Annotated in this window: 53 protein-coding genes and 1 pseudogene (1 of these 54 only partly in view); 19 read left to right on the top strand and 35 right to left on the bottom strand. The window is 73.5% G+C overall.

Annotation, left to right across the window (positions count from 1 at the left end; genetic code table 11):
• Together ACIP82_RS02045 and ACIP82_RS02040 are read left to right on the top strand one after the other, a co-directional pair.
• On the top strand, positions 1–762 hold the 3' portion of the coding sequence (locus ACIP82_RS02045) for an iron ABC transporter permease (RefSeq protein WP_363604539.1). 318 nt of this gene lie to the left of the window's left edge; only the last 762 of its 1,080 coding nucleotides appear in the window; the start codon falls outside the window, past its left edge; its stop codon occupies positions 760–762.
• Complete coding sequence (locus ACIP82_RS02040; protein WP_400649845.1) at positions 759–1,574, top strand: ABC transporter ATP-binding protein; 816 nt, start codon at positions 759–761, stop codon at positions 1,572–1,574. The genes ACIP82_RS02045 and ACIP82_RS02040 overlap by 4 nt, the downstream gene beginning before the upstream one ends.
• On the opposite strand, the gene ACIP82_RS02035 is transcribed toward ACIP82_RS02040, so the two are convergent.
• The 4 genes from ACIP82_RS02035 to ACIP82_RS02020 all read right to left on the bottom strand — a co-directional run bounded on the left by ACIP82_RS02035 (position 1,556) and on the right by ACIP82_RS02020 (position 6,468).
• Entirely contained in the window at positions 1,556–2,536 is a 981-nt protein-coding gene (locus tag ACIP82_RS02035) for an isocyanide synthase family protein (RefSeq protein ID WP_363604542.1), read from the bottom strand. The two genes, ACIP82_RS02040 and ACIP82_RS02035, sit on opposite strands and share 19 nt — an antisense overlap.
• 105 nt (positions 2,537–2,641) lie before the next feature.
• Positions 2,642–3,988, bottom strand: a complete 1,347-nt coding sequence (locus tag ACIP82_RS02030) for a cytochrome P450 (protein WP_363604544.1) — start codon at positions 3,986–3,988, stop codon at positions 2,642–2,644.
• Positions 3,989–4,117: 129 nt separating this feature from the next.
• Positions 4,118–5,509, bottom strand: a complete 1,392-nt coding sequence (locus ACIP82_RS02025; protein WP_400649842.1) for an MFS transporter — start codon at positions 5,507–5,509, stop codon at positions 4,118–4,120.
• A 311-nt stretch (positions 5,510–5,820) separates the two neighbouring features.
• Positions 5,821–6,468, bottom strand: coding sequence for a sigma-70 family RNA polymerase sigma factor (locus tag ACIP82_RS02020; protein ID WP_400649839.1), 648 nt, complete (start codon positions 6,466–6,468; stop codon positions 5,821–5,823).
• On the opposite strand from ACIP82_RS02020, the gene ACIP82_RS02015 reads away from it, so the two are divergent.
• On the top strand, positions 6,467–6,805 hold the full coding sequence (locus ACIP82_RS02015; protein ID WP_400649837.1) for a zf-HC2 domain-containing protein: 339 nt from the start codon (positions 6,467–6,469) through the stop codon (positions 6,803–6,805). The two genes, ACIP82_RS02020 and ACIP82_RS02015, sit on opposite strands and share 2 nt — an antisense overlap.
• A 250-nt stretch (positions 6,806–7,055) precedes the next feature.
• On the opposite strand, the gene ACIP82_RS02010 is transcribed toward ACIP82_RS02015, so the two are convergent.
• A complete protein-coding gene (locus ACIP82_RS02010) occupies positions 7,056–7,964 on the bottom strand; it encodes a hypothetical protein (RefSeq protein ID WP_400649834.1) in 909 nt (302 codons plus the stop codon).
• A gap of 275 nt (positions 7,965–8,239) precedes the next feature.
• Between ACIP82_RS02010 and ACIP82_RS02005 the strand changes: the two genes are divergently transcribed.
• Complete coding sequence (locus ACIP82_RS02005) at positions 8,240–8,398, top strand: hypothetical protein (protein ID WP_400649831.1); 159 nt, start codon at positions 8,240–8,242, stop codon at positions 8,396–8,398.
• A 109-nt stretch (positions 8,399–8,507) separates the two neighbouring features.
• Entirely contained in the window at positions 8,508–9,776 is a 1,269-nt protein-coding gene (locus ACIP82_RS02000; RefSeq protein ID WP_400649828.1) for a cytochrome P450, read from the top strand.
• 33 nt (positions 9,777–9,809) lie between these two features.
• On the opposite strand, the gene ACIP82_RS01995 is transcribed toward ACIP82_RS02000, so the two are convergent.
• Positions 9,810–10,268: an Lrp/AsnC family transcriptional regulator gene (locus tag ACIP82_RS01995; RefSeq protein ID WP_363604553.1), complete on the bottom strand. Its 459-nt coding sequence runs from the start codon at positions 10,266–10,268 to the stop codon at positions 9,810–9,812.
• A 120-nt stretch (positions 10,269–10,388) separates the two neighbouring features.
• On the opposite strand from ACIP82_RS01995, the gene ACIP82_RS01990 reads away from it, so the two are divergent.
• Both ACIP82_RS01990 and ACIP82_RS01985 read left to right on the top strand, forming a co-directional pair.
• Positions 10,389–11,018, top strand: coding sequence for a LysE family translocator (locus ACIP82_RS01990; protein WP_363604554.1), 630 nt, complete (start codon positions 10,389–10,391; stop codon positions 11,016–11,018).
• 21 nt (positions 11,019–11,039) lie between these two features.
• Complete coding sequence (locus ACIP82_RS01985; protein WP_400649825.1) at positions 11,040–12,485, top strand: CoA transferase; 1,446 nt, start codon at positions 11,040–11,042, stop codon at positions 12,483–12,485.
• 214 nt (positions 12,486–12,699) lie between these two features.
• Here the strand turns inward: ACIP82_RS01985 and ACIP82_RS01980 are convergent, their stop codons facing one another.
• Positions 12,700–13,299, bottom strand: coding sequence for a DUF308 domain-containing protein (locus tag ACIP82_RS01980; RefSeq protein ID WP_363604557.1), 600 nt, complete (start codon positions 13,297–13,299; stop codon positions 12,700–12,702).
• 244 nt (positions 13,300–13,543) lie between these two features.
• On the opposite strand from ACIP82_RS01980, the gene ACIP82_RS01975 reads away from it, so the two are divergent.
• Entirely contained in the window at positions 13,544–15,388 is a 1,845-nt protein-coding gene (locus ACIP82_RS01975) for an NAD-binding protein (RefSeq protein ID WP_400649821.1), read from the top strand.
• 143 nt (positions 15,389–15,531) lie between these two features.
• On the opposite strand, the gene ACIP82_RS01970 is transcribed toward ACIP82_RS01975, so the two are convergent.
• The 12 genes from ACIP82_RS01970 to ACIP82_RS01915 form a co-directional block, all read right to left on the bottom strand.
• Positions 15,532–16,311 (bottom strand): enoyl-CoA hydratase, encoded by a 780-nt coding sequence (locus tag ACIP82_RS01970; RefSeq protein ID WP_363604561.1) that lies wholly within the window; start codon positions 16,309–16,311, stop codon positions 15,532–15,534.
• A gap of 147 nt (positions 16,312–16,458) precedes the next feature.
• Positions 16,459–19,146 (bottom strand): pyruvate dehydrogenase (acetyl-transferring), homodimeric type, encoded by a 2,688-nt coding sequence (gene aceE / locus ACIP82_RS01965; RefSeq protein WP_400649819.1) that lies wholly within the window; start codon positions 19,144–19,146, stop codon positions 16,459–16,461.
• A gap of 237 nt (positions 19,147–19,383) precedes the next feature.
• Positions 19,384–20,049: a GntR family transcriptional regulator gene (locus ACIP82_RS01960; RefSeq protein WP_400649816.1), complete on the bottom strand. Its 666-nt coding sequence runs from the start codon at positions 20,047–20,049 to the stop codon at positions 19,384–19,386.
• A gap of 104 nt (positions 20,050–20,153) precedes the next feature.
• Positions 20,154–21,218 carry an enoyl-CoA hydratase/isomerase family protein gene (locus ACIP82_RS01955; protein ID WP_400649813.1) on the bottom strand — a complete coding sequence of 355 codons (1,065 nt, stop codon included), beginning with the start codon at positions 21,216–21,218 and terminating at the stop codon, positions 20,154–20,156.
• Positions 21,219–21,412: 194 nt separating this feature from the next.
• Positions 21,413–22,633: a fumarylacetoacetase gene (gene fahA / locus ACIP82_RS01950; protein ID WP_400649810.1), complete on the bottom strand. Its 1,221-nt coding sequence runs from the start codon at positions 22,631–22,633 to the stop codon at positions 21,413–21,415.
• Positions 22,630–23,475, bottom strand: coding sequence for a hypothetical protein (locus ACIP82_RS01945; RefSeq protein ID WP_400649807.1), 846 nt, complete (start codon positions 23,473–23,475; stop codon positions 22,630–22,632). The genes fahA and ACIP82_RS01945 overlap by 4 nt, the downstream gene beginning before the upstream one ends.
• On the bottom strand, positions 23,472–24,674 hold the full coding sequence (locus ACIP82_RS01940; RefSeq protein WP_363604571.1) for a cupin domain-containing protein: 1,203 nt from the start codon (positions 24,672–24,674) through the stop codon (positions 23,472–23,474). Before ACIP82_RS01940 ends, ACIP82_RS01945 begins: the two co-directional genes overlap by 4 nt.
• Positions 24,675–24,727: 53 nt before the next feature.
• Positions 24,728–25,942, bottom strand: a complete 1,215-nt coding sequence (hppD, locus tag ACIP82_RS01935; protein WP_363604572.1) for a 4-hydroxyphenylpyruvate dioxygenase — start codon at positions 25,940–25,942, stop codon at positions 24,728–24,730.
• A gap of 205 nt (positions 25,943–26,147) precedes the next feature.
• On the bottom strand, positions 26,148–27,554 hold the full coding sequence (locus ACIP82_RS01930; RefSeq protein ID WP_400649802.1) for an alpha/beta family hydrolase: 1,407 nt from the start codon (positions 27,552–27,554) through the stop codon (positions 26,148–26,150).
• A gap of 207 nt (positions 27,555–27,761) precedes the next feature.
• The gene (locus tag ACIP82_RS01925; protein ID WP_400649800.1) at positions 27,762–28,175 is read right to left on the bottom strand and encodes an arsenate reductase ArsC; all 414 of its coding nucleotides are present in this window, start codon (positions 28,173–28,175) and stop codon (positions 27,762–27,764) included.
• Positions 28,168–29,283 carry an ACR3 family arsenite efflux transporter gene (gene arsB, locus ACIP82_RS01920; protein ID WP_400649797.1) on the bottom strand — a complete coding sequence of 372 codons (1,116 nt, stop codon included), beginning with the start codon at positions 29,281–29,283 and terminating at the stop codon, positions 28,168–28,170. The genes ACIP82_RS01925 and arsB overlap by 8 nt, the downstream gene beginning before the upstream one ends.
• Positions 29,280–29,690: an ArsR/SmtB family transcription factor gene (locus ACIP82_RS01915; protein ID WP_400649794.1), complete on the bottom strand. Its 411-nt coding sequence runs from the start codon at positions 29,688–29,690 to the stop codon at positions 29,280–29,282. Before ACIP82_RS01915 ends, arsB begins: the two co-directional genes overlap by 4 nt.
• Positions 29,691–30,325: 635 nt before the next feature.
• On the opposite strand from ACIP82_RS01915, the gene ACIP82_RS01910 reads away from it, so the two are divergent.
• On the top strand, positions 30,326–31,597 hold the full coding sequence (locus tag ACIP82_RS01910) for a M28 family metallopeptidase (protein WP_400650319.1): 1,272 nt from the start codon (positions 30,326–30,328) through the stop codon (positions 31,595–31,597).
• A gap of 81 nt (positions 31,598–31,678) precedes the next feature.
• Here ACIP82_RS01910 and ACIP82_RS01905 read toward each other — a convergent pair.
• Together ACIP82_RS01905 and ACIP82_RS01900 are read right to left on the bottom strand one after the other, a co-directional pair.
• Positions 31,679–32,043, bottom strand: a pseudogene (locus tag ACIP82_RS01905) (hypothetical protein); the annotation flags it as partial.
• Entirely contained in the window at positions 32,039–32,611 is a 573-nt protein-coding gene (locus ACIP82_RS01900; protein ID WP_363604580.1) for a PadR family transcriptional regulator, read from the bottom strand. The gene ACIP82_RS01900 and the pseudogene ACIP82_RS01905, both read right to left, overlap by 5 nt.
• 183 nt (positions 32,612–32,794) lie before the next feature.
• Between ACIP82_RS01900 and ACIP82_RS01895 the strand changes: the two genes are divergently transcribed.
• Positions 32,795–33,265: an SPW repeat protein gene (locus tag ACIP82_RS01895; protein ID WP_363604581.1), complete on the top strand. Its 471-nt coding sequence runs from the start codon at positions 32,795–32,797 to the stop codon at positions 33,263–33,265.
• Positions 33,266–33,384: 119 nt separating this feature from the next.
• Here ACIP82_RS01895 and ACIP82_RS01890 read toward each other — a convergent pair whose 3' ends face one another.
• Positions 33,385–34,779: a class II fumarate hydratase gene (locus ACIP82_RS01890; RefSeq protein WP_400649789.1), complete on the bottom strand. Its 1,395-nt coding sequence runs from the start codon at positions 34,777–34,779 to the stop codon at positions 33,385–33,387.
• A gap of 124 nt (positions 34,780–34,903) precedes the next feature.
• Positions 34,904–35,623, bottom strand: coding sequence for a carbon-nitrogen hydrolase family protein (locus ACIP82_RS01885; RefSeq protein WP_400649786.1), 720 nt, complete (start codon positions 35,621–35,623; stop codon positions 34,904–34,906).
• Between the two features lie 269 nt (positions 35,624–35,892).
• On the opposite strand from ACIP82_RS01885, the gene ACIP82_RS01880 reads away from it, so the two are divergent.
• On the top strand, positions 35,893–37,797 hold the full coding sequence (locus tag ACIP82_RS01880) for a cholesterol oxidase substrate-binding domain-containing protein (RefSeq protein ID WP_400649784.1): 1,905 nt from the start codon (positions 35,893–35,895) through the stop codon (positions 37,795–37,797).
• An 82-nt stretch (positions 37,798–37,879) separates the two neighbouring features.
• Here ACIP82_RS01880 and ACIP82_RS01875 read toward each other — a convergent pair whose 3' ends face one another.
• Positions 37,880–38,470, bottom strand: a complete 591-nt coding sequence (locus tag ACIP82_RS01875) for a helix-turn-helix domain-containing protein (protein ID WP_400650317.1) — start codon at positions 38,468–38,470, stop codon at positions 37,880–37,882.
• 67 nt (positions 38,471–38,537) lie between these two features.
• On the opposite strand from ACIP82_RS01875, the gene ACIP82_RS01870 reads away from it, so the two are divergent.
• The 3 genes from ACIP82_RS01870 (at position 38,538) to ACIP82_RS01860 (ending at position 40,266) form a co-directional block, all read left to right on the top strand.
• Positions 38,538–39,380: an AzlC family ABC transporter permease gene (locus tag ACIP82_RS01870; protein ID WP_363604587.1), complete on the top strand. Its 843-nt coding sequence runs from the start codon at positions 38,538–38,540 to the stop codon at positions 39,378–39,380.
• The gene (locus ACIP82_RS01865; protein WP_363604588.1) at positions 39,380–39,688 is read left to right on the top strand and encodes an AzlD domain-containing protein; all 309 of its coding nucleotides are present in this window, start codon (positions 39,380–39,382) and stop codon (positions 39,686–39,688) included. Before ACIP82_RS01870 ends, ACIP82_RS01865 begins: the two co-directional genes overlap by 1 nt.
• Before the next feature lie 71 nt (positions 39,689–39,759).
• Positions 39,760–40,266 carry an NUDIX hydrolase gene (locus tag ACIP82_RS01860; protein WP_400649780.1) on the top strand — a complete coding sequence of 169 codons (507 nt, stop codon included), beginning with the start codon at positions 39,760–39,762 and terminating at the stop codon, positions 40,264–40,266.
• Between the two features lie 38 nt (positions 40,267–40,304).
• On the opposite strand, the gene ACIP82_RS01855 is transcribed toward ACIP82_RS01860, so the two are convergent.
• Positions 40,305–40,625, bottom strand: coding sequence for a hypothetical protein (locus ACIP82_RS01855; protein ID WP_363604591.1), 321 nt, complete (start codon positions 40,623–40,625; stop codon positions 40,305–40,307).
• A gap of 61 nt (positions 40,626–40,686) precedes the next feature.
• Complete coding sequence (locus ACIP82_RS01850) at positions 40,687–41,223, bottom strand: GNAT family N-acetyltransferase (protein ID WP_363604592.1); 537 nt, start codon at positions 41,221–41,223, stop codon at positions 40,687–40,689.
• Positions 41,224–41,308: 85 nt separating this feature from the next.
• On the opposite strand from ACIP82_RS01850, the gene ACIP82_RS01845 reads away from it, so the two are divergent.
• The 4 genes from ACIP82_RS01845 to ACIP82_RS01830 all read left to right on the top strand — a co-directional run bounded on the left by ACIP82_RS01845 (position 41,309) and on the right by ACIP82_RS01830 (position 45,791).
• The gene (locus ACIP82_RS01845) at positions 41,309–42,487 is read left to right on the top strand and encodes an acyl-CoA dehydrogenase family protein (RefSeq protein ID WP_400649776.1); all 1,179 of its coding nucleotides are present in this window, start codon (positions 41,309–41,311) and stop codon (positions 42,485–42,487) included.
• A gap of 226 nt (positions 42,488–42,713) precedes the next feature.
• On the top strand, positions 42,714–43,592 hold the full coding sequence (locus tag ACIP82_RS01840; RefSeq protein ID WP_400649773.1) for an alkaline phosphatase family protein: 879 nt from the start codon (positions 42,714–42,716) through the stop codon (positions 43,590–43,592).
• A gap of 292 nt (positions 43,593–43,884) precedes the next feature.
• Complete coding sequence (locus tag ACIP82_RS01835) at positions 43,885–44,355, top strand: hypothetical protein (RefSeq protein WP_400649771.1); 471 nt, start codon at positions 43,885–43,887, stop codon at positions 44,353–44,355.
• 143 nt (positions 44,356–44,498) lie between these two features.
• The gene (locus ACIP82_RS01830; RefSeq protein ID WP_400649768.1) at positions 44,499–45,791 is read left to right on the top strand and encodes a multidrug effflux MFS transporter; all 1,293 of its coding nucleotides are present in this window, start codon (positions 44,499–44,501) and stop codon (positions 45,789–45,791) included.
• Positions 45,792–46,039: 248 nt separating this feature from the next.
• On the opposite strand, the gene ACIP82_RS01825 is transcribed toward ACIP82_RS01830, so the two are convergent.
• Entirely contained in the window at positions 46,040–48,094 is a 2,055-nt protein-coding gene (locus ACIP82_RS01825) for a glycosyl hydrolase family 18 protein (RefSeq protein ID WP_400649765.1), read from the bottom strand.
• Positions 48,095–48,845: 751 nt separating this feature from the next.
• Here ACIP82_RS01825 and ACIP82_RS01820 point away from each other — a divergent pair.
• Entirely contained in the window at positions 48,846–49,055 is a 210-nt protein-coding gene (locus ACIP82_RS01820; protein ID WP_400649763.1) for a hypothetical protein, read from the top strand.
• 262 nt (positions 49,056–49,317) lie between these two features.
• Here the strand turns inward: ACIP82_RS01820 and ACIP82_RS01815 are convergent, their stop codons facing one another.
• The 8 genes from ACIP82_RS01815 to ACIP82_RS01780 form a co-directional block, all read right to left on the bottom strand.
• Positions 49,318–49,896: a hypothetical protein gene (locus tag ACIP82_RS01815; RefSeq protein ID WP_400649761.1), complete on the bottom strand. Its 579-nt coding sequence runs from the start codon at positions 49,894–49,896 to the stop codon at positions 49,318–49,320.
• 106 nt (positions 49,897–50,002) lie between these two features.
• The gene (locus ACIP82_RS01810; protein WP_363608667.1) at positions 50,003–50,941 is read right to left on the bottom strand and encodes an ABC transporter substrate-binding protein; all 939 of its coding nucleotides are present in this window, start codon (positions 50,939–50,941) and stop codon (positions 50,003–50,005) included.
• Positions 50,942–50,975: 34 nt separating this feature from the next.
• Positions 50,976–51,653 carry an ABC transporter permease gene (locus ACIP82_RS01805; RefSeq protein ID WP_363608665.1) on the bottom strand — a complete coding sequence of 226 codons (678 nt, stop codon included), beginning with the start codon at positions 51,651–51,653 and terminating at the stop codon, positions 50,976–50,978.
• Positions 51,650–52,318 (bottom strand): ABC transporter permease, encoded by a 669-nt coding sequence (locus ACIP82_RS01800; RefSeq protein ID WP_363608663.1) that lies wholly within the window; start codon positions 52,316–52,318, stop codon positions 51,650–51,652. The genes ACIP82_RS01805 and ACIP82_RS01800 overlap by 4 nt, the downstream gene beginning before the upstream one ends.
• Positions 52,308–53,432, bottom strand: a complete 1,125-nt coding sequence (locus ACIP82_RS01795; protein WP_400649756.1) for an ABC transporter ATP-binding protein — start codon at positions 53,430–53,432, stop codon at positions 52,308–52,310. The genes ACIP82_RS01800 and ACIP82_RS01795 overlap by 11 nt, the downstream gene beginning before the upstream one ends.
• 329 nt (positions 53,433–53,761) lie before the next feature.
• Positions 53,762–54,148, bottom strand: a complete 387-nt coding sequence (locus ACIP82_RS01790; RefSeq protein WP_363608659.1) for a rhodanese-like domain-containing protein — start codon at positions 54,146–54,148, stop codon at positions 53,762–53,764.
• On the bottom strand, positions 54,142–54,690 hold the full coding sequence (locus tag ACIP82_RS01785) for a cysteine dioxygenase family protein (RefSeq protein WP_363608657.1): 549 nt from the start codon (positions 54,688–54,690) through the stop codon (positions 54,142–54,144). Before ACIP82_RS01785 ends, ACIP82_RS01790 begins: the two co-directional genes overlap by 7 nt.
• 185 nt (positions 54,691–54,875) lie before the next feature.
• Positions 54,876–54,953 (bottom strand): putative leader peptide, encoded by a 78-nt coding sequence (locus ACIP82_RS01780; RefSeq protein ID WP_107086570.1) that lies wholly within the window; start codon positions 54,951–54,953, stop codon positions 54,876–54,878.
• Between the last annotated feature and the right edge of the window lie 223 nt (positions 54,954–55,176).

Below are 55,176 nucleotides of genomic sequence, written 5' to 3'. Positions count from 1 at the left end.
CCCTATCTGCTCGGCATCTCCTCCGGGGCCTCGCTCGGCGCGGTCGCGGTGATCGTCCTCGGCACCTCGCTCGGCCTGGAGATGAACTTCGGCAGCGCCATCGGCCTGACCGTCTCGCTCGCCGCCTTCGCCGGCGCACTGGCCGCGTTCTCCCTGGTCTGGGTCCTGGCCAGGCGCGGCGGCGGCTTCTCCCCGCTGCGCCTGGTGCTGGCCGGCATCGGTATCGGCCAGTTCCTCACCGGCTTCACCAGCTACCTGGTGCTGCAGACCAGCGACGAACAGCAGACCAGGGGCGTGCTGTTCTGGCTGATGGGCAGTCTCAGCGGCGCGGTCTGGGGCCAACTCGCCGTCCCCGCCATCGCGGTGGCCCTCGGTCTGGCCTTGCTCCAGGCCCGCGCCCGGGGGCTGAACGCCATGCTGATGGGCGACGAGACGGCGGCCGGGCTCGGCGTGGACGTCACCCGGCTGCGCCGCGAGATCTTCGTTGTCACCAGTGTGCTGACCGGCGTCCTGGTCGCGGTCTCGGGCGCGATCGGTTTCGTCGGCCTGATGGTGCCGCACGTCTGCCGGCTGCTGGTCGGCGGCGACCACCGCCGGCTGCTGCCGCTCTCGGCCCTCACCGGGGCGGTGCTGCTGGTGGTGGTCGACACCATCGCCCGCACCGCGCTGGACACCCAGGAGCTCCCGATCGGCGTGGTCACCGCCCTGCTCGGCGCGCCCACCCTGCTCTACCTGCTGGACCGACGTCTGGAGCGAAGTTGAGGATCGCGGTCGAGGATCTGAGCGTCACCCTGTCCGGGCGGACGGTGGTGGCGGGCGTCCACCTGGTCGCCAAGGAGGGGGAGATCGCCGGTCTGGTCGGCCCCAACGGCAGCGGCAAGTCCAGTCTGCTCCGCACGGTCTACCGGCATCTGCGGCCGAGCGCCGGCCGGGTGCTGCTGGCCGGCCGGGAGCTCGCCGAGCTCACCCCCGCGGAGTCCGCCCGGCACATCGCCGCGCTGCCCCAGGAGCGCGGCGGGGACTTCGAGTTGACCGTCCGCGAGGTGGTGGCGATGGGCCGCACCCCGTACAAGCGGGCGTTCGCCGCGGACGACGCCGAGGACCACCGGGTGGTCGCCGAGGCGCTGGTGCGGGTCGGCATGACGGAGTCGGCGTCCTGTCAGTTCGCCCAGCTGTCCGGCGGCGAGCGCCAGCGCGTGCTGCTGGCCCGGGCGCTGGCCCAGCAGCCGGACGTCCTGGTGCTGGACGAGCCGACCAACCATCTGGACGTCCGCCACCAGGTGGAACTCCTCACCCTGCTGCGCGAACAGCGCCGCACCACGCTGATCGCGCTGCACGACCTCAACGCGGCGGCCTCGGTCTGCGACCGGCTGCACGTACTGCACCGCGGCACCCTGGTGGCGTCCGGGGTGCCGCGTGACGTGCTGACCGCCGACCTGCTCGCCGAGGTGTTCGGCGTGCGGGCGGCGGTGGTCGAACATCCGCTCACCGGTGACCCGTTGATCGCGTTCGACCACCGCACGCCCGCCGGCGCCTCAGCGCCGGCCGGCCACCGTCAGGAGGTCTCGAAGTGACTGGGGCGGCCGTTGCGCTCGACCAGGCGGCCGACCTTCGCGGCCTCCTCGCTGCGCAGCAGCTCCCAGCGGCCGTCCGGCTGGTGGAGCACCGAGGAGTGCCACGGCGTCATCCAGACGTCGGCGGCCTCCAGCAGCCGGATGCCGAACTTCAGCACGCCGACCTTCTGCGGGTGGATGGAGAGGCGGAAGGAGCGGGGGTGATGCTCGGCGATCAGGTCGCCCCAGGCGCGGCTGCGCTGGATGACGCCGTAGGCGCGCTGGCGGCAGTCCCGCTGCAGGGCGGACTTGGTGCCCTCGAAGCCGAAGGTGTCCTCGGTGAGGAACCGGGTGATCCCGCGGTAGAGGCGGGCGGTCTCCTCGTCGGTGAGCACCTGCTCGCGCAGCTCCTCCTTGGTGGGCGCGTACTTGGCGTGCACCCGGGCGCGCTTCTCGTCGAACGGCAGGTCGCCGAGGACGGCCCGCAGGTCGAAGGTGGCGAGGTGGTTCAGGCCCTCGCGCTCGATCATCGCGGTCAGTTCGTCGGAATACTGGTCGATGTGGTCGTCGGGAACGTGGATCAGATCGCCGAAGATGTGCCCGTCGGAGCAGATGAGTATCTGAGCGCCGGGCTCGTAGAGCTTGCCGATCTCCTCGCAGAGCCCGTTCAGGAAGGTGAGCGAGAGGCGCTCGCCCTCGTCGGGCAGGTGGCTGAGCACCTTGGCGAGGTTGGGCGACTTGCACGGGAAGCCGGGCAGGGTGAACAGGATCGGGTCGCCGGAGGTGATGAAGTCCGCCAATTGCTCCCGCTGGAGCGGGAAGTCGGCGGGCGTGGCGTCGACCTCGGGGTCGGAGGCCCGGCGGTGCGGCAGCAGCAGGTCGAGGATCTCGTCGCAGAGCCGCTCCACGGACTGCGGGTCCGTGACGGGGCCGGTGGTGCTGGCGGACTGGGTGTCGGTGATAACGGTGCCGGCGGGCGGCATGGTGGTCCTCCACGGAATGGGTTACGGGCTTCGGGGCAGGCGGAGCCACGCCCCGGCACTGGTTGCCGGGACGCTGAGGGGGTGCCGGGGAGTTGGTGGGGCCGGTCAGACCCGCTTGTCGTAGGCGACCGGCAGCTGGTTGACCCCGCGCGCCAGGACGGCGGGCACCCAGGTGAGTGCGTCGATCTCCTGGCCGGGCCCGGCGGACGGGCGCAGCCCGGGCAGCCGGGTGATCAACGTGCCGATGGCTACCTGGAGTTCGGTCCGCGCCAGGGCGGCGCCGGGGCAGAAGTGGATGCCGTGGCCGAAGGCCAGATGGGCGTTGGGGGTGCGGTCGAAGTCCAGGACGTCGGCGTCCGGGAACTGCTCGCCGTCGCGGTTGGCGGCACAGAGCGAGATGATCACCGAGTCCCCGGCCGGGATGGTGGTCCCGTGCAGGTCGCTGTCCTCGGCGAAGAAGCGCCAGGTGGTGAGCTCGAACGCGGAGTCGTAGCGCAGCAGTTCCTCCACCGCCCGGGGGAGCAGGCCCGGGTTTCCGGCGATTCCGTCGCGCAGCCGGGCGAGTTGCTCCGGGTGGCGCAGCAGCGTGATCAGCATGGTGGTGATCTGGTTGGTGACGGGCTCCTGGCCGGCCACGAGCAGCTGGAACACCATCGAGTCGAGCTCTTCGGGGCTCAACTCGCCTTCGTCGCAAGCGGTGACGAGCCTGCCGAGCAGATCGACATCGGGCCCGGCGGGGTCGTAGTGGGCGCGCTTGTGGGTGACGACGTCGGCGATGTACGTCTGCAGGCCGCGTAGCCGGCCCTCGTACGCCGGGCGGCCCGGGTCCTGCGGACCGACCGGCTGGACGACCTTGCCCCAGTCACGGTCGAACCGGACGGCCAGCTCCTGCGGCAGGCCGATGACCTCGGCCAGTACCCGGAACGGGTAGTGCGCCGCGAAGCCGGCCACCAGGTCGGCGTCGCCGGTCTCGGGCAACTCGTCGACCAGGGCGTCGGCGAGCTCCTGGATGCGCGGGCGCAGGGCCTCCACCCGGCGGGGGGCGAAGGCGTCCAGGACGAGCTTGCGCATCGTGGTGTGCTTCGGCGGGTCCTGGTGGAGCAGGTGCACCTGGAGCTGGGAGTGCTGCGGCTCGGGCATGATCGAGGCGAGCTTGCGCCAGGCGTCGTTGCCCAGGGAGTGGTTCTTGCCGAGCCGCGGGTCGCTGAGGGTCTCGTGGGCGGCCCGGTAGCCGGTCACCAGCCAGGCGGCGATCCCGCTCGGGAACTCGACCCGGTGGACCGGGCCCGCCTCTCTCATCCGCTGGTAGAGCGGATAGGGGTCGCTCTTGTACTCCGGCCCGTACAGCGGTACCGGGTCGGGGAGTCTGTCGTATCCGAAGGGGCAGCTCGGGGCGTCGGCCGCATCGCCGGCCGGCCTGCCTGCCGTCGGATCGTGCACGGTGTCGGTCATGTGCGGTGTTCCTCCGGTCGGGTTGTCGGTGGTGCCTGTGGTGCTGGGGTGTTGCGCGGTGGTGCCGGGTGGTGCGGTGGGTCCCCGAGTGGTGCGGCTCGTACCGGTGTGACGGGATGGTGCCGGGCGTTACGGGGTGCTCCGGGTGGTGCCGTTGGTGCGGTGGCGCAGGGCGAGAAGGGCCACCGCGAGCGCGGCCACCAGGGTGGCCAGGACGAGCCCCGCCCGGATGCCCGAGGTGCCGGTGCCGCCGAACATCGTGGCGGCGGTGGCGAGGGCCGGGCCGAGGGCGAAGCCCAGGCTGCGGGCGAGCTGGACGGCGGAGCCGGCGGTGGCCAGCTGCTTCGGCGGTGAGGAGCTCATCACCAGCGCCTGTACCGGGCCGCCGTTGAGGCCCATGCCGGCCCCGGCGAGCGCGAGCCGACAGGCGATGTCGAGCGAGGACCAGTCGGCGTCCAGCGGGACGAGCAGCAGCATGCCGAACGCCGTGACGGCCGCGCCGGTCAGCGCCGTGGGCCGGGCGCCCCAGCGGTCCGCCAGCCGTCCGCCGAAGCGGCCGGCGAGCACCATGCCCAGCGGGAAGGCGAGCATGGTGAGAGCGGTGTCGGTGGCGCTGATCCCGTCGTCCCGGCGGAGGTGCTGGGCGAGCAGGTAGTGGTTGGCGGCGAAGCCGGCGGCCAGCGCCAGCACCGAGCCGTTGACCCCGGCGGTGCCGGCGGCGCGCAGCACCTCGATGACCGGCCGACCGCCGGGCCGGCGCGCCCAGAAGACCACGAGCGGGGCGGCGGGCAGCGCGAGCAGCAGCCACAGCGGCGCGTCGGGCGCGAGGGTGAGCGCGAGCAGGACGGCGGCCACTGCCGAGCCGATCAGCGCGGCGTCACCCAGCGAGCCCCGGTCGGGCAGCCGCAGCCTGCCGCCGCGCGGGGCGTCCCGCCGGGCGATCAGCAACGCGGCCAGGCAGACCGGTAGTTTGACCAGGAAGATGGCCCGCCAGCCGGCGTGGTCGAGCAGCAGCCCGCCGATCACCGGGCCGGTGACGGCGCCGAGCGGGCCGAGGGTGGCGGGCACGCTCATGGCCCGGCCACGCAGTTCGGGCCGGACCGCGGTGGCGGCCAGCACCGGCATCAGCACGAACAGCACCGCGCCGAAGGCACCCTGGGCCAGCCGGGCCGCGATCAGCCAGCTCGCCCACGGGGCGACGGAGGCGAGCACGCTGCAGAGCGCGAAGCAACTGACCGCCAGCAGCAGCGCGGACCGGGTGCCGACCTGGTCGAGCCAGCGCCCGGCGGGCAGCAGCAGGGCGACCAGCGGAAGCTGGTAGCCGAGCACGGCCCACTGCGCGGTGGTGGAGGAGACATGCAGGCTGTCCGCGATGTCGGTGAGCGCCAGGTTGACCACGTTCATGTCGAGCATCGCCACGAACGAGAGCAGGCCGGCCGCGACGACCAGGCTCCACCGGTCCTTCGGCTCTGCCTGGCCGCCACTCAGTCCACCTGTGGCGAGCGGCTGCTGCGCTGCCATGGTCTTCCTTCCTTTCCCCCGCACTGTTCCGGACACCACCTCGGCGGCGGGTTCCGGTAGAGCAGTCGGAGGTGTGCGGGCTTCAGTTCCGAACACTTGAAGGAATTCTTGCGGTTGGCCGGATTCTTGCTTCGGTGGCCGATCTTGACCGTCCGCCGACAGGTTCGTCGCCTGCCCGCCACCCGCTCGTCGGCCGGTCGCGGCCCGTCCGACCACCACTTGTGCCGTCGTCCGGGCATGCGAAGGGCGGCGCGCTCCGACGGGGTGACCGTACGGGGCGCGCCGCCCGGGTGGGCTCTAGATCTGTGCGGTCAGCAGACGGCCGCCAGTTCGGCGGACGGCGCCGGAGCCGAGGCATCGGCGGCCTCGGCCGCCCGGAGACGGGCTATCAGCTCCTCCCGGGCGCGGGCGACCCGGGAGCGGACGGTGCCGACGGGGCAGCCGGCCACCTCGGCGGCCTCGGCGTAGCTCAGGCCGACCACCTGGGTGAGCACGAAGGCCTCGCGGCGCTGCGCCGGCACCCGGTCGAGCAGGTCCCCGAGGGCGACCCCGTCCTCGAAGCCGGCGGTCGGCGGGATGCTCTGCCGCTCGGCGGCCTCCTGCCAGTCGGGCAGGGCGGCGCAGCGCGGACGGGCGGCGGCCGTGCGGTAGCGGTCGATGACCGTCCGCCGGGCGATCGACAGCAGCCAGGTCCGGGCGGAGGAACGTCCGGCGAAGCCGGGCAGGCTGCGCAGGGCGCGCAGGAACGTTTCCTGGGCCAGGTCGTCGGCGGACTGCACATCGGTGAGGTGGGCGACGAACCGCCACACGTCCCGCTGGGTGGCCCGGACGAACGCCTCGACGTCGGCCGCCCGGCCCTCGCGGGCGGCCAGGGCCAGCGCGGTCAGCTGGTCGTCATCCACGGCGGCCTCCCACCCGGCCGGATCGGGCCGCCGGGCGGTGCGGGACGATGGTCGCATGAGATGCGCCCATTTCCGTACCGCTCTGTCCACCCGTCTCGACGGTGAGCCGGCCGGTGTGCCGGACCGGCGGCTGGACAAGCACGTCGCGCGGTGCGCGGCCTGCCGGGAGTGGCTGGAACAGGCCGAACGCCTGCGGGCGTCGGCCCTGACGGGTCTGCCCGACGGGCCCTCGGCCCAGTGGTCGGCGCAGCTCTTCGCCCGTCTGGGGAAGGACGGCTCCGGTACGTCGGGCGGCTCCGGCAGGGAGGCCGGCCCCGGCGCGACGGTCTGCGTGGGTGCGGTGGGCGTCTCGGTCGGTCGTCCCGGGCAGGGGGACGGCGGGCCGGTGCGGTAGGACGGTGGCGTCGGGCGAGGCCGGTGCGCCGTCGTAGTCAGGCATGGAAGGTCCTGAGGTCAAGGTCTGGGCGCGGTGCCGTTGCGGACGGCACCGGCGGCGTCGGTGGGCGGGCGCGGGGAGCCGCGTCCCGGAGGAGACGGCGGGCGCGGGCCCGGGCCCCGGCGCGCGGCCGTCAGGGGACGGCGCGGCGCAGGGCGACCTGCCCGCGGCGGCGGAGACCATCGGCGGAGTCCGGGCGGCGGGCGCGTCAGAGGGCGGACGCGAACGCCGGGGGGCCGCGCCGGACGAGGGCATGGGAGAGCAGCACCAGCCGGGGGAGCCGGGCCCGCTGCTCGGCCGGTCTCGGCGAGGCCGGGGGCTCGTACCCCTGCGGGCGGGCGAACAGCGCCAGCAGCGGGACCAGCAGCACACCGGCCACCACGGCGCCGAGCGCGCCCAGCAGTTCGAACATTCTGGCCAGTGCCGTCTCGCCGCGCCAGAGCAGCAGGGCGCAGGCGAACGCGGCCAGCACATGGGCGGCGATCATCCCGGCCGACATGCCGTGCGCCGACATGTCGTGGCCAGGCATCCCGCCCATTCCCGGCAGATGGGACGAGGACACCCCTGAGGCCATTTCCGAGGAGACCCCTGACGAGGACATCCCCGACGAGGACATCCCCGGCATGCCCGCGGACATCCTCGATGCCTCGACACCCGCCGCGCCGTGCGAACCCAGTCGGTGCAGGCCCGACACGGCGCGCAGCCCCTCGGTCGGCGGGATGTCGGGATCGATCCCGGCCATCCTGGCCAGATCGGTGGGCGAGAGCCCGGCGGGCGCCCGCTCCGGATTGCAGAGCAGCAGCGCCGTCCAGTCCGTCGTGGTGAGCCGGCCCAGACCGGTGCCGCCGGCGGTGAGCGCCCCGGCCTGTTCGAACACCAGGTGCAGCGCGCTCTGCGCGGCGACCATCCAGACGCTGATCAGGCCGAGCCCGCGTCGCCGCCCGGCGAGCAGCCAGGTGAATCCGAGGGTGAGGCCGAACGCGCCCACCAGCACCGGCGGGGAGACCCCCGCGCCGGCCATGGCGACGTGCGCCGTGGCGGCCAGCGCCACGCACAGCGCGGCGAAGACCACGGCGCGCAGCGAGCGGATCCGGTCGGTCATCACGATGGCACTCATCGTCGCACCCGCCCCCACCGCCCCGTACTGCCCCCTCCGGTATTGGCCGGTTCCATGCCGGTGGGAGTATGCCCGGCCCGCCCGGCCGGGCCGGGCCGACGGACCCCCGGAGGTCGCGCGGTAGAGACGGTTCGTACGGTTGACGAGTACTCGATTGTCCGTTCTGGCGCGGGACCGCCGCCCGTGCCCGCCCGTAGCGCTCGGGCACCCCGCGGCGGAGCGCCGTCGGGTCGGCGGCGGCACGGGCCGGTGGGCGCGGAGAGGCGGGCGGAACGGTGTACTGGCTGATTCACGACTATCGCGAGGACGATCTCGCGGCGGTGGTCCGTCCGATCGACACCACGGCCGAGCTGTCGGTGTTCTCCCTCGTGGAGTGCATCGGCACGGACATCACCTCGCGCGTCCGCGGCCGAACCCTGCATGCGACCGTCTGAATATCCTTCAATCGTACGGTCGTTGCGGTTTGACACCATTCGGTCGGTGCTCCCTAAATGTGCTCGTCACAGCACGTCAGGTGGGCACCGACCGGACAGGAGGCCCGGCATGGGCACAGTCACCGAACCCGCGGCCCCGGCCGTCGACCTCGCCGACCCCCGCTTCTGGCGGCTGCCCGCCGCCGACCGTGCCGCGGCCTTCGCCGAACTGCGTGCCCTGCCCGCCCCGGTGTACTTCGGCGAGCGCCCCGCCGCCGGCCGCCCGGGCAGCGCCAGGGGCTTCCACGCCCTGGTCCGGCACGCCGACGTGGTCGAGGCCAGCCGCACCCCCGCCGTCTTCCTCAGCGGACCGGGCGTCACCACCCCCGAACCCGCCCGCTGGGTCCGGCTGCTGTTCGGCGACTCCATGGTCAACCTGGACGACCCCCGGCACGCCCAGCTGCGCCGGATCGTCTCCCGGGCGTTCACCCCGCGCCTGATCGCCCGGGTCGAGGACGACATCCGCCGAGTGGCCGCCCAGCTGGTCGACGGGGTGGTGCGGCGGCGGCCCGAGGACTTCGTCACCTCGGTCGCCGCCGAACTCCCCTTCCAGGTGATCTGCAACATGATGGGCATCCCCGAGGAGCCCCGCCGCGCCATCCTCGACCAGGTCAACCACGCCTCCGAACACACCGGCGTGGCCCGTCCGCTGCGCAGCCGCATCCGCGTCCCCGGGCGCGGGCTGCGGGCCCTCGCCAGGATGCAGGGCATGGTCGCCGAGCTCGGCCGCGAGCGCCGCCGCCGGCCCACCGACGACCTGATCTCCGCCCTCGTCACCGCCGACGTGGACGGCCGCCGGCTGAGCGGGCGGGAACTCGGCGCCTTCTTCTCCCTGCTGCTGGTCGCCGGCGTCGAGACCACCCGCAACGCGCTCGCCCACGGCCTGCACCTGCTGACCGTCCACCCCGGGCAGCGCGCCCTGCTGCTCGGCGACCTCGACCGCCACCTCGGCGGCGCGGTGGACGAGATCGTCCGCCACTCCACCCCGATCATCCAGTTCCGCCGGACCCTGGCCGCCGACCACGAACTCGGCGGCCCCGGCGGCACCCTGCTGCGCGAGGGCGAGAAGGTGGTGCTCTTCTTCGGTTCCGCCAACCGCGACGAGGCCGTCTTCCCCGACCCGGACGCCTTCGACCTCACCCGCACCCCCAACCCCCACCTCGGCTTCGGCGGCGGCGGCCCGCACTACTGCCTGGGTGCGCACCTCGCGCGGCAGGAGATGAAGGTGCTCTTCCGTGAACTGTTCACCCGGCTCCCCGAGGTGCGCTCGGTCGGCGAGCCGGAGCTGGTCCCGTCCAGCTTCGACCACCGGGTCCGGTCACTGGGGTTCACCTTCTAGGGGGGCCGGGGCTTCCAGGGGGGCCGGGGCGTCCTACCCGCCGGTCGGGATGCCCCGGTCGGCCTTCACCCGCTTCATCGTCAGATGCGAGTTGACCTGCGCGATCCCCGGCAGCCCGGAGAGCACATCGGTGATGAACCGCTCGTACGCGGCGATGTCCGCCACCGCGATCCGCAGCAGGTAGTCCGGCTCGCCGAACAGCCGGTGCGCCTCCACCACCTCCGGCAGCTCCGCGACCCGGCGCTCGAACTCCGCCACCGTCTCCCGGTCCTCGTGCCGCATCGTGATCGTCACGAACGGCTGGAAGCCCCGCCCCACCGCCGCCCCGTCCAGCAGCGCCCGGTAGCCGAGGATCGCGCCGTCCTGCTCCAACTGCCGTACCCGGCGCAGGCACGGCGAGGGGGTGAGGTCCACCCGGGCGGCCAGCTCCGCGTTGGTCAGCCGACCCTCCTGCTGGAGCTCGTGGAGGATTCTGCGGTCGATTCGGTCCATGGCGCAACATTCTGCCAAAACCGGGCCCGGAAGGGCATGAAGTGGCCATCGGATGCCAGCCTCATCCGGCTACTGTCAGTGACCGGAAACCGCCCGAACGAGCACGACAGGTCACCGCCCATGGACACCCACGCCCTCCTCCTCTTCCTGGGGGTCGACCTGCTGCTGGTCTGCACCCCCGGCCCGGACTGGCTCTACATAGCCGCCCGCGGTCTCGGCCAGGGCCGCCGCGCCGCCCTCACCGCCGTCGGCGGCGTCTGCGCCGGCTACGCCGTCCACACCCTGCTCTCCAGCGCCGGACTCGCCGCCGCCCTGCGCGCCGTCCCCGCCGCCCTGCCCGTGCTGCGCCTCACCGGCGCCGCCTACCTGCTGGTGCTGGCCGTCACCATGCTGCTCGCCCTCCGCCGGGGCGGTGCCGCGACCGCCCTCGCCGCGCCCCGGCCGCAGCCCACCGCCACCGTGCTGCGCCAGAGCATGCTCACCGCCCTGCTCAATCCCAAGGGCCTGCTGCTCTACCTCTCCCTGGTGCCGCAGTTCGTCGACCCGGCCGCCGCCCTGCCGCTCGGCGGGCAGGTCCTCGTCCTTGGCTCGCTCAACGTGCTGGCCTGCGCCCTGGTCTACGGCCTGGTGGCGCATGCCAGCGGGCGGCTCGGCGGCCGGTTCGGCGGCACTCCGCGGGCGGCCCGCCGGCTGACCGCCGTCTCGGCGGTGCTGCTGATGCTGGTGGCGGGCGTCACGGCGAGCGCCTGAGATCCGGAGCAGAATGCGGGCATGACCGAGCGTTCGTTCCGCCCGCTGCCCGCTGAGCCCGCTGAGCCCGCCGAACCTGCTGAGCCCGGTGGGTCCGGTGGGTCCGGTGGGTCCGGTGGGTCCGGCGGCGACCGGCCCACCGCGGACGCCTGGGCCGCCGTCGGCGGGCCAGCCGGGCTGCTGGACCGGGTCTCGTTCCGCGGCCCCGATGCCGTCCTGGCCTCCGGACTGCCCGTCCGGCAGCTCGCCCGGGCGACCGTCGCCGCCTGCTCGCTCGCCGCCGCCGAACTCGCCGCCCACCGCGACGGCGGCCCCGTTCCCGCCGTCCGGGTGGACCAGGGCGCCGTCGCCACCGCCTTCGTCAGCGAGCGTCACCTCCGGATCGACGGCCGCGCCCTGGTCGGCTTCGCCCCGTTCTCCGGGTTCTGGCAGGCCGCCGACGGCTGGGTCCGCACCCACGCCAACTACCCCCACCACAGGGTCCGGCTGCTCGCCGCCCTCGGCCTGCCCCCGGACACCGCGCCCGAACAGTTCGCCGAGACGCTGCGCGCGCAGTCCGCCGTCCGGATCCAGGAGCGCGCGTACGAGGCGGGGGCGCTCGCCGTCGCCGTCGCACCCCCGGGCGAGTCCACCCACCCCCTGATCGAGTCCCGGACCGTCGACGCCGCCCCCGCCCGCCCGCTGCCCGCCGCCCCGCTGCCCGCCGCCGGCCTCCGGGTCCTCGACCTCACCCGGGTGACCGCCGGCCCCGTCGCCACCCGCACCCTCGCCCTGCTCGGCGCGGACGTGCTGCGGATCGACTCCCCGCACCTGCCCGAGGACGAGGACGCCCACGCCGACACCGGCTTCGGCAAGCGCTCCACCCGCCTCGACCTCGCCGACCCCGCCGACCGCGCCGCCTTCGAGGACCTGCTGGCCACGGCCGACGTCGTGGTCAGCGGCTACCGCCCCGGGGCCCTCGACCGCCACGGTCTGGCCCCCGACGCCCTGCTCGAACGCCGACCAGGGCTGATCGTCGCCCAGCTCTGCGCCTGGGGCTGGACCGGCCCGTGGGCCGACCGCCGAGGCTTCGACAGCCTGGTCCAGGCCGGGACCGGCATCGCCGCCCTGACGGCCGCCGCCGACGGCCGCCCTGGCGTCCTCCCCGCCCAGGCCCTCGACCACGGCACCGGCTACCTGATCGCCGCCGCCGTCCTGCGCGCCCTCACCGACCAGCGCACCGGCCGGCCCGGCGGCCGTCACCTGCGGTTCTCGCTGGCCGGCACCGCGTCCTGGCTGGTCCGCGGCATCCGGCCCGAGGAGGGGACGGCCGGGGGCCCGTACGGTCCCGCCCCCTGGCTCGCCGAGACCGGCTCCCCGTACGGGCGGCTGCGCCACGCCCTCCCGCCGATCGCCTACGAGGGCGGCCCCACCGACTGGGCCCGGCCGCCGGGGCGCTGGGGGACGGACGCGGCCGTCTGGCGCTGACGGGCCGCCGGACCCCGGTGCCGGCATCGGGGCCATGACCGCTCACGCGACCGACTGCACCTGGCCCGGCGAGCGGTGCCCGGTCCTGACCGAGATGTACTGCCTGACCGTGGCCGAGGGGCTCGCCGCGGCGGAACTCCTCCGCCGCTCCAGGGCGCTCCCGGTGAGCCGGGCTCGCCGGGTCCGGCTCACTGGCTCCGGTTCGGTGGCGGGCTCAGACGCCGGCCGGGATCTGCTTCGCCCGGCTGCGGACCTGGAAGGCCGTCACGATCTCGATCAGACCGAGGATCACCAGCCAGCACCCGGCGAGGACGGTCAGGGCGGCGATCGAACCGACCGGCCAGATCATCAGCAGCACGCCGGCCAGCGTGTTGGCGACGCCCGCGAAGGCCTGCCAGCCGCGCGCGGGCATGTCCGGGTCGGAGGCCGCGGCGGCGAGCTGGGTGATACCGCGGAACAGCCAGCCGATGCCGATCCAGATCGCCAGCAGCAGCAGCGACTGCACGGCGCTGCGGAAGCAGAGCAGCCCCAGCAGCACGCAGATCGCGCCGCTGATGAAGGCCAGGACGCGCATCGCGGTGGTGGCGTGCGTGCCGAAGGCGGCGACCAGCTGCACGATGCCGATGATCAGCAGGTAGAGGCCGAACAGCACGCCCACCACCAGCAGGGTCTGCTTCGGCCAGACGAAGACGATGATCCCGAGGGCGAGGGAGGCGAGTCCGGCGAGCAGCAGGACCTGCCAGGCGGCCTTGGCGAGCGTTCCGAGCGGTCCGGCGACCGGGGAACCGTCGGGGGTGATGAGTGGGGAGACCACGGTGGCGTACTCCTGATGGCTGGATGGCTGGATGGCGGGGGATCGGGGGAGCGGGGTGAGCGGTTGCGGGGGGAAGCGACGGGGCAGGGGACGTCTTTCATGATCGCCACGGGTGCGGGGTTCCGCCCGTCGGATACGCCCGTTCGGGGGACGGCGGGGTCTGTCGAACGGCAGCGGAACTGATTGCTCCTCAGTCACCCGAATGACATCTTCCGCTCACCCGGCGTCGATACCGTCCTGCGGTATGACTTCTGAAGGGTGGGGGACCCCTCCGGTCGAGCCGATCAGCCAGCACTACATCGTCTGCGGGGGCAACGCGCTGGCCCACCGGCTGGTCCTGGAACTCGTCGAGCACTACGAGGTTCCGGTGGTGGTACTGCTCCCGGACCGCACCCGCGACCACGCGCCGTGGATCGAGCAACTGCCCGGAGTGGCCGCCGTGGTCGAGTGCGCGGGCATCACCGAGGAGGCGCTGCGGGCCGTCCGGGTCGAGACCGCGCGCGGCCTCGCGCTGGTCGACGGCCACGACGAGGAGAACATCCATGCCGCGCTCGGCGCCCAGGGCTGCAACCCGGACATCCGCATCGTGCTCCGGATGTTCAACCAGCGCCTCGGCGAGAACATCCAGCACCTGCTGAAGAACGGCGCCGCGCTCTCCGGCTCCGCCACCGCCGCGCCCGCCTTCGCCGCCGCCGCGCTCTCACGCCCCAACTCCGTCCAGGTCGGCGACCGCTTCCTGCACATCGCCTACGACGGCGACATCGACTCCGGCCGGATCTGCGTGGTCGCCGACCAGATCGACCGACAGGACCTCAGCCGGATCCGCCTGCTGCCCGACCAGGACGGGGACTCGGCCGCGTTCGTCCGGCTGGCCAGGGAGTTCGGCGACGACGGGCCGATCCGTCCCGGTGGTGCCCGGAGACCGCCACCGGCCGCGGAGACCGGGGTGGAGGAGGGCGGGCCCGGGGAGCCGGAGGCGGCGGTCGGCGGGGTGGCGGCTCTGCAGGCGCTGCCCAGCGAGCCGCCGGTCCTGATCGGCTGGTGGCGCCGGCTGCGCTGGCGGCTGCTCGACACGCTGCGTTTCTTCACCAGTGCCCGGCTGCGGCTGGTCCTGATCACGGCACTGGCCGCCGTGCTGCTCGCCTTCGGCCTGCTCTGGTACCTCAACCGGGACTTCGGCTGGTCGCTCTACGTCTCGCTGCTCGACCTGGCCGGTGCCGCCCAGCCCGACCAGCCCGCCGAAGCGACCGCCGGGACCGGCACGGGCGGCGCCTGGCAGCGGGTCGCCCAAGTGGTGATCACCTTCTGCGGCATCACCTTCGCCCCGGTCGCCACCGCCATCATGGTCGAGGTGCTCGGCTCCGGCCGGCGCGGCCAGCCCCGCAACCCCGGCGCCGGTACCCGGGACCACGTCATCGTGTTCGGCCTGGGCAATGTCGGCACCCGGGTCGCCGCCCAACTGCACGGGCTGGGCGTGCCGGTGGTCTGCGTCGAACGCGACCCGCAGGCGCGCGGCATCGCCGCCGTCCGGGCGCTCGGCATCCCGGTGGTGGTCGGTGACGGCCCACTGGAGGAGCAGCTGCGCCGGGCCCGGCTGAAGCACGGCCGGGCCCTGGTCGCGGTCAGCGGCGACGACGCCACCAACCTGGAGGCGGCTCTGGAGGCGCGTCACGGCAAGCCCGGAATCCGGGTGGTGGTACGGCTGTTCAATGACGACTTCGCCCGGCACGTGTACGCCACGCTGGACAACGCGGCGTCCCGGTCGGTCTCCTACCTCGCCGCACCCGCCTTCGCCGCCGCCCTGATGGGGCGCGAAGTGCTCGGCACGCTCTCGGTGTTCCGGCATGTGCTGCTGATCGCCGAACTGCGGGCGGAGGAGGGCGGCGGCCTGGTCGGGATGAACCGGCACGACCTGGAGGACCCGGGCGGCGTCCGGGTGATCGCCGTCCGCCCGGCCGACAGCCCCGGGGCCTACCGGTGGAACTACGCCGACCGCACCCGGGGGCTGGTGCCCGGCGACCGGATCGTGGTCGCCGCCACCCGGAGCGGGCTCGCCCGCATCAACACGGCGCTGGTGGGGGAGGGCTGACGGGTGGGCGGGTCCGGCGGTAGCCGGTCCGGCGGCCAGCTGACGGGCGACAGGTTTCGGATAACAGATAACAGATGTTGAAATCTGTTATCTGTTATCTGTTATCTGTTATCCGTCATTCGTCGGCCGTCACCTGAAACCCGTCAGCGGTGGGTGAAGGACGGCGGCCGCTTCTCGGCGAAGGCGGCCATGCCCTCCTTCTGGTCGGCGGTGGCGAACGTGGCGTGGAACAGCCGCCGTTCGAACCGGACGCCCTCGGCGAGGGTGGTCTCGAAGGCGCGGTTGACGCTCTCCTTCATCATGATGCTGGCGGGGGTGGACATCGCCGCCACGGTCTCGGCGGTGGCCAGCGCCTCGGCCAGCAACTGGTCGGCCGGGACGATCCGGGAGACCAGACCGGCCCGCTCGGCCTCCTCGGCGCCCATCATCCGGCCGGTCAGGCAGAGTTCCATCGCCTTGGCCTTGCCGATCGCCCGGGTCAGCCGCTGCGAACCGCCGATGCCCGGGATGACGCCGAGCTTGATCTCAGGCTGCCCGAACTTCGCGGTGTCCGCCGCCAGCAGGATGTCGCAGAGCATCGCCAGCTCGCAGCCGCCGCCCAGCGCGAACCCGGCCACCGCGGCGACCACCGGCTTGCGCAGCTCGCCGAGGCGGTCCCACGGACCCAGCCAGTCGTCCAGGTAGACGCCGGGGAAGGTGTTCCCCTGCATCTCCTTGATGTCGGCGCCGGCCGCGAAGGCCTTCTCCGAGCCGGTGATCACCAGACAGCCGATCTCCGGGTCCCGGTCGAAGGCGGTGGCGGCCGTGACGACCTCGTTCATCAGCTGGGTGTTCAGCGCGTTGAGCGCCTTCGGCCGGTTGAGCGTGATCAGCCCGACCCGTCCCTTGCGCTCGACGAGGATCGTCTCGTAGGTCTCGGTCATCGCCATTGACTCCCATGTCGCTGCTCGGCACCACGTGGGTGCGCCCTGACCACCCAACGATCTACGACACGAGTCGCCTCGCGCCAGTCTTGCCATGCGAGACGGTCGTCACGGGTGCCGGGATCCGGCCGCGGCCCGCGCGGCCGGTCAGAACCGGACGTCGTACCGCCCGGCGGCCTGCTGGACGGCCTCCGGTTTGACCTCGCCCCGGCGGGCCAGCGCGGCGAGCGCGGCCACGGTGACCGACTCGGCGTCCACGCCGAAGTGGCGGCGGGCGGCGGCGCGGCTGTCGGAGAGGCCGAAGCCGTCGGTGCCGAGCGAGGTCCAGTCCTGCTCCACCCAGGGGCGGATCTGGTCCGGCACCGCACGCATCCAGTCGCTGACGGCCAGCACCGGTCCGGGCGCGCCCGCCAGGACCCGGGTCAGGTACGGGACGCGGGCGGTGCCGCCCGTCCCGGCGGCGGCCCCGGCCAGGTTGGCGGCGTCGCAGGCGAGCGCCTCGCGGCGCAGCTCCGTCCAGGACGGCGCCGACCAGACGTCCGCCGCCACCCCCCACTCCTCGCCGAGCAGGCGCTGCGCGGCGAGCGCCCAGTGCACGGCGGTGCCGGAGGCGAGCAGCTGGATCCGGGGCGCGTCCGGCCCCGGGCGGTCGGCCTCGCGGAAGCGGTAGAGGCCACGCAGGATGGCCTCGGTGACGCCCTCGCCCGTGGGCATCGGCGGCTGCGACCGGGTCTCGTTGTAGACGGTGAGGTAGTAGAAGACGTCCTCGCCGTCCGGCCCGTACATCCGGCGCAGGCCCTCGCGCACGATCACCGCGATCTCGTAGGCGAACGCAGGGTCGTAGGAGAGCGCGGCCGGGTTGGTGGAGGCGATCAACTGCGAGTGCCCGTCGGCGTGTTGCAGCCCTTCGCCGGTCATGGTGGTGCGCCCGGCGGTGGCGCCGACCAGGAAGCCCCGGCCCAACTGGTCGGCCAGCGCCCACATCTGGTCGGCGGTGCGCTGCCAGCCGAACATCGAGTAGAAGATGTAGAACGGGATCACCGCCTCGCCGTGGGTGGCGTACGCGGTGGCGGCGGCCGTCAGCGAGGCCATCGAACCGGCCTCGGTGATGCCCTCGTTGAGGATCTGGCCGGTCGCCGACTCCTTGTAGTGCAGTAGCTGGTCGCGGTCCACCGGGTCGTACGTCTGGCCCAGTGGCGAGTAGATGCCGGCGGTGGGGAAGAGCGACTCCATGCCGAAGGTCCGGGCCTCGTCGGGGACGATCGGCACCCAGCGGTGGCCGGTCGCACCGTCCCGCATCAGCTCCTTGACCAGGCGGACGAAGGCCATGGTGGTGGCGATCTCCTGACTGCCCGAGCCCTTGCGCAGCGCCTCGAACGGCCGGTCGGGCAGCTCGGGCAGCGGGGTGAAGCGCACCCGGCGGGCGGGCGCCGGCCCGCCGAGCGCGGCACGGCGTTCGCGGAGGTAACGGGCCTCGGGGGAGTCCGGTCCCGGGTGTGCGTACGGGACCAGACCCTCGCCCAGCACGCTGTCGGGGATGGGGAGTTCGAGCAGATCGCGCATGGCGCGGAACTCGCTGCCGGAGAGCTTCTTCATCTGGTGGTTGGCGTTGCGGGCCTCGAATCCCGGGCCGAGCGTCCAGCCCTTGACGGTCTGGACCAGCACGACGGTCGGTGCGCCCCGGTGTTCCAGCGCGGCCCGGTACGCCGCGTACACCTTGCGCGGCTCGTGGCCGGCCCGGGAGGTGGCGACGGTCTCCAGCAGGCGCGCGTCGTCCAGGGTGTCGGCGAGAGCGCGCAGCGCGGGGTCGCCCGGCCCGGTGAAGAGGTGGTCGCGCAGATAGCCGGCGTCCGAGGCGGCGTAGGTCTGGAACTGTCCGTCCGGCACCTCGCGCAGCCGGCGGACGAGCGCGCCGGTGGTGTCTCGTGCCAGCAGATGGTCCCAGGCTTCGCCCCAGAGCGATTTGACGACGTGCCAGCCGGCGGCCCGGAACTGCCGCTCCAGCTCCTGCACGATCTTGCCGTTGCCGCGTACCGGGCCGTCCAGCCGCTGGAGGTTGCAGTTGATCACGAAGGTGAGGTTGTCCAGCCCCTCGCGGGAGGCCAGCGCCAGGGCGGCGGTGGCCTCGGGCTCGTCCATCTCGCCGTCCCCGAGGAACGCCCAGACGTGCGATCGGGAGGTGTCCTTGATGCCGCGCGCGGTCAGGTACCGGTTGAACCGGGCCTGGTGGATCGCGGACAGCGGGCCGAGGCCCATCGAGACGGTCGGGAACTCCCAGAACCACGGCAGCCGGCGCGGGTGCGGATACGACGGCAGGCCGCCTCCGCCGGCCTCCTGCCGGAAGCGGTCCAACTGGGCCTCGTCGATGCGTCCTTCGAGAAACGCCCGGGCGTAGATCCCCGGCGAGGCGTGGCCCTGGAGGTAGAGCTGGTCGCCGGAGCCGTCGGTCTCCTTGCCGCGGAAGAAGTGCTGGAAGCCGACCTCGTAGAGCCAGGCGGCGGAGGCGTAGGTGGCCATGTGTCCACCCAGGCCGCCGCGCTGGTTGCCCCTGGTCACCATGGCGGCGGCGTTCCAGCGGTTCCAGGCGGTGATCCGCCGCTCCATCGCCTCGTCGCCGGGGAAGGCCGGTTCGGCGGCGGTCGGGATGGTGTTGACGTACGGGGTCTCCAGCAGCGGCGGCACGTCGAGGCGCCGTAGTTCGGCGTGCTCGACGAGGCGGCGCAGCAGGTGGGCGGCGCGATGCGGTCCGCCGAAGTCGCTGGCGGCGTCCAGCGAGGCGCGCCACTCCGCGACCTCCTCCGGGTCGTGGTCGGGAAGCTGGTCGAGCTGGGACACGGGTGGTTCCCCTTTGCCGGGTGTGCGTCGTTGCCGGGTATGCGTCTGGCGCCGATTCCAGGATGTGGAACGGCATTCCTCTCTACGGAAGGTAGGGAGTGCGGATGGGCGAGTCAACCGTTACTGGGCGGTAATGTGAGCGATGATCGATCATTTCTATACGAACTATTATGTCGGGAGGGGACGCGACGAGGCGGAGCCGGGACGTGTCCGGGACGGAGCCGCCCGAGACGCGGCCTACAGCGACCCGGCGTACTCCAGCACGTGCTCGGCCAGCAGCCGGCCGACCTCCCGGTCCTGCCGGCGGAAGGCCTCGATCAGCGGCCGGTGGTCCGCCGCGTTCTCGTGCAGTTCCGGCCGGACGCGGTGCAGTGACAGGACCGTCCACACCTCCACGCCCAGCCCCTCCCAGGTGCGCAGCAGCACCTCGTTCCCGGCGGCCGCCACGATCTCCCGGTGGAACGCCACCCCGTGCCGGGCCTGCCCGAGGGGGTCGCCCGCCGAGGCCGCCCGCTCCATCAGCTCCGCGTGCCGCTCCAGTGCGGCGGTGTCCCCGCCCAGCCGCTCCACGGCCAGCTCCGCCGCCAGCCGCTCCAGCACCGCCCGTACCTCGTACACCTCGCGCAGCTCGGCCGGGCTGATCTCGCGGACCCGCACGCCCCGGTTGGGCTCCGAGTCCAGCAGGCCCAGCGCCTGGAGCGCCCGCAGCGCCTCCCGCACCGGGGCCTGGCTGACGTTCAGCTCGGCCGCCAGCCGCCGCTCCACGATCCGGTCGCCCGGCTGCCACCGCCCGCTCATCAGCCCGTCCAGCAGCAGCCCGCGCACCTGCTCGCCGAGCGGCACCCGCGACAGCGGATCGCCGTCGTCCGGCAGCTGCTGGTGGACCGGGTGGCCGGGCGTCATGCGGGCTCCTGCGGGGAGGGGTGCGGGCGGCCAGCGTACCGGGGCGGGCCGGCGTACCGGGGCGGTCGGCATGCCGGGACGGTCGGGGCGCCGGGGCGACCGGCTCAGGCCAGGCCCAGCTCGTCGTCCTCGCGCGGGGCGAAGTGGCGGGCGACCTCCGCGTCCGTGACGGCGGACAGGTCCGCCGGGGACCAGTGCGGGTCGCGGTCCTTGTCGACGACCTGGGCGCGGATGCCCTCGACCAGGTCGTGGCCGGCCAGGGCCGCGCAGGAGATCCGGTACTCCTGGTCCAGCACCGCCTCCAGGGACGGCAGCGTACGGGCCCGGCGCAGGGCGGCGAGGGTGACCTTGACGGCCGTCGGCGAGTTGGCGAGCAGCTGCTCGGCGGCCTCCTTGGCCTCCGGGACGCCGGTGCCGAACAGCCGCTCGACGATCTCCTCGACGGTGTCGGCGGCGTAGCAGGCGTCGATCCACTCCCGCTGCGCCGCCAGCGCGGCCGGCGGCGCGGGTTCGGCGTGCGCGGCGACCGCGCCGGTGAGGTCGCGGGGGTCGGTGAGCCCGGCACGCTCGGTGAGGCCGGCGAGCTCGGCGAGCAGGGCCGGGACGTGCGCCGAGGGGACGAAGTGGTCCGCGAAGCCGCAGAGCAGTGCGTCGCCGGGGCCCATCGAGGCCGAGGTGAGTCCGAGGTGGGTGCCCAACTCGCCCGGGGCGCTCGCCAGCAGGCGGCTGCCGCCGACGTCCGGCACCAGGCCGATCCGGGTCTCGGGCATCGCCACGGTGGAGCGCTCGGTGACGATCCGCACCGCGCCGTGCGCGGAGAGGCCGACGCCGCCGCCCATGGTGATGCCGTCCATCACCGCGACGTACGGCTTCGGGTAGCGGGCGATCAGCGCGTTGAGCCGGTACTCGTCCCGGAAGAACGCCCGCGAACCGGCCCCGCCCGCCTTGGCGTCGTCGTGGATCGCGCGGATGTCCGCCCCCGCGCAGAGACCGCGCTCGCCCGCGCCGGTCAGCACCACGGCGCGTACGGTGTCGTCCGCCGCCCAGCCGTCCAGCGCCTCCCGGACGGCGGTGACCATGCCGTGGGTGAGCGAGTTGAGCGCCCTCGGCCGGTCGAGCACGATCCGCCCGGTCCCGCCGTCCCGGTAGACCTGCACCTCTGCGCTCATCGGGCCTGCTCCCGTTCGTCGTTGGTCGTTCGTGGTCGGCCGTCGTTCGTCCGAAGATCCTGCCGCCACCGTACTGGGCGAGGCGAGCGGGGGGGGGGGGGGGGGGGGGCGCGGGGGGGGGGGGGGCCCCCCCCCCCCCCCCCCCCCCCCCCCCCGCTCGCACAGTGGTTGCGCGTGCGGTGTCGGACCAGGCCCTACGGCACGACCCGGCCCGTCACCTCGCCGAAGCCGACGACGCTGCCGTCGGGGCCCGGGGCGGTGGCGGTGATGGCGACTTCGTCGCCGTTCTCCAGGAACGTGCGGGTGGTGCCGTCGGGGAGTTTGAGCGGCTCCTCGCCGTTCCAGGTCAGCTCGATCAGCGCGCCGCGGGTGTCCACCTCGGGGCCGCTGACGGTGCCGGAGGCGAAGAGGTCCCCGGTGCGCAGCGAGGCGCCGTTGGCCGTCATATGGGCGAGCTGCTGGGCGGCCGTCCAGTACATCGAGGCGAACGGCGGGCGGGAGACCGGGTGCCCGTTCAGCCGGATCTCCATCGCGAGGTCCAGGCCCCAGGGTTCGCCGTCCCGGTCGTCCAGGTAGGGGAGCGGGTCGACGTCCCGGGTGGGCGGGGTGACCCGGGCGTGCTCCAGGGCCTCCAGCGGGACGATCCACGGCGAGACCGAGGTCGCGAAGGACTTGCCGAGGAACGGGCCGAGCGGCACGTACTCCCAGCCCTGGATGTCCCGCGCGGACCAGTCGTTGACCAGGCAGACGCCGAACACGTGCTCGCGGAAGCCGTCCAGGGTGACGGGTGTACCGAGGGCGGACGGGGTGCCGACGACGAAGCCGACCTCGGCCTCGATGTCCAGCCGGCGGGTCGGGCCGAACGAGGGCGCCGCGTCGGCGGGCGCCTTGCGCTGCCCGTGCGGACGGACCACCGGAGTGCCGGAGACGACCACCGTGCCGGCCCGGCCGTGGTAACCGATCGGCAGGTGCTTCCAGTTGGGGGTGAGCGGGTCCGAGCCGGGGCGGAAGATCCGGCCCAGGTTGGTGGCGTGGTGCTCGGAGGCGTAGAAGTCGACGTAGTCGGCGACCTCGAACGGCAGGTGCAGCTCCACCTCGGCCAGCGGCAGCAGCAGCGGCGAGAGCGCGTCCCGGTACGACTCGTCGGTGAGCCATTCGGTCAGCTCGGCGCGCACCCGCGTCCAGACCGGGCGCCCGGCGCCCAGCAGCGGGTTGAGCGAGTCGGCGTCCAGCAGGACGGACGGCGCCCCGGCCGCGCGGGCGGCGGCCCCGGCGTCGAGGACGAACTCCCCGACGCGGACACCGATCCGTCGCCGGTCCGGCTGGTCGGCTGCGGTGAAGACGCCGTACGGCAGGTTGTGCACGCCGAACGGCGAGTCCTGCGCGCCGGCGAGCCAGCTGCGGGGGGTGGTCAACGCTCCTCCTGGGGCAGTGGACTGGGCGACAGCAGGCCGAGCCCGGCCAGGTCGTCCAGGGGTTCGGCGATGCTGCAGGTGCCGAACGCGGTGAACGAGTTCCTGATCACCGTAACCTGATGTCCGGTCAACTCGCCGACGGCCTTGGCCAGGGTCGCGCCGGAGCGCTCCGCCAGCACCTCGGCGGCGGCCGCCCGGTCGGTCTCCCGCGCGGCCAGCAGGACGTTCAGGAAGCCGTGGTGCTCGAAGCCGGTGACCGGGTCGGTGTGCCGCACGGCGTGGTGCAGCCCGGCGGTGCACTTGTACGGCAGCCCGCGCCGGGCGCAGCCGGTCAGGAAGCCGGCCAGCTCGTCCTCGTCCGGGAAGGCGCCGGCCACCAGCCCGCCGGTGCGGAACTTCGCCCGGTACGGGCTGTCCACGAGGATGTCCAGGGTCTCGTCCAGGCCGTCGCCGCGCAGGAGTTCGCGCGGCAGCTCGACGGCGGCCGGGACGTCCGGGGGCAGCAGCAGGTCGAGCGCGGCGACGGCCTCGCGGGCGTCGCGGGTGGCCAGTTCGACGCCCGCGACCTCGAAGGGCGCGGCGGCCGCGAGGGCCGGGCCGAGCTCGGCACTGCCCCCCGGCAGTACGAGCCCGACCCGCAGGGCGCCGCCGGATCCGGCGGTCGCCCCGGCCAACTCGCCCAGCCGGCCCGCTCCGCAGAGGAGCGGGCCGACCGCGTCGGCGTACCAGGCGGCACGGTACGCACGATGGGCGGGCACCGCCTCGGCGACCGGCAGGTTCCCCGGCGGGAACACCGCCGCGTCGTCGAAGAGGCCGCGGAACAGCTCGGGGACCGCGCTCATCGCCCGGGCCCCCGGCCCGACCAGGTCCAGGCGTAGTTGCCGTCCTCGCTCGCCCGGCCGCCCTCGCCCAGCTCCAGTGGCCGGAACGTGTCCACCATGACGGCGAGTTCGTCGAAGAACTCCACACCGATGCTGCGCTCGTAGGCGCCCGGCTGTGGGCCGTGGGTGTGGCCGCCGGGGTGCAGCGAGATCGAGCCCTGGCCGATGCCCGAGCCCTTGCGGGCCGCGTAGTCGCCGCCGCAGTAGAACATGACCTCGTCGCTGTCCACATTGGAGTGGTAGTACGGGACGGGGATGGAGAGCGGGTGGTAGTCCACCTTGCGGGGAACGAAGTTGCAGATCACGAACCCGTTGCCCTCGAACACCTGATGGGCCGGCGGCGGCTGGTGGATCCGTCCGGTGATCGGCTCGTAGTCGCGGATGTTGAAGGCGTAGGGGTAGAGGCAGCCGTCCCAGCCGACCACGTCGAACGGGTGGTGCGGGACGGTGTACCGGGTGCCCGCGACGCCGTTCGGGCCGCGGTGCTTGACCAGCACGTCGACGTCGCCGGCGGTGTCCGCCAGCAGCGGGCCGGCCGGGCCGCGCAGATCCCGCTCGCAGTACGGCGCGTGCTCCAGCAGCTGCCCGTATTTGGAGAGGTACCGCTTCACCGGGGTGATGTGGCTGTTCGCCTCGATGCAGTACGCGCGCAACGGCTCGTCGCCGGCCGGCACCCAGCGGTGCGTGGTGGCGCGGGGGATGACCACGTAGTCGCCCTGGCCCACCTCCAGCGCGCCGAAGACCGTCTCGACCGTGCCCGAGCCGGACTCCACGTACACGCACTCGTCGCCGAGACCGTTGCGGTACAGCTCGCTGGGGGCCCCGGCGGCGACGTACGAGATCCGCACGTCGCCGTTGCCGAGGACCAGCCGACGGCTGCCGACCACGTCCGCGGACTTCCACTCCTGGTCCGCGAACAGCTCGTGCAGCCTGAGGTGGCGGGGGAGCAGGGGGTGGTTGGGCACCGTGGACTGGTCCGGCAGCTCCCACGGCACGGCGTTCACGACGGCTGAGGGGATGCCCCGGTGGTAGAGCAGCGAGGAGTCCGAGGAGAACCCCTCCTCGCCCATCAACTCCTCGTAGTACAGCCCGCCTTCGGGTGTGCGGTGCTGGGTGTGACGCTTGGGCGGGATGCTGCCCAGCTGCCGGTAGTACGCCATCGTCCTGCTCCTCCTGGGCCGTTCGTCGGTTCCGCTCTGATCAGGGGTGTCGATCAGAGGTTGCCGCGGCGGTCCTGCTCGCGCTCCAGGGATTCGAAGAGCGCCTTGAAGTTGCCCTTCCCGAAGCCGAGCGAGCCATGCCGCTCGATGAACTCGAAGAACACGGTCGGCCGGTCGCCCTGGGGCTTGGTGAAGATCTGCAGCAGGTAGCCGTCCTCGTCCCGGTCGACCAGGATGCCGCGCTTCTTCAGCTCCTCGACCTCGACCCGGACCTTGCCGATCCGGGCACGGAGCTCCGGGTCGTCGTAGTACGAGTCGGGGGTGGAGAGGAACTCCACGCCGTTGGCCCGCAGGATGTCGACGGTGCTGAGGATGTCGTTGGTGGCGAGCGCCAGGTGCTGGCAGCCCGGGCCGCCGTAGAACTCCAGGTACTCGTCGATCTGCGACTTCTTCTTGGCGATGGCCGGCTCGTTGAGCGGGAACTTCACCCGGTGGTTGCCGCTCGCCACGACCTTGGACATCAGCGCCGAGTAGTCGGTGGCGATGTCGTCGCCGACGAACTCGGCCATGTTCACGAAGCCCATGACCCGGTTGTAGAACGCCACCCACTCGTCCATCTTGCCGAGTTCGACGTTGCCGACGGCGTGGTCCAGCGCCTGGAAGAACCGCTTCGGCTGCCCGGCGGGGCGGGTCACCCGGGTCTCGGCGGCCACGTAGCCCGGCAGGTACGGGCCGTGGTAGCGGGAGCGGTCGATCAGGGAGTGCCGGGTCTCGCCGTAGGTGGCGATCGCGGCGCGGCGCACGGTGCCGTGCTCGTCGGAGACGTCGTTCGGCTCCTCCAGCACGGTGGCGCCCTGGGCGCGGGCGTGCGCGATGCACTTGTCGACGTCCGGCACCTCCAGCGCCAGGTCGACGATGCCGTCGCCGTGCCGGCGGTGGTGGTCCAGCAGTGGGCTGTCCGGGGCGACACCGCCCTTGATCACGAACCGGCAGGAGCCGGAGCGCAGCACGAAGGACTTGCGGTCGCGGCGGCCGTTCTCGGGGCCGGAGTAGGCCACCAGCTCCATGCCGAACACGGCCTGGTAGAAGTGGGCCGTCTGGGTCGCGTTGCCCACCACGAAGACGACGGCGTCCTGGGCGATGACCGGGAACGGGTCCGTGGCGGGGTCGTGCTCGACGAGGCCGACGAGGCGGCGCAGCTGCTCGGCGTCGAGACCGGCCTCGCGTTCCTCAGGGGTCAGCTCAAGGGTGTGGGACTGCGGGGTCATCGGTCGTTCCTCCACATCGAGGCCTCGGCTCTGAGGCATCCGCTTGAGGCGGCCGCGCCGCAGGGGTGGCGGTGCGGCTGAGCGGAGAGCTTGCTCCTGTCTGGGGCGTTGGGCAACAGGTCGGGATTTCACTGTTCAATGTGTACAACGTGATCAGAGAATCCAAGGTCCGGCTGCACAAAGTGCACTGCCGTTCGGGGTGGTTTCACGAGGTCTGCATAACCGGGCCGGAGGGGGCGGGACCGTCAGGGGTGGTGGGGTGGGCGGGGTCGGTGGGGCCCGCAGGGTCGCCGGGGGAGGCGAGCGGGTCGGGGAGGCGGCGCAGGAACCAGTCCCGGGCCAGCTCGGCGACCCGGTCCAGGGTGCCCGGCTCCTCGAACAGGTGGCCGGCGTGCGGCACCAGCACCAGTTCACTCTCGCAGCGCAGCCGTGCCCGCGCCTGCCGGTTCAGGTCGATCACCGCGCCGTCCCGGGCGCCGACGATCAGCAGGGTCGGCGCGGTGGTACGGGCGAGGTCCGCGGTCGCGGCGAGATCCGGTCGCCCGCCCCGGGAGACCACGGCCCGCACGCGGTCGCCCAGCCGGGCCGCCGCCCAGAGCGCGGCGGCGGCGCCGGTGCTGGCGCCGAACAGGCCGAGCGGGAGACCGAGGGTCGCCTGCTGCCGGGGGATCCGCAGGGCCACGGCGGTCAGCCGGGCGCCCAGCAGCTCCACGTCGAACACGTTCCGACGGTCCGGCTCCTCGTCCTCGGTGAGCAGGTCGAACAGCAGCGTGGCCAGGCCCGCCCGGTTGAGGAAGGCGGCCACCTGGCGGTTGCGCGGGCTGTGCCGGCCGCTGCCGCTGCCGTGCGCGAACACCACGACGCCGCTCGCGGCGGCCGGTACGGTCAGCCGGCCCGCCAGCTCGACGCCGTCGGCCGCCAGGGTCAGCTCGCGGTCCACCGCGGCGGTGGCGGGCGGGGGCGCGGCCCTGGCCTCGGCGAGGTGGCGCAGCACCTCGGCGTCCTCGGTCTGCGTGAAGTCGCCGTAGAACTCGCCGATCGCGAAGAACGGGGACGGCGTGCCCACGCAGATCAGTTCGTCGGCGGCCCCGGCGAGCCGGTCCGTCCAGTCCTCGGGTGCCACCGGGACGGCCAGGACCACCCGGGCCGCCCCCCTGGCCCGGACGATCAGGCAGGCCGCCCGGGCGGTGGAGCCGGTGGCGATGCCGTCGTCGACCACGACCACGGTGCGCCCGTGCAGGTCGGCGGGCGGCCGGTCGCCCCGGTAGCGGCGGGCCCGGCGCTCCAGCTCGGCGCGCTCCCGCTCCTCGACCCGGGTCAGCTGCGCGGAGGTGACGCCGGCGAGTCGCAGCACCTGTTCGTTGAGCACCCGGACGCCGTCCTCGCCGATCGCGCCCATGCCCAGCTCGGGCTGGGACGGCACACCGAGCTTGCGGATCACGCAGATGTCGAGCGGGGCGCCCAGGGACGCCGCCACCTCGGCGGCCACGGGCACCCCGCCGCGCGGCAGGGCCACCACGACGGTGTCGGGGCCGCGCAGATGGCTCAGGTGGGCGGCCAGCCGGCGGCCCGCGTCGGTGCGGTCGGTGAAGTGGGTACCGGTGACGTGCATGGCGCGGCCTCCGAGTTCCACCGTACGTCGGCGGGCGGGGCACGTGGGTGGTGGAGGGCGCGGGCGGGGAGGGGGTAACAGCGAACGGGACTCGCCCTGCTGATCACCCTCCCCCTGAAGCGGGGCCGCCGCCCGGCCGAGGGCGCCCGGCGACGCCCTCGGGCGAGGGGCGCGATGCCGCCGGACGAGGGCCGGCTGCGACGGGGGTCAGCTGCGCCCGGGCAGGAGTTCGGTGAGCAGGCCGCGGATGCGCCGGTCGATCTCGTCCCGGATCGGCCGGACCGCGTCGGTGCCCTGCCCGGCCGGATCGTCCAGCGTCCAGTCGAGGTACCTCTTGCCGGGGAAGACGGGGCAGGTGTCGCCGCAGCCCATGGTGATCACCACGTCGGACGCCTGGACGGCTTCCACGGTCAGTACCTTCGGTGTCTCGGCGGAGACGTCGACGCCGACCTCGGCCATCGCCGCGACCACGGCCGGATTCACGGTGGCGGCCGGGGCGGACCCGGCGGAGCGGACCTCGACGCGGTCGCCCGCGCGGTGGGTGAGGAACGCGGCGGCCATCTGTGAGCGGCCGGCGTTGTGGACGCAGACGAACAGGACGGACGGCCTTGACTCAGACACGGGCGGAACCTTCCGGAGTGACGGCCGTTCCGGCCGTCGTGAGGGCGGGCCGGGGAAAGAAGCGGCGGGTGGCCAGGGCGACCTGGACCAGCCCGATCAGCACGGGTACCTCGATGAGGGGCCCGACGACTCCGGCGAGGGCCTGGCCCGAGGTGGCACCGAAGGTGGCGATGGCGACGGCGATGGCCAGCTCGAAGTTGTTGCCCGCGGCGGTGAACGCGAGCGTCGTGGCCTTCGGACAGCCGAGTCCGACCGCGCGGCCGACGGCCATGGACCCGGCCCGCATCACGGCGAAGTACACCAGCAACGGCAGCGCGATCCGGGCGACGTCGAGCGGCTTCGAGGTGATGGCGTCGCCCTGGAGGGCGAAGAGCACGACGATCGTGAACAGCAGCCCGTACAGGGCGAACGGTCCCAGCCGCGGGATCAGCCTGGACTCGTACCAGGCGCGGCCCTTGGCCTGCTCGCCGATCCGGCGGGTGAGGAACCCGGCCAGCAGGGGGATGCCGAGGAAGATCAGGACGCTCCGGGCGATGTCCCAGGTGGAGACGGTCAGCGCGGTCTGTTCCAGGCCGAGCAGGCCCGGGAGCACCGAGAGGTAGAACCAGCCGAGCAGGCTGAACGCGAGCACCTGGAACACGGAGTTCAGGGCGACCAGGACGGCCGCGGCTTCCCGGTGGCCGCAGGCCAGGTCGTTCCAGATGACGACCATGGCGATGCAGCGGGCGAGGCCCACGATGACGAGTCCGGTGCGGTACTCGGGCAGGTCGGGCAGGAAGATCCAGGCGAGCGCGAACATCAGGGCCGGGCCGACGACCCAGTTCAGGACCAGGGACGGGATCAGCAGGCGGCGGTCACGGGTGACGGTGTCCAGGCGGTCGTAGCGGACCTTCGCGAGAACCGGGTACATCATCACCAGCAGGCCGAGCGCGATCGGCAGTGAGACACCGGTGACCGTGACCTTCGCCAGCGCGTCACCCAGGCCGGGGGTGAGGCGCCCGAGGCCCAGGCCGGCCGCCATCGCGACGAGGATCCATACGGCGAGGAAGCGGTCCAGGAAGGACAGCCGTCCGGCGACCCGCCCCGCGGTGGCGGCTTCGGTGCTCATGACGCGGGCCCGGCGGGCTCGGCAGGTTCAGCGGGCTCGGGCAGCGGCTGCTCTGCGGGACGGGTGAGGATCGCGGCGAGGCGGTCGGTCATCTGCGGCAGCAGCCGGTAGTACACCCAGGTCCCGCGCCGCTCGGAGTCGATGAGTCCGGCCTGCTTCAGCAGTTTGAGGTGGTGGGAGATCGTCGGCTGGGACAGGTCGAAGGCCGGGGTGAGGTCGCAGACGCAGACTTCCCCGCCCGCACGGGAGGCGATCATCGACAGCAGCCGCAGACGGACCGGGTCGCCCAGGGCCTTGAACACCTTCGCCAGTCCGTCGGCCTGGTCCTCGTCCAGGGGCGCGGTCAACAGGCCCGGGCAGCATCCGTCGATGTCCTGGCCGAGCACCACGAGCTCTTGTTTCGACATACTTCTATGTTGACGTTTTTCGATCCAGGGCGCAAGGCTGCATCGACAGGCGTCAATTCAGGGTGTTCGGGGGGTGTCATGTCCCGTGTCCGGCTGGCGTTCGACGTCGCCGATGCCGCACCGGCCGCCGGCCCGGTTCGGGCCCCGGTCCGCGCTCGACGGCCGAGCGCGCCGACGAGTCGGGCGGCGGCTTCGCCGCGCTCGGCCATGACGGCGGCGCCCTCGTCCGAGCGGTACCGCCCAGGACACCGGTCGTGCCCGAAGCGGGCGGTCCGACCACCGGCGGTGTCGGACGGCCGTCCCGGACCCCTTGACGGAACCGGGGCTTGGCCCAATCATCATGGTCGCGTCAACTTCGCGGCCATGTCTCGCACTTCACCGGATCCTGAACCGGATCCCGACCCCGATCCGCTCACCGGACCCGCTCCTCGGATCCGCTCGTCGGATCCCCGACCCGAGACCGACCCGGCCCGGGCCGGTCTCCGCCTGCGAGGCGCCGCGCTTCCGTTCTGCCCCACCAGAATCTGGAGCCTCCATTGACCGAGCGCGCCTCGCGGCGATCCCGCCTGCGCCTGTCCGCCCTGTCGACCGGGGCGGTCGTCACACTCGCCGCCGCCCTCTTCGCCCCCGCCGCCATCGCGACCCCCGCGACCCCCGCGGCTCCCGTGACTCTGGCGGCCCCGGGCCCCGGGGCCGCCACCGCCGCCCCCGACATCCCGGTGGCCAACGTCAAGGCCCACCTCGCCCAGCTGCAGTCGATAGCCAACGCCAACGGCGGCAACCGCGCCCACGGCCGGTCCGGCTACAAGGCCTCGATCGACTACGTCAAGGGCAAGCTGGACGCGGCGGGCTTCACCACCACGCTGCAGACCTTCAGTTACAGCGGATCGACCGGCTACAACCTGGTCGCCGACTGGCCGGGCGGCGACACCTCGCACGTCGTGATGGCCGGTGCCCACCTGGACTCGGTCACCGCCGGTCCGGGCATCAACGACAACGGCTCCGGCTCGGCCGGCATCCTGGAGACCGCGCTGGCCGTCTCCCGGGCCGGGCTCAAGCCCGCCAAGCACCTGCGCTTCGGCTGGTGGGGTGCGGAGGAGTACGGCATGGTCGGCTCCCGGAACTACGTCAACAGCCTTCCCGCCAGTGAACGTTCGAAGATCGACAGCTATCTGAACTTCGACATGATCGGCTCGCCCAACCCGGGCTACTTCACCTACCGCTACGACGCCTCGCTGGACGCGCTGTTCCGCGACTACTTCGCGGGCCTCGGCATCAGCACCGAGCAGGACTTCGAGGGCGACGGCCGCTCCGACCACGCCCCGTTCCAGAACGCGGGCATCCGCGTCGGCGGCCTGTTCAGCGGTGCCGACTACACCAAGACCAGTGCTCAGGCGGCGAAGTGGGGCGGTACGGCGGGTCAGCCGTTCGACCGCTGCTACCACTCCTCCTGCGACACCAGCGCCAACGTCAACGACACCGCGCTGGACCGGATGAGCGACGCCATCGCGTACGCGGTCTGGACGCTCGCGGCCGGCGACACCACAACGCCGCCCACCGGCACCGTCTTCGAGAACACCACCGACGTGCAGATCCCGGACAACGGCCCGGCGGTGACCTCCGCCGTCACCGTGACCGGCCGGACCGGCAACGCGCCGGCCGCCCTCCAGGTCGGTGTCGACATCAAGCACACCTGGCGCGGCGACGTGGTGATCGACCTGGTCGCGCCGAACGGCACCACCTTCCGGCTGAAGAACTCCAGCGGCAGCGATTCCGTGCCGAACGTGCAGACCACCTACACGGTGAACGCCTCGGCGGTGCCCGCCAACGGCACCTGGAAGCTCAAGGTCCAGGACGTGGGCCCGCAGGACACCGGCTACATCGACAGCTGGAAGCTCACCTTCTGAAACCTGAAAGCTGAAACGGGCCTTGACGGAAGGGGGTGCCGGCCGCCGCCGGCACCCCCGCCCGCCCTACGGCCGCATCTCGTAGACGTCGGTCGACTCCCTTCGCACATACGGGAAGCCGGTGACGCGCTTGCCGTACGGCGCCCGGTCGTGGGCGTGCGTGACGACCTCGTGCATCGCGTGCTCGCCGATGCCGATGGGAGCCGCGCAGGGGTTGAACTCGCCGACGTCGACGGTGTTGAGTGCGGCGTCGAAGGCGGCCCGGCCGGTGTGCGGCACGTTCTCGGCGCGCACCGGGTAGTCCTCCAGGCGGAACTCGCTGACATGGGAGCCGGATCGGTCGAGTGGATGTCGGCGCCGTGGCGGCGTTCGGAGAGTCCGAACGTCACCACGTGCCCCTCGGACGGTAGTTGGGCGGCGCGTGTCCAGGCCGGGCGGGGCTCAGACGGAGCGGTCAGGGGTGGAGCGGCCACCGGCGGCGAGACGGTGCAGGGTGGCGAGCACGTCGTCCAGCCAGGCGAGGGTCATCCGCTCGTACTCGATGCCGCCGCGGAGCACCACGTGCTGCAACTGCTGCCGGTCGTCGAGGGCGCCCGGCTCGGGGAAGTCGCGCTGCTCGCCGTGCAGGTAGCGGGCGAGCAGGGCGGCGTGGCCCGCGCGGTGCCGCTCGACCTCGGAGATCAGTGCGGCCGGGTCGTCGAAGGCCGCCGCGCGGATCTTGACCGCGAGTTCGTGCCGGACGGTCTCCGCCTCGACCGGCTCCCGGAGCCAGTCGGCCAGCGCCGTCCGGCCGGGAGCGGCCGCCGAGTACACCTTCTTGTCCGGCCGGCCGTCCTGGGCGACCTCCTCGGCCGAGATCCAGCCGTCCGCCTCCATCCGCCGCAGCACCCGGTAGATCTGCTGGTGGGTGGCGGTCCAGAAGCGGCCGATGGAACGGTCGAAGCGCCGGGCCAGTTCGTAGCCCGAGCCCGGCTGCTCCAGTAGTGAGACGAGGATCGCGTGCTCCAGTGCCATGGCCGGCATCCTGCTGTGCAATTAGTTGCATAGGCAATGGTGGCCGGGCGCGGTGAGACGCAGGTCACCGGCGTGATGCGAGGGTTGTCGATCATTTCGGGCGAGCAGGTGCAAAACGTTAGATAAGCGCCAGAATGGGTACGGGGCAAGCGATTCCATGTTCGGACCTAGGAGGTGGTATCGGTGTCTACCCAGATTCCGATGGGCATGGAGCATCACCCGGACATCGTCGAACTGCGGGAACACTACGAGCGGGTCACGTCGACCCCGCGCGCCCAGGGTGTCGAGGCCCTGGCCGTGCTGGCCGGTCTCTTCCTGGCGGCCTCGCCATGGATTGTCGGCTTCACCGCGTTCAACACGCTGACCGTCACCTGCCTGATCGTCGGCCTGGCCTACTGCGTGCTGATGGCCGGGTACGGATCGGCCTACGAGCGGACCCACGCCCGGGCGTGGGCGGCAACGGCGCTCGGCCTCTGGACCATGATCTCCCCCTGGGTGATCTCCGGTTCGGTCGCCCGAGGGAAGAACATCGTCGTCTGCCTGATCGTCGGCGCCGTGATGTTCCTGCTGGGTCTCGCGGCGATCTCGATGGCCACCATGACGGCCAACGGGGCGTCGATGCGGCGTGGCCGGGCCGGCCGGGCCAAGAGCTGAGGCCGGCGAGCGAGTGAAGGGCTGACATCCCCGAACAGCTCGGAGCCCGGGGCGCGGAGCGGCGAGGCCGCCCTCCGCGCCCCGGTGCGCGTCCCGAAGCCGCCTCCTGGGGCCGCCTCCTACGGCCGGGTCATCCGCAGCACGTCCAGCGCCTCGTCCAGCTGCTCCAGGGTGAGCCTGCCCTGCTCGATGTAGCCGCGCTCCAGCACCACCTGACGGATCGTCCTGCGTTCGGCGAGCGCCTGCTTGGCGACCTTCGCCGCCTCCTCGTAGCCGATGTACCGGTTCAGCGGGGTGACCACCGAGGGTGAGGACTCGGCGTACTCGCGGGCCCGTTCGGTGTTGGCGGTGATGCCGTCCACCGTCCGGTCGGCCAGCAGCCGGGCGCTGTTGGCCAGCAGCCGGACCGACTCCAGCACATTGCGGGCGATCACCGGGAGCATCACGTTGAGTTCGAAGTTCCCGCTCGCACCGGCCACCGTGACGGTGGTGTCATTGCCGATCACCTGCGCCGCGACCATCAGCACCACCTCGGGCAGCACCGGGTTCACCTTGCCGGGCATGATCGACGAACCGGGCTGGAGGTCCGGCAGGTTGATCTCGCCGAGGCCGGTGCGCGGTCCGGAGCCCATCCACCGCAGATCGTTCGCGATCTTCGTGAACCCGACCGCGACGGTGCGGAGTTGGCCGCTCAGCTCGACCAGGCCGTCCCGCGCGCCCTGCGCCTCGAAGTGGTCGCGGGCCTCGGTCAGCGGCAGACCGGTGGCGCGGGCCACCTCCTCGATCACGGCCGCGGCGAACCCGGGCGGGGTGTTGATCCCGGTGCCCACCGCCGTGCCGCCGAGCGGCAGTTCGGCGACCCGGGGGAGGGTCGCCAGCAGCCGCTCGCGCCCGTGCCGGACCTGCGCCGCGTACCCGCCGAACTCCTGGCCGAGGGTGACGGGCGTGGCGTCCATCAGGTGCGTCCGGCCGGCCTTGACCACCTGGGCGAACTCCGCCGCCTTGCGCTCCAGCGCCTCCGCGAGGTGCTCCAGCGTCGGCACCAGGTCGTGCGTGACGGCGGCGGTGGCCGCGATGTGGATCGACGACGGGAACACGTCGTTGGAGGACTGGCTCGCGTTGACCTGGTCGTTCGGGTGGACGGGGCGGCCCAGGCGCTCGCCGGCCAGGGTGGCGATCACCTCGTTGGCGTTCATGTTGGACGACGTCCCCGAGCCGGTCTGGAAGACGTCGACCGGGAACTCGGCGTCCCAGCGGCCCTGGGCGACCTCCTCGGCGGCGGCCGCGACCGCCTCCGCCGTCTCCTCGTCCAGCACCCCGAGCCGGGCGTTGACCCGGGCCGCGGCGGCCTTGATCCGGGCCAGCGCCGCGATGTGCGCCCGCTCCAGACGCTGGCCCGACACCGGGAAGTTCTCCACCGCCCGCTGTGTCTGCGCCTGCCACTTGGCGGCGGCCGGTACCCGTACCTCGCCCATCGAGTCGTGCTCGGTCCGGTACTCCTGCTCGTCACCCATCACGCGCTGCACCTCCTGATCGGCCACTGAACGGCTTCCGATCACGACAGCCGCGCGCGGGCCCCGGGTATTTCCGGACGTCCGCCCCGGACGCCCGCCCCCGCGTTCCGCCCCTGGGCCGGTCCTACCGCAGCTCGGTACGGACGACCTCGCCCGGCTCGGCACCCGCCTGGACGACCAGCGCGCCGCCCGGGGCCCAGACACCCGAACCGCCGGAGGTCCGCGGGTACGTGCCGCTGGCCCCCGCCGTGGTGGCCAGCACGCCCCACACCCCGTGGGCGGCGGCCCGGTCGCGCAGCTGGCTCTCCCGGCGCGCCACCGCCTCGGGCGCGTCGCCGTACAGCGTGGAGGCCACATAGGCGTCGATGCCCAGCGCGGCGGTCCGCTCGGCGTGCGGGGGTTCCGCGGCGTCGGCGCAGATCGCCAGCCCGAGCCGCCAGCCGTCCAGCTCCAGGACGACGGGCCTCCCGCCGCAGGAGAACCGGTCGGCCTCGGACCCGTGGAGGTACATCTTCCGGTAGACGACGGCGGCGCCCGCGCCGGTGACGGCCAGGGTGCCGATGTACTCGCGGCCGTCGGCATCGGCCACGGGCGCGCCGACCAGTGCGGTGGCACCGGTCCCGGCGCAGGCCGCGACCAGCGGCGCCAGCCGGGCGTCGTCCGGGCCGACGGCGGGCGCGGCCAGGTCGTAGCCGGTCAGCGACAGCTCCGGGAAGACCACCAGCCGTGTCCCGGCCTCCCGTACGGCGGCGGCGTGCCGTTCGGCGTTCACGGCCACGGTGTCCGGCCGGGCGGCCTCGGCGGCGGTGGGCTGGACGACGGCGACGGTCAGGGGAGCGGGCACGACGGGGCCTCCGGAGCGATCGGGCAGGGCGGGCGATCAAGGCCAACCTAGGCGGCGCCCTCAGCCACGGACAACCCCGGTGGACGGCGTTGCCGGACCGCCCTACTCCGCGGCCCGCGTCCGCCGCCGCCCCCAAATGTGCACCCGATCGGGTGATGGTGGCAGCCGTTCCGGTCATACCGGCGAACACCGATTCGTACGCTCCTGCGAAGACCGGCGTACGCCGGCACGCCAGGGGCCGGGCGATCACCATGCAGGGGGCGGACACGATGACCACAGCACGACGGCCGGAGCACCAGGTCGGTCAGCACCAGGCCGCACAACACCAGGCCGCACAACACCGGACCGAGCGGGACCGGACCGACCAGGACCACCGGGCGGGCCTGAGCCGGCGGCAGCTTCTCGGCGCCTCCGCGGCGCTCGGCGGAGCGGCGTGGCTGCTGCGCGGCACCGTCGGACCGGACGATGCCGAGGCGAGCACGCCTGTCCCATCCGGTCTGCCCGCCGGCACCGAGCTCTACCAGCGGGTCTACCAGAACTGGTCCGGCGAGATCCGAACCGACCAGCTCTGGACCTGCGCCCCGCGCACCCCCGAGGAGGTCCCCGCCCTCGCCGACTGGGCGCACGCCAACGGCTGGCGGCTGCGGGCCCAGGGCCGCCGGCACGGCTGGTCCCCGCTCACCGTGGCCGCCGGCACCCCCGAGGCCGCCCGCGTCCTGCTGCTGGACACCGGCCGCCACCTCACGGCGATCGCCGCCGACTCCCCGGGCACCGTCCGGGTCCAGACCGGCGCCACCATGGAGGACCTGCTCGCCCACCTGGCCACCCGCGGCCTCGGCCTCACCGCCGTGCCCGCCCCCGGCGAGCTGACCGTCGGGGGCGTTCTCGCCGTCGGCGGCCACGGCACCGCCGTCCCCGCGGCCGGCGAGACCCGCCCCGACGGCCACGGCTACGGCTCGCTCAGCAACCAGGTCACCCGGCTCACCGCCGTCGTCCACGACCCGGCCACCGGCCGCTACACCCTGCGCACCTTCGACCGGGCCGAGGCCGACAGCGCCGCCTTCCTGGTCCACCTCGGCCGGGCCTTCGTCACCGAGGTCGTGCTCCGCGCCGGCGCCGACCGGCCGCTGCGCTGCGTCAGCCGGCTGGACATCCCGGCGAGCGAACTCTTCGCCCGCCCGGGCGCCGCCGGCCGCCCCCGTACCTTCGCCGACTTCGTCGAGCGGGACGGGCGTGCCGAGGCGATCTGGTTCGCCTACACCGACTACCCCTGGCTGAAGACCTGGAGCGTCACCCCGAACCGCCCGTTCGCCGCGCGCACCGTCGCCGAGCCCTACAACTACCCCTTCTCGGACAGCATTCCGGAGCCGGTCGCCCGGCTGGCCGGCGAACTCGTCGCCGGTACCTGGGGATCGGCCCCGCTCTTCGGTCAACTCCAGTACCTCATCGCCAAGGTGGCCCTCACCGGCGACATCACCGACGTCCTGCTCTCCGGCGGACTGCTCCGTGACCTGCTCAGCGGGGAACTCCTCACCCACCTGCTCGCCGACGGCCTGCGTTCCGACCTCTGGGGCCCCTCGCGCACCCTGCTGCAGTACGTCCGCCCGACCACCCTGCGGGTCACCGCCAACGGCTACGCCGTCCTCGCCCGGCGCGCCGACCTCCAGTGGGTCGTCAGCGAATTCACCGCCCACTACCGGCAGTTGCTCGCCGAATACCAGGCGCGTGGGGAGTTCCCGGTGAACGGCGCGGTGGAGATCCGGGTCACCGGGCTGGACGACCCGGCCTGGTGCGGTGTGCCCGGCGCCCGGCCGCCGCTGCTCTCCGCGCTGCGCCCGCGCCCCGACCGCCCCGAGTGGGACACCGCCGTCTGGCTCGACGTGCTCAGCCTCCCCGGCACCCCCGGGCTGCACCGCTTCTGCCGCGACCTGGAGCAGTACCTGTTGCGCACCTTCGACGGCACCCGGGCCGGCCTGCGCGTCGAGTGGTCCAAGGGCTGGGCCTACACCGCCGACGCGGCCTGGGCCGACCCGGACGTGCTCGGCCGGGTCATCCCCGCCGGCCACCGCGAGGGCGGCGGGCCCGGCTGGGACGAGGCGGTCGCCGTGCTGGACCGCCACGACCCGTACCGGGTGTTCGGCAACGCCTTCCTGGACGGCCTGCTGAGCGGCTGAGCGGCTGAGCAACTGAGCAACTGAGCGGCGGGTCGGCGGACCGGGCCGACCCGCCGACCGCCCCGGCCGGCCGGCGGCCCGCTCAGACGTGCTCCATCACGATCACCGCCAGGGTGCCCGGCTCCAGGGCGCGGAACACGTGCGCGGCGTCGCCCGGGTAGCTGACGTAGTCGCCCGGGCCCAGCTCCACCGGGGCGTCCGACGGCCCGGCCAGCGCCCGCCCCGCGCCGAGCAGCACATGCTCCACCGTGCCGGGCATGTGCGGGTCGGAGGCCCGGGTCTCGCCCGGCTGCGCCTCGATCCGGTAGATGTCGCGTCGGGCGTTCGGCGGGCAGGAGGCCAGCAGCGTGGCCGCGTAGTCGGCCCGCTCCGAGTGGGTGACCGGCCCCTCGCCGGCCCGGATCACCCGGACCACCGGTCGCGGTGGGTCGACCAGTCGGCTGAACGGCACGTCCAGCGCGACACCGAGCGCCCAGAGCGTCTCCACGCTGGGGTTGCCCACGCCCGACTCCAGTTGGGAGAGCGTGGACTTGGCTATCCCGGCGCGCCGGGCCAGCTCGGCCATCGACAGGCCGCCGCGCTCGCGCTCGCGCCGGATCGACGCCGCGATCAGCCCGATCAGATCCGATCCCGAGCCGGCGGGGGAGGTGTTGCCGCTGCTGCCCGCGCTCATGCGTTCGCTCCACAGGTCCAGGCGTTCGTCTTGACGAACGACGGTCATGGGGTTCACTCTACTGGACATGCGTTCGATGATCCGAACACTGGAGCGTGCCACGCTCCGTGACATCGCTCTGGTCTGCCTCGCCGACGCGCTCGTCGGCGCCTCCTTCGGCGCGATCAGCGTCTCCGGCGGCCTGCCTCTCTGGGTGCCGGTCGCCATGTCCCTGCTCGTCTTCGCCGGCGGCGCCCAGTTCGCGGCCGTCGGCGTGGTCCTCTCGGGCGGCGGCGCGCTGGCCGCCGTCGCGACCGGCCTGGTGCTCAACGCGCGCCTGCTGCCGTTCGGCTTCACCGTCGCCGACGTGTTCGACGGCCCCCGGTGGCGGCGGCTGGTCGGCGCGCAGGTGATGACCGACGAGTCGGTCGCCTTCGCCCTGCTCCAGCCCGACCGTCGCCGACGGCGGGCCGCGTTCTGGCTCTGCGGGCTCGCGCTGTTCGCGGTCTGGAACGTCGCCGTCGTGCTCGGCGCGGCGGCCGGTGGCCTGATCGGCGACACCGACGCGCTCGGACTCGACGCCGCCTTCCCGGCCGTCCTGCTCGCCCTCGTCCTGCCCTCGCTCGCCGACCGCCGCACCCGCGCCGCCGCCCTGTTCGGTGCCGTCCTGGCCGTCGCCGCCACGCCGTTCCTGCCGGCCGGTCTGCCCGTGCTGCTCTCCCTCCTCGGGCTGCTGCTCGCCGGACGGCCCAAGGCGCCGAGCGCGGACCTGGCGGCGGGTCCGGCCGGGGACGCGGCTGTGGCCGCGGACGCCGTGTCGGCCGTGGACGCCGAGCCGGTCGCGGACACCCGCCCGGACCCGGACCGACGGCCCGCCAGGGACCCGCTCGTCCGAAACCGGCCCGAACCCCTGACCGAGGAGGTCCGCTGATGTCCCTGCTCGCCATCCTCCTGCTGGCCGCCGGCACCTACGCCTTCCGCGTCGCCGGGCCCACGCTCGGCCACCGGCTCACCATCTCCGACCGGCTGCGCCACCTGCTCGCCGTCGCCGCCGCCGTCCTGCTGGTCGCCCTGGTCGCGACCGGCGCGCTCACCCAGGGCCACGGCTTCGCCGGCTGGGCCCGCCCGGCCGGCGTCCTGGTCGCCGGGGTGCTGGCGCTGCGCCGCGCGCCCTTCCCCGTCGTCGTGGTCGCGGGCGCGGCGACGACGGCGCTGCTCCGGCTCTGCGGGGTCGCCTGACGGAGTCCCGGGCCCGTCGCCGAGCCGCCTCGAAGGCGGCGCACTCGCGTCTTCCCGGCTACCCTGCCGGAGTGTCTGATCGAGAAGGCTATCGCCGTCGCTCTGCCCGTGTGGTGCTGGTCGACGAGGCGGACCGGGTGCTACTGCTGAAGTTCCATGTCGATCCGGACGACCCCGAGGGTGGCCACGGCTGGTGCACCCCTGGCGGGGGCGTGGAGGGCGACGAGAGCCTGGCCGAGGCGGCGGCCCGGGAACTGCGTGAGGAGACGGGGCTGTCCGTCGACGCGGAGGCTCTCGGGCCAAAGGTCGCGGAGACGTCCGGGTATGCGGACCTCGGGTGGGCCGAGGGCGTTTTCCAGGACGACTTCTTTCACTGTCGGGTCACGGCCCACCAGGTCGATGTCGGTGGGCAGGAAGCGCATGAGCGCAAACACCATGCGGGGTACCGCTGGTGGACACTGAATGAGCTCGCTGCCGGCAGCGACACCATCTACCCCCTCGGTCTCGTCGAGCTGGCCGCTGAGCTCGTCGCCGGGCGTATTCCTGCTGAGCCGGTTCGGCTGCCCTGGCATCACTGATGGTCTGAGCCCCGGGCTCGGTCGGGGGCCCGTCGTGTTCAGCCGGTGGTGCCGTCGGTCAGGCGCTCCCGCTGGATCTCGGGCCGCTCGCTGTCCCAGAGCAGCTCCCACACCGTGAACTCGCAGTGGTAGTCGCGCATGCTGCCCTGACAGATCAGCAGATAGGTGTCGCCGTCGCGGAGCAGGGTGCGCCGGCGGCTGTTGAACGGGTGCTGCGGGGTGTACGCCGGGACGAGCCGCTTCAGCTCGGCGAGCGCCTCCGCGCGGGTGCCCTCGACCTCGGCGAGCACCTTGGGGCCCCAGATCCGGTCGTTGCCGAGGCCCTCGGTCTCCTGGACGACCAGTGCCCAGCGCGCCATGTCCCACCCCTTGCCCGGCTCCCGAAAAGGATCATCGTACCGACGTGGACCGCGGCGCGGGCTACGGTGCCGCAGGGGTCAGCGACTTGAAGAAGATGGTGGTCGGGTGCGCTACGCCCGCCGGGTCGGTGGCGTAGTCGGGCACGATGCCGACCCGCGTCCAGCCCGCGGCCTCGTACATCCGCTCGGCCGGGCTCCCGGTCTGGGTGTCCAGCACCAGCAGCCGGATGCCGAGGTCGGCGGCGGCGAACTCCAGGGCGGCCAGCAGGTATCCGGCCAGGCGCTTGCCGCGGTCCGCTTGGTCCACCATCAGCTTGGAGACCTCCGCCCGGTGCCGGCCGTTGGCGGAGGCCGCCGGGCGCAGCTGCACGGTGCCGGCGATCAGGCCGTCGGCGTCCCTCCGGGCCGTCCACAGCAGCAGCCGCCCGGCCTCGACGTCCGGCGCCAGGGCCCGCCACCACGCGGCCGCCTCGGCGGGGTCGAGCGGGGAGAGGAAGCCGAGCGAGGCACCGGCCCCGACGGTGTCCACCAGCAGCCCGGCGAGCGGCACGGCCGAGTCCAGCAGCTCGTCCGCCGTCACCCTGCTGATCGTGTACATGGTCACTCCTTCGCTCCCCGCCCGCCCGAACCCTGCGGCGTGCGGAATACTCGCCGGTACCCCGCCGAGACTACAAGGAGCTTCAATGACGAAGCCGACCCGGATCGACCCGGCCGACCTGCTCGCCGTCGGCGACCTGCTCACCGACGAGGAGCGGCTGATCCGCGACACCGTACGGAAGTTCGCCGACGAGCGGATCCGCCCGCACATCGGCGACTGGTTCGAGCGCGGCGTCTTCCCGGCCCGCGAACTCGCCCCCGAACTGGGCGCCCTCGGGGTGCTCGGCATGCACCTGGACGGCTACGGCTGCACCGGCTCCGGCGCCGTCGCCTACGGGGTCGCCTGCATGGAGCTGGAGGCCGCCGACTCCGGGCTGCGCAGCTTCGTCTCCGTCCAGGGCTCGCTGGCGATGCGTTCGATCCACGCCTTCGGCTCGGAGGAGCAGAAGCAGCGCTGGCTGCCCGGCATGGCCGCCGGCCGGCTGATCGGCTGCTTCGGCCTCACCGAACCGGACGTCGGCTCGGACCCCGCCGCCATGCGCACCCGGGCCCGCCGCAAGGGCGGCGACTGGGTGCTCTCCGGCGGCAAGATGTGGATCACCAACGGCGGGATCGCGGACGTCGCCGTCGTCTGGGCGCAGACCGACGAGGGCGTCCGCGGCTTCCTGGTAGAGCCCGGCACCCCCGGCTTCACCACCCGCGACGTGCCCGGCAAGCTCTCCCTGCGCGCCTCCGTGACCAGCGAACTCGTCTTCGACGAGGTCGTCCTGCCCGCCGACGCCGTGCTGCCGGGCGTCAGCGGCCTGCGCGGACCGCTGTCCTCCCTGGGCGAGGCCCGCTACGGCATCCTCTGGGGCACCGTCGGCGCCGCCCGCGACTGCTACACCGCCGCGCTCGACTACGCCAGGAGCCGGGTCCAGTTCGACCGCCCGATCGCCGGCTTCCAGCTCACCCAGCAGAAGCTGGTCGAGATGATGCTGGAGGTGGAGAAGGCCTACCTGGTCGCCCTGCGGATCGGCCGGCTCAAGGACGAGGGCGCGGCCCGCCCGGCGCACATCAGCTTCGGCAAGCTCAACAACGTGCGCGCCGCGCTGGAGATCGCCCGCAGCGCCCGGACGATCCTCGGCGCCAACGGCATCACCACCGCGTACCCCGTGCTGCGGCACGCCAACAACCTGGAGTCGGTGCTCACCTACGAGGGGACGAGCGAGATCCACACCCTCGTCCTCGGCGAGGCCATCACCGGCGAGGCCGCCTACCGCTGACGCCCCCTCGTCGCCCCGGAGGGCCCGCGCCGGCCCGCCGCACCGGCGCCCGCCCCGGTCGGTGCGGGCCAGGCCGGTGCCGGCCCCTCGGGACGTCCGACGCCGCCCGGACACCCCTCGTTCCCCTCCGCTCCACCTGCCGGTACGCGACGCCGTGGACCATGACGCGGTCGGCGGCGCCCGCGGGGTGCGGCCGGATGCGCACCACCGAAAGGAACCCCCCACCATGTCCACAGCCGCGCCGTCCCGGCCCAGGGTGCTCGTCGTCGGAATCGACGGTGTCCGGTACGACCTGCTGGAGCAGGTCCCGATGCCGAGGCTCGCGGAGGTCGCCGAGGCCGGGTTCCTGGCGCCGGTCACCGTGGCGGAGTCCACCCCCACCATGTCCGGCCCCTGCTGGGCCACCATCGTCACCGGCGTCGAGCCCGCCAAGCACGGCGTCTGGGGCAATCACCTGGCCGGCCACCGGCTCGACGTCTTCCCCGACTTCGCCACCCGCCTCGCCCGCCAGGACCGCCGCCGCACCTTCGTCGCGGCCGGCTGGGACCCGCTGGTCATCGGCGAGTCCGGCGGCCCGCTGTTCCGGGCCCCCGGCCGCCTCTCCTACGTCGCCCCGGCCGAGGACACCCCCGAGGCCTGGGAGACCGTCGACGAGGAGGTCACCCGGGAGGCCGTGCACGTCCTCGGCACCGCCGACCCGGAGGCGTCCTTCGTCTACCTCGGCGCGGTCGACGAGACCGCCCACTTCCTCGGCTGTGGCGAGGAGTACCGCGCCTCCATGCGCGCCGCCGACCAGCGCCTCGGCCGGCTCCTGGACGCCGTCCGCGGCCGGGCCGGCTACCCCGACGAGGAGTGGACGGTCATCGTCGTCACCGACCACGGCCACGTCGACGCGGGCGGCCACGGCGGCCGCACCACCGAGGAGCGCACCGCCTGGGTGGCCTGCGCGGGCCCCGGCATCCCCGTCGCGCCGCCCACCGGGGAGATCCGTCACCCGGACGTCGCCGCCCAGGTGTACGCCTCGCTCGGCCGCCCCATCGACCCGCACTGGACCCTGGACGGCCGCCCCTTCCCGCTCGCCCGGCCCGTCCCAGCCGCTTTCTGACGATCCGGCAGGGCCGCCCGGGTGGACCGGCCGGGCTGCGCCCCGGCCGGACTTGAGCCAGGCTCTACAGGGCGCGCGACCCTGACATCAGGTGGCCGGGTATACCCCTGAAGGTGGAGACCGTACCCCGTGGGATGGAGACATGGTCACGACCTCGTGGTGACGTTCCGGCAGCACACACCGGTCACGATGGATGTACACCGGAACACCGGGCCACGGAAGCCCGGGGCGGACGGGACCGGCGCGGCGGGATCCGACACAGGAAGAGGGCAGGGCGGGCATGAACGGCATCGTGAGCAAGGTCGCACTGGGAGTCGCGGGCACCGGCATGGCCGTCGCCGTCGCCGTCGTCGCGGTCGGCCCGCGCGTGGCCGACTGGTACGACGACCGCCACCAGGAGCAGGCCTCGTACTCCACCGGCTCCGAGGCCAAGGCCGACCGCCGTTCGATGCCGGACTGGCTGCCCGACAACGCCTCCTCCGTCCGCTACCTGATGTCCACCACCGGCGACGACCGGCTGCTGCGCGCCACCCTCCCCGACGGACGGCTGCCCGCCGGCTGCGCCACGACGCTGCCGGGCAAGGGCGTCCACCCGGCGCCGGTCTCGCTCAGGGCCGGCTGGTTCCCCGAGAGCGTCACCTCGAAGGTCAGCGGTACCTGCGGCCACTACAACGTCACCCTGACGGGCGACCAGCTCTACGCCTGGCAGGACGGCGCCGCCGTCCAGGCCGCCCTGCGCGCCGAGCGGCCGGCCAAGCACTGAACGGGCGCGCGCTGAGCGCCGGGCGGATCGCCGAGCGCCGGGGCGGATGATGATCCACGCGGCGGACCCCGGGTATCCGGACCCCGGGCCGCTGCGATAGGACGGAGCGAGTACCAACCCTGCCCCGTCCTGTGAGGAGCCCCATGCCTGGTCCGACCGCCGGCGCCACCGGCGACACGTCGACCGCCCCCACGACCACCACCACCGGATCCGCCGCCGCCCCCGGCCGCACCACCATCGCCGTCCTCGGCGGCCTGGTCGCCCTCGGACCCCTCACCACCGACCTCTACCTGCCCGGCCTGCCCGCGATCGCCGACGACCTCGCCGCCGAACCGGCCGCCGTCCAGCTCACCCTCACCTTCTCGATGTTCGGCGTCGCCGCCGGACAGCTGCTCTTCGGACCGCTCAGCGACCGCCTCGGCCGCCGCCCGCCCCTGCTCGCCGGCCTCGTCGTCTACACCCTCGCCAGCGTGGTCTGCGTCCTCGCCCCCACCCTGCCCGTCCTGATCGCGGCCCGCTTCGTCCAGGGCGCCGCCGGCGCCGCAGGCCTGGTCATCGGCCGCGCCGTCGCCCGCGACCGCTTCGAGGGCGTCGCGATGCTCCGCTTCCTCGCCTCGATCAGCCTGATATCGGGCCTCGCCCCGATCCTCGCCCCGGTCGTCGGCGCCCAGCTGCTCCGCGTCACCTCCTGGCGCGGCACCTTCGGCGCCCTCACCGCCCTCGGCCTGCTGCTCAGCCTGGTCGCCTTCGCGGCCCTGCGGGAGACCCTGCCGCCCGCGAACCGGCACCGCGGCGGGCTCACCACCACGCTGCGCACCATGGGCGGGCTCCTGCGCGACCTGCCGTTCCTCGGGCTGGTCCTGACCAGTACCTTCGCCTTCGGCACGCTGTTCGGCTACATCAGCGGCTCCTCGGTGGTGCTCCAGCACGTCTACCACGTCTCGCCGCAGACCTACAGTCTGCTCTTCGGCCTCAACTCGCTGGCGATCGTGGCCGTCACCCAGCTGAACGGGCGGGTCCTGGCCCGCCGCTTCACCGCGGGCGCGCTGATGCTGGCCGGCCTCGGCACGGCCGTGGCGGCCGGGGTGGCGCTGGTCCTGGTGACGGCCGTCTGGGACGCCGGACTGCTCGGCGTCTGCCCGGCCCTGTTCGTCATGATGGGCAGCCTCGGCGTGGTCCTGCCGAACTCCGCCGCCCAGGCGCTCAGCCTGGTCCCCCCGCAGACCGCCGGCTCCGCCTCCGCGCTGATCGGTACCGGTACCTTCCTCTGCGGCGCCCTTGTCGCCCCGCTCAGCAGCCTCGGCGGCAGCCCCTCCGCGGTTCTGCTCGCCGTCGTCGTCCTGGTCTGCGCCCTCCTCGCCACCGCCTCCTACCTGGCGCTCTGCCGCCCCTGGCGCCCTGCGGCCCCGGGCCCGGAGGCGGCGCGGGCGGTCTGACGGAGGGCCCGTGCGCCGACCGGGGTCGGGCACGCGTGCCGCGTACACGTGCCGCCGGGGGGGGGGGCGGGGGGGGGGGGGGGCCGCCGGGGGGGGGGGGGGGGGGGGGGGGGGGGGGGCGGGGGGGGGGGCGGGGCGCGGCGGGGGGGGGGGGGGCCCCCCCCCCGCGCGGGGCGGGGGGGGGGGGCGGGGGGGCCCCCCCCCCCCCCGGCGGGTGGTCGGGCCCGAGTGGCTCGGCCCCGGGTGGGTCAGGCGATGGAGAAGTCGTCGCCGAAGACGTTGCCCTGGCCGTACCAGCCGTGCAGGTAGACGGTCACGGTGCCGGAGGCGCCGGTCGTGAACGGGACGGTCAGCTTGGTCCAGCCGGAGGAGCTGGTCCAGGCGCTCGCGGTGGCCCCGCCGCTCACGCCGAGGTAGGCGTAGCTGCCCTGGACCCAGCCGGTCAGGGTGTAGGCCGTGTTGGGCGACAGGGTGACGGTCTGCGAGCACTGGCCGGTCTGGGCGCCGGTGGCCGCGGCCTGCAGCGCGTAGGAGCCGGAGTGGACCGGGGTGGAGACCACGGCGCCACCGGTCTGGCAGGTCCACGGGGCCAGGCTGCCCGTCTCCAGGCCGCCGTTCACCAGACCGGTCGGCGGGGTGACCCCGGTGACGGTCAGGGTGTACGTGCTGGTGTGGCTGCCGGAGGCGGCGTTGCCGGTGATGGTGAGCGGGTAGGTGCCCGGTGTGGCGGTCGCGGTGGTGGCGACGGAGAGCGTGGCGGTGCCGCCGGCGGTGACGCTGCCGGGGGTGACGGTGGCGGTCACGCCGGCCGGGGCGCCGGTGACGGAGAGGTTGACGCTCTGCGCCGAACCGGTGGTCACCGCGGTGGAGACGGTCGCGCTGGTGGACGAGCCCGCCGCCACCGAACCGGCGCCCGGGTTGACCGCCACCGAGAAGTCGTTACCCGGCTGAGTGCCCGTCACGGTCAGGGTGTACGTGCTGGTGTGGCTGCCGGAGGCGGCGTTGCCGGTGATGGTGAGCGGGTAGGTGCCCGGTGTGGCGGTCGCGGTGGTGGCGACGGAGAGCGTGGCGGTGCCGCCGGCGGTGACGCTGCCGGGGGTGACGGTGGCGGTCACGCCGGCCGGGGCGCCGGTGACGGAGAGGTTGACGCTCTGCGCCGAACCGGTGGTCACCGCGGTGGAGACGGTCGCGCTGGTGGACGAACCGGCCACCACCGAGCCCGAACCCGGGTTGACGGCCACCGAGAAGTCGTTGCCCACCGTCGTGCCGCTGGTGAACGGCGCGAAGATGTGGGTGAAGTCCCAGGTGTTCTGGTTGATCCCGGAGCAGTAGTCGTTGCCCGCCGTGCCCGGGCAGCCACCGTTGTCGCGCTGCAGGGCCCAGAAGGAGAGCGTGTTGATGCCCTTCGAGACCGCCCAGTTGTAGACCGTGGTCGCGTTGGCGACGGTGAAGGTCTCGGCCGGGCCGTAGTCGTCGATGCCGACCATCTCGATGATGCCGATGGAACCCCACAGCTGCGCCGGGGTCTTGGTCGGGTAGAGCTTGGCCAGCTGGTTGTAGAGACCGGTCGTGGCGGTCTGGGTGTCGGCGGCCATGTCGTGGGCGGCGCCGTCGTAGTAGTCGAAGGTCATCAGGTTGACGACATCGATCCGGGCGTTGTTGCTGACCGCGTTCTTCAGCACCGCCAGGCCGCTGGAGGCCAGGCCGCTGGTCGTGGTCGGCAGCGTGTACGAGAACTGGATCGAGCGGCCGTTGGCGGCGGCCCAGTCCTGCACGAGCTTGATCGCCTTGTTGCGGCGGTCGATACCGGCCGTGTTGGTCAGCGAGTTGTCCTCGATGTCGAGGTCGATCCGGCTGACGTCGTACGTGGTGATGACGTTCTCGAAGGCCGCCGCGATCTGGTTGACATCGGTGCAGCTGTCGGCGATCTCGGTCCCGGTGTTGTCGGCCGTGTAGCCGCCGAAGGACGGGATGACGTCGCCGCCGTTGGCGCGGATGGTGGCGATGTCGGCGCCGAAGGAGGACGAGGAGACCGGCAGCGAGGTGTCGCCGTTCCAGTACGGCGTGCACGAGCCCTTGGTGGCGGCCTGCAGGAACGCCATGGTCAGGTGCTTGGCACCGGACTGCGCGGCCAGCGTGGCCGGGCTCTGGCCGGTCCAGGACTCGAAGTACGGCGCGAAGACCCGGGTCGGCAGCGGGGTGGCGGCCTCGGCGGAGGCCGTCCCGACGGCGACCAGCCCGGCCGACGCGGCCAGCGTGGCACAGGCTGTCAGGGCGGCCTGGATCGTTCTGCGTAGACGCATGGATTCTCCAACAGACTTGGTGGGGCAGGACGTTGGTGAAATATTGAACGGTGCTGCGGAACCTCTGTGGTACGGAACCGCCGCCCGCGCGGGTGGGGAGTCGCGCGGGCGTGCAGGGGTGGAGCTGTCGACGGACGGGTGTGCGGGCGGACGGGCGCGTGGACATGCGGACGTGCTGAAGCCCACGTACTCGCGGAGCGACGGCGGTGCGAAGACGCACGTAGGCCGTGCGGGTCGGGGGCGGAGCGGAACAAGGCAGGGCAGTGCCTCAGCCGCCGGTGGTCACACCCCCACAGTGCATCCCGGTCGGATCGACATGCTTATGGTTGGACTAGACCAGTCGTCTGTCAAGACTCCTAACAGTTCGTCAACAGAGCTGATCGGCCGCCGCGGGGCCGTTGCCGTACCCCCGAAGCCGCCGGTGACCGGCGGTAAATCCGCTTGCGACGGCCGACGCCGTTCGGACATGATCGGTCACATGCGCGATCTCCACAGGAAGGGCGGCCACCGCCCGAGCAGGTGAGCCCCATCCGCCGCCCAACGGCGGCCGGCCCGTGCCACCCGTCGCCGGAAACGGCGGCCGCATCCGTATTCACGCCCGATCCGCATTCACATCCCGATCCGCACTCGCTGCCGCATCCGCACGTGTCGGCGCGCCTGTCGGCGCCCCGGCCGTCGCCGTACGCCGCCCGTCCGTGCATCTGACCCGAGAACGCCCACGCCTGTCCCTTTTCTCTTGGAGGAGACCTCTGTGACGACCTTGTCCGACACCGCCTGGACCTTCGCCGACGCCCGTAACCTGCGCGCCCTGCTGGCTGAACTCGACTGCTGTGCCGCCGACTTGACTGCTTCCCGGGCCGCCGCGCGGGTCACCGTCCGGGCCACCGCGCAGGTCGTTCCGCAGGCCGCTCTGCGCCGCCGCCGGAGCACCGCCGACGGGCCGGCGGCCCTGGCGGCCTGACCGGGGCCGATCCGGCCGACGTCCGGATTGCCGACGTCCGCCGTACCTTCCGCGCCCGCCGCTGACGTACCGCGCGTCATCGGGCGCGCCGAAACGTCGAGGTCCCGCCCGATCACCAGGATCGGGCGGGACCTCGGGGCCGCTGGCGAACGGCAGTCGGATCAGGCCATGCCGTGGCCGCGTGCCCGGTCGGAGCACGCGGCCACGGTCGCCCGGCGCTCAGGACGCCGGGCTGCTCGGGGTGGTGGGCGGACGGCCGGGCTCAGGCCGGCGGGCAGAGGGTGGTGCGCAGCGCGTCGAGGATCTTCTCGGCCTTCTCGCCGCCGAAGCCCTGCGGGTGGTCCGGCGCGGTGAAGCGCTGGTTGACCAGTTCGACCAACTTGGCCCGGTCCTTGGGGAACTGGTACATCGACTGGCACTGGTTGCGGGCCCGGTCGACGGCCCGCTCGGGCTTTCCGCCGACGATCGCCGGGTCGATCGCGTCCAGGGCGGCGACCAGCCTGGTGGTGAGGCCCGCGTCCGGTTTGGTGGGCAGTCCGGCGTCGGCCGGCGGCGCGGGCTTGGACGCCGCGGGGGCGTCGGGCGTGCCGGGGGCCGGGGGTGAGGCGGCGTCCGTGGCGGGCGTGTCGGGCGAGCCGGTGGCAGGTGCGGGCGGCGGCGGGGTGGTGGCGTCGCCGGCGGGTGCGGACGTGGGTGCGGATGCGTCGGGGGTGGTCGACGCGGCGGGGGTCGGTCCGGAGGGTGGTCCGGCCGAGGTGGTGCCGGAGCCGGAGCTGGAGCAGGCGGCTAGGCTCACCGCGGCGAATGCCGTGAGGGTGGCGGCGAGAAGACGAGTGCGCATTCCGCCACACTGTCATGTCCGCGGCGCTCAGGGGAAGATCCCCCGGGAGAACCGGCGGCGACCCGGGAGACCTCCCCCCGAGCCGCCCCCGAGCCGTCGCCCGGGCTCAGCCGAGGCCGTTGGCCTTGAGCCAGTCCTTGGCCACCGTCGACGGGTCCTCCTTGTCGATGGCGACCCGCTTCATCAGCGCCGTCAGACCCGCCGTGTCCAGCTTGGCCGACACCGCGTTGAGCGCGGCCGTCGCCGTGGCGTCCACACCCGCCTTGTTGACCAGCGGAGTGACGTTCTGCGCCCCGAAGATGTCCTTCGGGTCGGTCAGCGGCACGAGCTTCAACTGGACGATCTTCGGGTCGGTGGTGAAGACGTTGCCGACCTGGACGGAGCCGTCCTTCACCGCGTTGGCCGTGGTGTCGCCGGTCGGCTTCCACTCCTTGAAGGTCAGCCCGTAGACGTCCTTGAGCTCCTGCTCGCGGCGGGACTTGAACTCCGGCGGGCCCCCGATGGTGAGCTCGCCGGCCTTCGCCGACAGGTCGGCGATGCTCTTCAGGCCGTACTTGTCGGCGGTCTCCTGGCTGACGCTGAGCGAGTCCTTGTCCTCGGCCGGCGAGGAGTCCAGGATTCCCAGCGCGGCCGGCAGGGCCTTCGCCAGCGCCGCGTTGACGTCGTCCTTGGTGGCGGCGGTCGACTTGGCGTCCAGGTAGGCGAGCAGCGAGCCGTTGTACTCGGGCAGCACGGTCAGGCTGCCGTTCTGGATCTGGCCGTAGAGCACCTCGCGGCTGCCGATGTTGAACTTCTCCTCGACCTTGACACCCTTGGCCTTGAGCGCCTGCGAGTAGATCGAGCCGAGCAGCACGTTCTCGGGGAAGTTCGCCGAGCCGACCACCACGGTCGAGCCGGAGCCGCCCGAGCCGGCGGGCGCCGACGAGGAGCCGCTCAGCGGGTCGCCGCCCGAGGAGCCGCAGGCGGTGGCGCCGAGGGCGAGCGCGGCGAGGGCGCCGAGGACGAGAGCCCGGTGACCGCTTCTGCGGCGTGCGGATGTCGACATGGTGATACGTGTCCTTTCGGGAGGGGTGGGAGGTTCAGCGGGCCTGGCGCTGGGCGCGCAGCCCGGGCGGGAGCGCGTACCGGGCGAGCAGGGAGAAGAACAGCTGGGCGCCGACCGCGAGCAGCACCACCAGCAGCGCGCCGCCCACCGTCACCGCGTACTTCCGGGTGGCCAGCCCGTCGATGACGTAGCGGCCGAGGCCGCCGAGGCCGACGTACGCGGCCACCGTGGCGGTCGCGATCACCTGCACGGTCGCGGTGCGGAAGCCCGCCAGCAGGGTCGGCAGCGCGGACGGCAGGCAGACCTGCCAGAGTACCTGCGGGTGCGTCAGCCCGACCCCGCGGGCCGCGTCCCGGACGTCCGGGTCGGTGCTGCGGACCCCCTCGACGGCGGCCACCAGCAACGGCGGCGCGGCGAGCGCGACCAGCGGGATCAGCACGGCCGTGTCGCCGACGCCGGCGAGCAGCACCGCCAGCGTCACCAGCCCGAGGGTGGGCAGCGCGCGGGCGGCGCCGGCCAGCGAGGTCACGGCGGTGGCGCCGCGGCCGGTGTAGCCGATCAGCAGGCCGAGCGGGACGGCGAGCAGCGCCGCGTACAGCAGCGCCTCACCGGAGAGCAGCAGGTGCTCGGTGACCCGGTGCACGATCGAGTCCGGGCCGCTGCGGTGGTCCGGGGCGGAGAAGAAGTCGCCCAGCCAGGAGAGCCAGTTCACCGGGCCGCCCCCTTCTCCCGGACGGCCCACGGTGCGAGCAGCCGCCGGGTGCCGACCAGCAGCAGGTCCACGACCAGCGCGAGCGCGGCGATCAGCACGATGCCGGCCACGATCGGGGTCGGGAAGGTGCGCTGGAAGCCGTCGATGAACAGATAGCCGAGCCCGCCGCGCCCGACCAGCGCGCCGACGCTCGCCAGCGAGATGCTGGACACCGCCGCGACCCGCAGTCCGGCCAGCAGGTACGGCACGGCGGCGGGCAGCTCGACGGCGGCCAGCCGGTGCCACGGCCCGTACCCCATCGCGGTCGCCGCCTGGCGGACGGCCTCCGGGACGGCGCGCAGCCCGTCCACCGTGGTCGGCAGCAGCACGGCGAGCGCGTAGAAGGTGAGCGGGATCATCACGGTGGCCTGGGTGGCCAGCCCGGTGTACGGGATGAGCACCACGAAGACGGCCAGCGAGGGCAGCGCGTAGACGACGTTGAAGACCGCGGCGAGCGGCTGGTAGAGCCGGGGATAGCGGGTGCAGGCCAGGCCCAGCGGGACGGCCAGCAGCAGGCCGATGAGCACCGGGAGCAGGGCGATCAGGGCGTGGTCGGCCAGCAGGTGGCCCAGATAGCCGAGATGGTCGCCGATCCAGTACCAGCGGACGATCGGTTCATCGTCCACCGGTGGCTCCGTCCGCCTCCGGGGTCTTCGTGGGTGCGGGCGTCGGCGCAGGCGTTGGCGCGGGCTCCGGTGCCGGCGTGCCCGCCCCGGCGAGGGCGGCGAGGACGGCCTCGCGGCTCGCCGTACCGCGGGCCCGGCCGTCGGCGTCCAGCGCGACGGCGGCCCCGGCGGGGGAGAGGACGGCGGCGTCCAGCGCGGTGCGCAGGGTGTCGGCCTCGGGCCGGTAGCCGGCCGCCGGGTGCAGGACGGTGGTGGCGGCGTCCCGGTCGATCCAGCCGATCGGGCGGCGCTCGTCGTCCAGCGCCAGCTCCCAGCCGCCGTAGCGCAGCCCGTCGGCGACCGGGCGGACGGCGACGCCGGTGGCGGGGCGCAGGCCGAGGCCGCGCAGGCCGCGGTCGCGGCCGAGGAAGGCGGCCACGCCGTCGTCGGCCGGGGAGGTCAGCAGGGTGTGCGGGTCGGCGAGCTGGGCGATCCGGCCCTGTTCGCGCAGCACCACGACCTGGTCGCCCAGCCGGACGGCCTCCTCGATGTCATGGGTGACGAACAGCACCGTCTTGTGCAGCTCGGACTGGAGGCGCAGCAGTTCGTCCTGCAACCCGGCGCGGACCACCGGGTCGACGGCGCTGAACGGCTCGTCCATCAGCAGTACCGGCGGGTCGGCCGCCAGCGCCCGCGCCACGCCGACGCGCTGCTGCTGACCGCCGGAGAGCTGGAAGGGGTACCGCTTGGCGGTCTCGGGCGCGAGCCCGACCAGTTCCAGCAGCTCGGCGGCCCGGGCGCGGGCCTTCTTGCGGTCCCAGCCGAGCAGGTAGGGGACGGTGGCGACGTTGTCGATCACCTTGCGGTGCGGGAAGAGCCCGGCCTGCTGGATCACGTACCCGATGCCGCGGCGCAGCCTGGCGGGCTCCAGCTCGGCGACGTCCGTGCCGTCCAGCAGCACCCGGCCCGACGTCGGCTCGACCATCCGGTTGACCATGCGCAGCAGGGTGGTCTTGCCGCAGCCGGAGGGCCCGACCAGGACGGTTATCCGACCGGTCGGGACGTCCAGGTCGAGACCCCCGACGGCGATGGTGCCGTCGGGGTGGCGCTTTCCGGCGCCGTCGAATCTGATCACGGGGAGTTTCCTCGTCTCGGTGCCCCTGGATGGCGGCGCCGATCGTGTCGGTCTGTCGGTCGGTGGCGGTTTGTCAACGAAGGAGCGGCGTGGGTGACACCGCCGTCCCGTCGTATCAACCGCCCGGGCGTTCTTCCGCCCGCGTGGCTGCCCAGCTTTGGACCGGCGGAAACTCTGATCAGACTATGACCTCGATCATCTCCTGTCCGTGATTAACCGCCCGACGGGTGCTCAGGTGTCCTCTTCCGGCGTCCTGATCCGCCGCCTGATCCGCGGCCCTGATCCGCTGTCCTGGCCCGCGCTGCGGCCTGCCGTGAGCGGACGGCCGGTCAGCCGCCCCGGCGCGTCGGCAGCCCGGCGGCGGCCCAGCCGACGAAACCGCCGTCCAGGTCCGTCGCCCGGCGCAGCCCCAGTTCGCGCAGCGAGGCGGCGGCCAGACTGGAGGCGTAACCCTCCGAGCAGACCACGATCACCTCCACGTCGTACCCCGTCGCCTCCGGGATGCGGTGACTGCCCGTCGGATCGAGCCGCCACTCCAGCACATTGCGCTCGATGATCAGCGTGCCGGGGATCTCCCCCTCGGCCGCCCGCTGCGCCGCGGGCCGGATGTCCACCAGCAGCGCGCCGTCCAGCTGAGCCTGGTAGGCCTCCCGGGCCCGTGGCCGGTGGACGCCCTCACGGGCGCGCTCCACCAGGTCGTCGATCGTGGTCACCACTGCTCCGGTCCTTCCTCCGAGGTGCGGACGAGCCCGCCGGCCCGCAGGTCGTAGTGCGCCATGGAACTCAGCGGCGGCGAGTAGGCGTGCAGCGTGACGGCCGGTCCGGAGGCCGTGTTGCGCACATCGTGCACGTACTCGGGGCCGAAGGCGCGGGCGGTGCCGGCCGGGATGCGGCGGATCAGCAGACCCTGGTCAGGCCCGCCGAGCGACAGCTCCTCCAGCTCGCCGAGCGCGACGGTGAACGCGCCGCGCGAGCCGCCGTGGTCGTGGAAGCCGGTGGACTGGCCGGGCAGCCAGCTGATCAGCCAGACCTCGTGGTCGTCGTCGGCCGCCAGCCGGCGGTACCAGCGCTCGTCGGTGGAGAGCCGCACCTGGTGGATCCACTGGTCGGGCCGTTCGGCCAGCTCCCGGACGATCTTGCGCAGGGCGTTCGGGGAGAGCGGGGCGCGGGTCTCCTCGGTGGTGGCCGTGCGGGTGCGGGTGCGGTGACCGGTGGCGGCCGTGGCGGCAGGGTTGTCGGGAGCGAGGTCCAGGCTCATGTGGGCGTCCTCGGGGAAGGGAGAAGGCGAAGGAGGTGAAGGGCGGGACGCGGCCGGGCCGGGGCTCGGACCTGCCGACGGGGCGGCACGATGCGTGGGGCGGGGCGCGTCAGGAAGACGGGAGCGGGTGCGCGGCGCGGGCCCTGGGAGACGTCACAGGGTGGGACCGGCGAGGAAAGGCAAGGTCAACAGGCACAGATGGAACTCGCCTGGCGTCGCAGATCGACGTGCAGGCGGCAGACCAGAGTGGCGCCGGAGTCCATGTGCCGGATCTTTCCCGACGGGACAGGCGCGAGTCAAGCGAGGTCCGTCACTCCTGCGGGGCGCGCCGTGGTGGCGGCGGCGCCGGGGCGCCCGCCGTGGGGGGGGGGGGCCGGCGGGGGCCCCCCCCGGGGGGGGGGGGGGGGGGGGGGCCGGCGGGCGCCGGGGGGGCGGGGGGGGGGGGGGGGCGGGGGGGGGGGCGCGACCGCGGCGCGGCGGGGCGGG

The sequence above is a fragment of the Kitasatospora sp. NPDC088548 genome (assembly GCF_044753005.1).
Taxonomy (GTDB): domain Bacteria; phylum Actinomycetota; class Actinomycetes; order Streptomycetales; family Streptomycetaceae; genus Kitasatospora.
Note: the sequence above shows the minus strand (reverse complement) of the source record. Positions and strands in the feature narration are given on the sequence as shown.

What these genes read in the sequence shown, in the direction of transcription:
- ACIP82_RS02025 (WP_400649842.1), bottom strand. Translation starts at nt 5,509, where the DNA reads ATGGCAGCGCAGCAGCCGCTCGCCACAGGTGGACTGAGTGGCGGCCAG.
- ACIP82_RS01785 (WP_363608657.1), bottom strand. Translation starts at nt 54,690, where the DNA reads ATGAGCCTGGACCTCGCTCCCGACAACCCTGCCGCCACGGCCGCCACC.
- ACIP82_RS01865 (WP_363604588.1), top strand. Translation starts at nt 39,380, where the DNA reads ATGTCCCTGCTCGCCATCCTCCTGCTGGCCGCCGGCACCTACGCCTTC.
- ACIP82_RS02030 (WP_363604544.1), bottom strand. Translation starts at nt 3,988, where the DNA reads ATGACCGACACCGTGCACGATCCGACGGCAGGCAGGCCGGCCGGCGAT.
- ACIP82_RS01930 (WP_400649802.1), bottom strand. Translation starts at nt 27,554, where the DNA reads ATGCACGTCACCGGTACCCACTTCACCGACCGCACCGACGCGGGCCGC.
- ACIP82_RS01840 (WP_400649773.1), top strand. Translation starts at nt 42,714, where the DNA reads ATGTCCACAGCCGCGCCGTCCCGGCCCAGGGTGCTCGTCGTCGGAATC.
- ACIP82_RS02035 (WP_363604542.1), bottom strand. Translation starts at nt 2,536, where the DNA reads ATGCCGCCCGCCGGCACCGTTATCACCGACACCCAGTCCGCCAGCACC.
- ACIP82_RS01875 (WP_400650317.1), bottom strand. Translation starts at nt 38,470, where the DNA reads ATGAGCGCGGGCAGCAGCGGCAACACCTCCCCCGCCGGCTCGGGATCG.
- ACIP82_RS01940 (WP_363604571.1), bottom strand. Translation starts at nt 24,674, where the DNA reads ATGGCGTACTACCGGCAGCTGGGCAGCATCCCGCCCAAGCGTCACACC.
- ACIP82_RS01945 (WP_400649807.1), bottom strand. Translation starts at nt 23,475, where the DNA reads ATGAGCGCGGTCCCCGAGCTGTTCCGCGGCCTCTTCGACGACGCGGCG.
- ACIP82_RS01870 (WP_363604587.1), top strand. Translation starts at nt 38,538, where the DNA reads ATGCGTTCGATGATCCGAACACTGGAGCGTGCCACGCTCCGTGACATC.
- ACIP82_RS01900 (WP_363604580.1), bottom strand. Translation starts at nt 32,611, where the DNA reads ATGGCACTGGAGCACGCGATCCTCGTCTCACTACTGGAGCAGCCGGGC.
- ACIP82_RS01890 (WP_400649789.1), bottom strand. Translation starts at nt 34,779, where the DNA reads ATGGGTGACGAGCAGGAGTACCGGACCGAGCACGACTCGATGGGCGAG.
- ACIP82_RS01845 (WP_400649776.1), top strand. Translation starts at nt 41,309, where the DNA reads ATGACGAAGCCGACCCGGATCGACCCGGCCGACCTGCTCGCCGTCGGC.
- ACIP82_RS01810 (WP_363608667.1), bottom strand. Translation starts at nt 50,941, where the DNA reads ATGTCGACATCCGCACGCCGCAGAAGCGGTCACCGGGCTCTCGTCCTC.
- ACIP82_RS01975 (WP_400649821.1), top strand. Translation starts at nt 13,544, where the DNA reads ATGACTTCTGAAGGGTGGGGGACCCCTCCGGTCGAGCCGATCAGCCAG.
- ACIP82_RS01815 (WP_400649761.1), bottom strand. Translation starts at nt 49,896, where the DNA reads ATGCGCACTCGTCTTCTCGCCGCCACCCTCACGGCATTCGCCGCGGTG.
- ACIP82_RS01825 (WP_400649765.1), bottom strand. Translation starts at nt 48,094, where the DNA reads ATGCGTCTACGCAGAACGATCCAGGCCGCCCTGACAGCCTGTGCCACG.
- ACIP82_RS01955 (WP_400649813.1), bottom strand. Translation starts at nt 21,218, where the DNA reads ATGAGCGCAGAGGTGCAGGTCTACCGGGACGGCGGGACCGGGCGGATC.
- ACIP82_RS02010 (WP_400649834.1), bottom strand. Translation starts at nt 7,964, where the DNA reads ATGAGTGCCATCGTGATGACCGACCGGATCCGCTCGCTGCGCGCCGTG.
- ACIP82_RS02020 (WP_400649839.1), bottom strand. Translation starts at nt 6,468, where the DNA reads ATGCGACCATCGTCCCGCACCGCCCGGCGGCCCGATCCGGCCGGGTGG.
- ACIP82_RS02000 (WP_400649828.1), top strand. Translation starts at nt 8,508, where the DNA reads ATGGGCACAGTCACCGAACCCGCGGCCCCGGCCGTCGACCTCGCCGAC.
- ACIP82_RS01990 (WP_363604554.1), top strand. Translation starts at nt 10,389, where the DNA reads ATGGACACCCACGCCCTCCTCCTCTTCCTGGGGGTCGACCTGCTGCTG.
- ACIP82_RS01850 (WP_363604592.1), bottom strand. Translation starts at nt 41,223, where the DNA reads ATGTACACGATCAGCAGGGTGACGGCGGACGAGCTGCTGGACTCGGCC.
- ACIP82_RS02015 (WP_400649837.1), top strand. Translation starts at nt 6,467, where the DNA reads ATGAGATGCGCCCATTTCCGTACCGCTCTGTCCACCCGTCTCGACGGT.
- ACIP82_RS01880 (WP_400649784.1), top strand. Translation starts at nt 35,893, where the DNA reads ATGACCACAGCACGACGGCCGGAGCACCAGGTCGGTCAGCACCAGGCC.
- ACIP82_RS01780 (WP_107086570.1), bottom strand. Translation starts at nt 54,953, where the DNA reads ATGGACTCCGGCGCCACTCTGGTCTGCCGCCTGCACGTCGATCTGCGA.
- ACIP82_RS01855 (WP_363604591.1), bottom strand. Translation starts at nt 40,625, where the DNA reads ATGGCGCGCTGGGCACTGGTCGTCCAGGAGACCGAGGGCCTCGGCAAC.
- hppD (WP_363604572.1), bottom strand. Translation starts at nt 25,942, where the DNA reads ATGACCCCGCAGTCCCACACCCTTGAGCTGACCCCTGAGGAACGCGAG.
- ACIP82_RS01995 (WP_363604553.1), bottom strand. Translation starts at nt 10,268, where the DNA reads ATGGACCGAATCGACCGCAGAATCCTCCACGAGCTCCAGCAGGAGGGT.
- ACIP82_RS01915 (WP_400649794.1), bottom strand. Translation starts at nt 29,690, where the DNA reads ATGTCGAAACAAGAGCTCGTGGTGCTCGGCCAGGACATCGACGGATGC.
- ACIP82_RS01960 (WP_400649816.1), bottom strand. Translation starts at nt 20,049, where the DNA reads ATGACGCCCGGCCACCCGGTCCACCAGCAGCTGCCGGACGACGGCGAT.
- ACIP82_RS01985 (WP_400649825.1), top strand. Translation starts at nt 11,040, where the DNA reads ATGACCGAGCGTTCGTTCCGCCCGCTGCCCGCTGAGCCCGCTGAGCCC.
- ACIP82_RS01970 (WP_363604561.1), bottom strand. Translation starts at nt 16,311, where the DNA reads ATGACCGAGACCTACGAGACGATCCTCGTCGAGCGCAAGGGACGGGTC.
- arsB (WP_400649797.1), bottom strand. Translation starts at nt 29,283, where the DNA reads ATGAGCACCGAAGCCGCCACCGCGGGGCGGGTCGCCGGACGGCTGTCC.
- ACIP82_RS01830 (WP_400649768.1), top strand. Translation starts at nt 44,499, where the DNA reads ATGCCTGGTCCGACCGCCGGCGCCACCGGCGACACGTCGACCGCCCCC.